This window comes from Acidimicrobiales bacterium, assembly GCA_035536915.1.
In the GTDB taxonomy this organism is placed as follows: domain Bacteria; phylum Actinomycetota; class Acidimicrobiia; order Acidimicrobiales; family JAHWLA01; genus JAHWLA01.
On record DATLNE010000047.1, the window covers coordinates 112,802 to 164,020 of the forward strand.

A 51,219-nucleotide genomic window follows, 5' to 3' on the forward strand; every position below is an offset into this window, starting at 1 on the left:
CGGCCGGCGTGCTGGCCAAGCGCATGAAGGCGGTCACCGACAAGCCGGTGATCGTGGGCTTCGGCATCTCCACCCCGGATCAAGCGGTGGAAGCGGCGGCCGAAGCCGACGGGGTCGTGGTGGCGTCGGCGTTGATGCGGCTGCTGCTCGACGGCGCCGCCCCCGAGCAGATCGGCGACGCAGTGGCGGCCATGCGCCGAGCGCTCGACGCCGGGTGACCGCCGGCCGTTCTGAGGTTGTGTAGGAATCGCGCCGGAAAACGGCGCGATTCCTACGCAACTTCGGGGGGTTATTGCTTGGCGCGTTTGGCGGAGCGGCCGCGGGCGGTCTGGTCGAGCACGACCTTGCGGATGCGCACCGACGTGGGCGTGACCTCCACGCACTCGTCCTCGCGGATGAACTCCAGCGCCTGCTCAAGCGACAGCAGCTTGGGCGGGATCAGCCGCACCAACTCGTCGGCCGTGGACGACCGGATGTTGGTGAGCTTCTTCTCCTTGGTGGGGTTGACGTCCATGTCCTCGGACCTGGCGTTCTCACCCACGATCATGCCCTCGTAGACGTCGACGCCGGGGCTCACGAACAGGGCGCCGCGCTCCTGCAAGTTCATCAGCGCGTACATGGTGGTGACACCGGTGCGGTCGGCCACCAACGAGCCTGCGGCCCGGGTGCGCAGTTCGCCGTGCCACGGTTCGAAGCGGTCGAAGACGTGGTGCAGCATGCCGGTGCCCCGCGTCTCGGTGAGGAACTCGGTGCGGAAGCCGATCAACCCCCGGGCGGGCACCAGGTACTCCAACCGCACCCAGCCGGTGCCGTGGTTGACCATCTGCTCCATGCGTCCCTTGCGCAGGGCCAGCAACTGGGTGACCACGCCGAGGAAGTCCTCGGGCACGTCAATGGCCAAGCGCTCCATGGGCTCGTAGACCTTGCCGTCGATCAGCTTGGTGATGACCTGGGGCTTGCCCACCGTGAGCTCGAAGCCCTCACGGCGCATCATCTCCACCAGCACGGCCAACTGCAGCTCGCCGCGGCCCTGGACCTCCCACGTGTCGGGTCGCTCGGTCGGCAGCACCTTCAACGACACGTTGCCGATGAGCTCGGCGTCGAGCCGGGCCTTCAGCAGCCGGGCCGTCAGCTTGTTGCCGTCGCGACCCGCCAGCGGCGAGGTGTTGACGCCGATGGTCATGCCCAGCGAGGGCTCGTCGACGGCGATGACCGGGAGCGCCACCGGGTCGTCGGGATCGGCCAGCGTCTCGCCGATGGTGACGTCGGGCAGGCCCGCCACGGCGATGATCTCGCCCGGACCGGCTTCGGCGGCGTCGACCCGCTCCAGCGACTCGGTCACGTACATCTCGGTGACCTTGACCTTCTCGATGCGGCCGTCGACCCGGCACCACGCCACCTGCTGGCCCTTGCGGATGGTGCCGTGCATCACCCGGCAGATCGCCAGGCGGCCGACGTAGGGAGAGGCGTCGAGGTTGGTCACCAGCGCCTGCAAGGCGTGGCCCTCGTCGTATGTGGGCGCCGGGATGGCGGTGAACAGCGTCTGGAACAACGGCTCCAGGTCGGTGCCGACATCGGCGGGGTCGAGCGAGGCCCGGCCCGCCCTGGCGTTGCAGTAGACGATGGGGAAGTCGATCTGGTGCTCGTCGGCGCCCAGGTCGATGAACAGCTCGTAGACCTCGTCGACCACTTCCTTGATGCGGGCGTCGGGGCGGTCGACCTTGTTGACCACCAGGATCACCGGCAGCTTCGACTCCAACGCCTTGCGCAGCACGAAGCGGGTCTGGGGCAGCGGCCCCTCGGAGGCGTCGACCAGCAACAGCACGCCGTCGACCATCGTCAGCCCTCGTTCGACCTCGCCGCCGAAGTCGGCGTGGCCCGGGGTGTCGATGATGTTGATCTTCACGTCGCCGTGGCGCACGGCGGTGTTCTTGGCGAGGATGGTGATGCCCTTCTCGCGCTCGAGGTCCATGGAGTCGAGCACCCGCTCGTTGACGTCCTGGTTGGCGCGGAAAGCACCGGACTGCCAGAGCATGGCGTCCACCAGGGTGGTCTTTCCGTGGTCGACGTGGGCGACGATCGCCACGTTGCGCAGGTCGGCGCGCGAAGGCATACAGAACTTCCTTTGGAGGGGTCGTTCGGCAGAAGTGCGCGAACGGGACCAGTGTACCGGGTACCCTGGGAGTGCGAGCAGTCGCACGAGGCGACGTTCGCGGGCCCACCTCGGCTTCTTTCGGTTCGATCGGGTGTGAGGCAGGCCCACCCGAAACTGAACAGGAGCAACGTACGTGACCACCACCTTCGCCGCGCTCGGCGTCTCGCCCGAGCTTGTGGCGGCGTTGGCCGAACGGGGCATCAACGAACCGTTCGCCATCCAGACCCTCACCATCGCCGATGCCATCGACGGCCGTGATGTCTGCGGCAAGGCCCAGACGGGCTCGGGCAAGACCCTGGCCTTCGGCCTCCCCGTCCTCCAGCGCCTGCAGGACGCACCGCCCGCCAAGCCGGGCCGTCCCCATGCGCTGATCCTCGTCCCCACCCGCGAGCTGGCGGGCCAGGTGTACGAGGTCCTCGCACCTTTGGCCGAGGCTGCGGGCCTCAAGGTCGCCGCCCTCTACGGCGGCGCCAGCATGGACCGCCAGATCAAGGCCCTCAAGCGGGGCGCCGACATCGTGGTGGCCACCCCCGGCCGCCTCATCGACCTCGGCGATCGCAACGAGCTCAAGGTCGACAAGGTGCAGTGCCTCGTCCTCGACGAAGCCGACCGCATGGCCGACATGGGCTTCCTGCCCCAGGTCGAATGGGTGCTGCGGCGCATGACTCACGAGCACCAGACGCTGCTGTTCTCGGCCACCCTCGACGGCGAGATCGACTACCTGGTGAAGAACTACCTCACCAACCCGGTGCGCCACGAGCTCGAGTCGCCCAAGCAGACCGTCGAGCAGATGCAGCACCGGTTCCTCAAGGTGCACCAGATGGACAAGCCCAAGGTGGCTGCCGCCATCGCCCGCTCGCACTTCCGCACCTTGCTGTTCGTGCGCACCAAGCGCGGCGCCGACCGCCTGGTCACACAGCTCCAGCGTGAAGGCGTCAAGGCCGCCGCCATCCACGGCGACCTGCGCCAGACGCAGCGGGAGCGGGCATTGGCCGATTTCTCCGAGGGCAAGCTGCCCGCCCTGGTGGCCACCGACGTGGCCGCCCGCGGCATTCACGTCGACGACATCGACGTGGTCGTGCACTTCGACCCGCCCGAGGACCACAAGGCCTACCTGCATCGCTCGGGCCGCACCGCCCGCGCCGGCCAGGGAGGCGTGGTCGTCACCTTGACGCTGTGGAACCAGGAGATGGAGGTCGAGAAGCTGATGAAGCGGATCGGCGTCCGCCAGCCGATCGTCGAGGTCTTCTCGAACGACCGCAGGCTCAGTGACCTGGCGTCGTGGGACCCGGCGGCCGAGAGCGCTGTCGCTTAGCAGACGCCCGCACCAACAGCACCCAGCCGCCCGCGGCGATGGTGGCGAACGAGAACCACTGCATGGCGTATGTCAGGTGCGGCCCTTCGCTGAGGTCGGGCTCGGGCAGCGGTGCCGGGAAGCGGTCGGGGTCGTCGGGATCTTGCAGTTGGACGAAGCCGGGGTACAGGTCGTAGCCGAGCCTTCGTTCCAATTCGGCGACGGTGACGGCGCCGACGACCAGGCGTCCGTCCGGGCGTTGCTCGGGGCGGAAACGCCCCGCGCCTTCGCCCTCCAACAGGAGTCCGGTCACCGTCACCTCACCCGGCGGCACTGCCGTGTCGGGTCGCAGGGCGTCGCCCATGTCGAGCGGCAGCCAGCCACGATCGACGAGCACCGCCGTGCGCCCGTTGACCACCAGCGGGGTCAACGCCTCATAACCGGGCAGGCCGTCGCGGATGCGGAAGCGCACCAACGCTTCGGTGCCCGCGTCGAAGCGCCCTGTGACCCGCACCCGACGGAAGACGGCGTCGTCGGGCACGTTGTCGGGGGATGCCACCTGGTCGAGGGCCACCGTCGTCTCCGACCGGCGGCGGAACTGTTCGTTGAACGCCTTGCGCTCGTCGAGGCGGCCCAGTTGCCAGAAACCGAGGCCGGCCAGGCCCACCACCAACGCCAGCGCCACGACGTGGCCGACGAGCCAACGGGGGCGGAGGGCGAAGCGGTACATGCGAGCGGGCACGGTAGCCGGGGAGCCCGGTGCCGGCGCTCCTTCGTCACAAGCGTGCACAATTCGGACACCGCCGCCGGCACATGTCGGTGATTTTCGAGGGAGTCGGCGCCGTGTTGTCGAAGTACGCCACCGTGAACAGCAAGCCGGCGGACCGGGGGGAGTGGGCGTGAGCGCGCCGCGCCCCGTTTCGGCACCGGAGGCCATCGCCGGGCTCGAAGACCTGTTCGAGGCGCTGCCCGCGCTGGTGGCCTACCTCGAAGGCCCCGACCACGTGTTCCGCTTCGCCAACCAGCGGTATCTGGAGACCGTCGGCGGCCGGCCCACGCTGGGGCGCTCGGTCATCGAGTCGATCCCCGAAGCCGAAGGCCAAGGCTTCGTCGCCCTGCTCGACGAGGTGCGCGAAACCGGTCGCCCGTATGTGGGGCGCGAGGTGCGCGTGGCCCTCGAACGGGGGCCCTCGGGCGGGCCCGAGGAACGCTTCGTCGACTTCACCTACCAGCCGGTGCCCGGACCGTCCGGCGACGTGGTGGGCATCCTCGTGCACGCCGTCGACGTGACGGAGGCCGTCCAGGCTCGCGAGGCGTTGCAGCAAGCCGCCGACGAGATCCGGGCCCTGGAGATCGAGGCGCAGGAAGACCGCTTCCGCCAAGCCATCGACAACATGCTCGAGTCGGTGATGATGTGCTCGCCGGTGCGCGACGCAAGGGGACGCGTGGTCGACCTCCACATCGACTACGTCAACCGGGCGGTGGAGGAGATCGGCGGACGCCCCCCGGAAGAACTCAAGGGCCGGCTGATGTCGGGGGCGTGGCCCATGCTGGCCGAGAGCACGCTCTTCGAGCAGTACCTGCGCATCGCCGACACGGGCGAGCCTTTGGTGCTCGAACACCTGGAGTACGAAGACGTCATCGAGGGCACACGCCTGTGGGGCGTCTTCGACATCCGGGCCTCGCGCATCGCCGACCGATTGTTCTTGGTGTGGCGTGACGTCACCGAGCGAGCCGTGCGCGAGCGCGAGTTGCTGGAGCACCAAGAGGCGTTGGCCGAGGCACAGCGCATCGCCCATGTCGGCAGTTGGCGCTGGGACGCCGACGACGACACCGTCACATGGTCGGAGGAGTTCTACCGGATCTGCGGCTTCGGCCCCGAGGTGGGCCCGGAGCGCACGCGGTTCCTGTCGCTGTTGTCGCCCGAGGGCGTGGAGCTGGTGCAGGCAGCCTTCGACGAGGCGGCCTCGACCGGCACGGCCTTCCAGATCGAGCAGACGATCACCCGTCCCGACGGCGAGCAGCGCACGGTGGTGATCACCGGCGAGGCCAACAAGGGGCGTGACGGTTCGATCACGTCCACCCGCGGCACCGTGCAGGACGTCACCGACCAGCGGTTGGTGGAACGGGCGCTGCACCGCAGCGAGCAACGACTGCAGGAAGAGCACGAGACCGTGAAGATCCTGCAGGCCGCCATCATCCCCAAGGAGTTGCCGGAGTTGCCGGGCACGGCGCTGTCGGCCCACTACCTGGCGGCGTCGGAGAACGTCGGCGTGGGCGGCGACTGGTACGACGTGTTCCCGCTCGACGGCGGGTTGGTGTTGCTGACGGTGGGCGACGTGGCGGGCAAGGGCGTGCAGGCGGCCGAAGCGGTGGGGCAGCTGCGCAACAGCATGCGCATGTGCGCAGTGGTCGACCCTCGGCCCATGGCCGTCATCGCGGCGATGCACCGATTGGTGGCGCTGGGCTTCTCGGCCCCGTTCGCCACCGCGGTGGTGGCGATCTACGAGCCCGCCACCGGCAGGCTGGAGTGGGCCAGTGCCGGGCATCCGCCGCTCATCCACCGGCGGGCGTCGGGCGAGGCGGCGCTGCCGGGGCCGTTGCCGACGCACCCGCCGTTGGGGGTGTCGGACCTCCAGCTGCACGAGCCGTACTCGGTGACGCTGGCTGCAGGCGATTCGGTGGTCCTGTTCACCGACGGGTTGGTCGAACGCCGCGACGAGCCGCTGTCCCAGGGACTCGACCGGTTGGTGGCCACAGTGGGGGGCGAGGCCACCACGGCCGACGCCATCAGCCAGGCGTTGCTCGACGCCAACCTTGACCCGGCGGGCCGCCAGGACGACGTCTGCCTTTTTGTGCTCAGCCGCGAGTAGAGCTCGCCGCGCTCGGGTACGTGGCTTGCGATCCGATGTCGTGAAGCGCGATGTCGGTGGAGCGAAGCGACCTGCTGACGGCGGTGATCGGGAGGGCGGCAGCGAGTGCGGCCGGCCTCCCGACCACAGCGCTCACGCCGTCCGCATCTCGAACCAGGTGACCTTCCCGGTCCCGGTGCCGGACCTCGTGGCGTCGCTGCCCCACGCCGACGCCAGTGCCTCCACGATGTCGAGCCCCCGTCCGCTGAGGGTGTCGGCGGTGACAGGCCGCCGCCGACGCACCGTGCCGTCGCCCGCGTCGCAGACCGAGATGCGCACGCCCGGGCCGTCGACGGCCACCACGAGCTCGATGGGCGGGCGGCCGTGGAGCACGGCGTTGGTCACCAACTCGGAGGTGCACAGCATCAACGAGTCGAGGTCGACGGCCAGGCCCTTGCACGCGGTGCGGACGGCCTCGCGAGCGAGGCCTGCACTGGTCGGGTCGGCGGGGAGTTCGATCCTCATCGGCGGTGTGGTCAGTCGAAGCGCAGCACGTACGCCAGTCCCCACGGGGGGTCGTCGGGGTCGGCGTCACCGTAATGGGCGGCGGGGGAGAAATCGTGGTCCGGGGCTCGCACGAACCCTGCCCGTTCGTAGATGCGCCGGGCCGCCGTCATGACCGGAGCGGTGTGGAGGCCGACGAAGGCGGCGCCGAGGGCACGGGCACGGTCGACGCAGGTCTCGGTGAGCCGCCTGCCGAGCTGTCGGCCTGCGTGGTTCGGCGCCACGGCGAGGAACCGAATCACCGCGCCGTTCGGCGGCCACGGGTGGCCGTCGTGGCCGGCGTCGGTGACCAGGCTGACGGTGCCGACGACCTCGCCGTCGAGGTCGGCGACGTAGGTCTCGGCACCTGACAGCCGTCCGGCGATGCGCACGATCTCGTCGCGGTAGCCCGCGGCGATGGTGGGCGGAAAGGCGGCGAGGTTCTCGGCGTTGGCGTGCACGACCAGCGCGGCCACGTCGTCGGCCTCCTCGACACGCATCAACCTGATGTCGGCGGACTGCACGCGCCTATCGTCTCCGTGTGGCCGGAAGCGTGCGCATCGACGACGTGCCGGTGCGGCTGTTCCTGGAATCGCAGGACCACCAGGACGACCTCATCCGCGAGCTCAAGCTCATCGAGATCAGCGACCACTCCGACGGGTCCACCGCAGAGGTCTCGCATCGGCTGGCGCGGCTCATCGGCGACATCCTCTCGCGGTACCAGCCGGTCCGCCGCATCACCCGCGAGCAGGCCATGGCCGCCCTCGACCGGGGCGACGACGTCGTCTCGCTCGACGTGCCGGTGTTCCCTGGCATGGCCGACGCGCTGCGGGAGTGGCTGCGGTTGCTGGAGGAGGCCGACGCCGTGTGCGGGCACGGGGAGCTGCTGTTGTTGGCCACGCGGCCGGAGGTGCGCGACCTGCGGCGGCGGTACGTGGCGGAGTTGGTGAAGCGACTGGAGGCGTAGGGTCGGGGCGTGCAGAAGATCATCCCGTCCTTGTGGTTCGACGGCCAGGCAGAAGAGGCCGCCGAGTTGTACGTCTCGTTGTTCCCCAACTCCCGGGTCAACGACGTGGTCAGGTACGGGCCGGACTCTCCGGGACCGGAGGGCACGGTGATGACTGTGAGCTTCGAGCTCGACGGCCAGCAGTTCCTCGGCATCAACGGCGGGCCGCAATTCCCGTTCACCGAGGCAGTGTCGTTCCAGATCGCCTGCGCCGACCAGGACGAGGTCGACCACTACTGGGACGCGCTGGTCGAGGGCGGTGAGGTGAGCACATGCGGCTGGCTCAAGGACCGCTTCGGCCTGTCGTGGCAGGTGATCCCCACCCGCTTGCACGAGCTGCTCGGTGACCCCGACCCCGATCGCTCGTATCGGGCCACGCAGGCCATGTTGCAGATGAAGAAGATCGACATCGCCGCGCTGGAGGCCGCCGCCGCGGGCTGAGGCGTGCCGTTCCCGACGCAATACTTCTGACCCGCCACGAAACGGCGGCCGCTTAGCGTGGGTGCATGGAGCCCAACGTTGTTCTCCACACCGCCGCTCGGCGCTATCTGATCGATCGTCGTCGCGATTGGATCGAGGCGTACGAGCGACTTCCAAACCAGGGCCGGGCAGAGGATGGCTACCACTACAGGGAGGATGCCAAGGACGTCTTCCCTCGATACAACGTGCTCGACGCGATCCGAGTCGAAGTCGAGCGATTGGATCCCGAGGAGTTGCCTCCTGTCCAACAGCTCGTCGATGCGCTGGTCCACGCCGGTTACAACGCGGACGACCTGTTCACCACAGGGGAGGCCGGCGATGTAGAGGGGCGCGCCATCGATGACGAGCGCGCCCGCTTCGTCGAGTGGGTCAAGCAGATCACCCTCCGGCTCCCCGATTCGGTGCTGCCGCTCGCGTACCGCCGGACGCTCACGTCGGAGGAAAGCCTGCGTTGGCGGACCGAGGTCGAGCGTCGATGGCCGATCGAGCACGGCGGCTGGTGGGAACCGATCAACTCCAAGGCGCGAGACGAAGCGCTGGCCCTGGACGGGGATGCGTTCTGTGCCGGTGATGAGGACGGCCCAGCCACGCTTGCCGTTCGGAGAGCTCTTGGAGAACTGGGCGTGCGGCGCGCCGTCGAACTCCGTGAGTACGGGCCGGACTTCGAGGTCGCCGTCGACGACCTCTCGCCCGTCTATAACGGCGCGGAGGGCATCTTCACGTCTGACGGCGCAAGGTGGCTCCTCTTCGCGTCACACGAGGGCGCCACCGCGGTCGGGGGCACTCTCGTCGAACCCTTGAAGCGAGTGTGGCCGTCGTGGGCGGACGCGCTCTGGACGGGATGGGACTGATCGGAGCGATCCGTGCTCGAAGCTCGTCGTGTCTGCCATCTAGCGTGGGCTCATGCCGCTACAGCCAGGTGACAAGGCTCCCGACTTCACGCTGCTCGACCAGTCCGAGAACAAGGTGAAGCTGTCGAGCTTCAAGGGCCGCAAGGTGCTCGTGTACTTCTACCCCAAGGCCGACACGCCCGGGTGTACGACGCAATCGTGCGGGCTGCGCGACATCGCAGGCGAGGTGGGCGACACCGTGATCCTGGGGATCAGCCCCGACAAGCCCGCCAAGCAGAAGAAGTTCGACGAGAAGTACAGCCTGGGTTTCCCCCTGCTGGCCGACGAGGACCATGCGGTGGCCGAGGCCTACGGCGTGTGGGCGGAGAAGAGCATGTACGGCCGCAAGTACTGGGGCATCGTGCGCTCGGCCTTCCTGATCGACGAGAAGGGCAAGATCGCCGAGGCTTGGTACAAGGTCAGCCCGGGCGACACGCCGAAGAACCTGCTGAAGGCTCTGGGCGCGGCCGCGTAGGCGCCTGAATTCCCTTTATTTACAAGGGATTTTCCCTTGCGGCGGCAATCGAACGTGTGTACGATGAGGGCGTGATCGCCGCACTACGCGAGGCCGTCGAAGCACCGGACGTTCCGCTCGACGGCGACGCCTTGGCCGAGGTCCTGAAGCTGGTCGACCTGCTGAACGCCAAGGTGTCGCGGGTGATCGGCGAGTTCGACGCCGAGGCCCTGTGGGAGCTCGACGGAGCCACGTCGATGACGGCCTGGCTCCGGCACCACGCAGGCATGACGGCGAGCAACGCCAAAGCGATCGCCTCGACGGCGAAGAAGCTGCGGACACTGCCGATGACCGCCGAGTGCTGGCTGTCCGGCAGTTTGTCCGGCGGCCAGGTGCAGGCCATTGTGCGCAACGCCACGCCGGAGTTCAGCGACCACGAAGCGACGGTGGTGCCGGCGCTGGTCGACCTGTCGGTGGCCGACACCGCGCTGGCCATGCAGCAGTGGAAGGCCATGCTCGACATCGAACCGAAGTTCGAGAAGGGCGTCCACCTGTCGCAGACGCTTGACGGCCAGTGGGAACTCACGGGCTCGCTCGACCCGCTGGGCGGCGAGACGGTGGCGACGGCGTTGCGATTGGCGATGGTCGACGACCCCGATGTCTTGCCGTCGCAGCGGCGGGCGGACGCACTGGTCGACGTGTGCAGGTTCTTCCTCGACCACCAGTCAGGCCGACGCGGTGGCAGGCATCGCCCGCACCTCAACGTGGTCGTCGACTACGACGCCCTGCGCGCCGGCAAGGGCGGCACCTTCGTCGGCGGTGGCCTGCTCGACGGTGCGTCGATCCAGGCGCTGGCGTGCGACGCAGCGATCCACCGAGTGGTGACCGACGGCCGCAGCACGATCCTCGACTACGGCACCTCGACCCGCACCATCCCGGCCCCGCTGTGGTCGGCGTTGGTGTTGCGGGATCGGCACTGCCGGTTCGAGGGCTGCGACCGGCCGTCGCAGTGGTGCGAGGCCCACCACGTGGTCGCGTGGCACGACGGCGGTACCACGAGCCTCGACAACCTCGTGCTCAAGTGCAGCCGCCACCACCACCTCGGCCATCAACCGGGATGGTCGGAGAAGCTGAAGCCCGACGGCACGCTGGTCGTTACCGACCCAAGAGGGCGCACCCGCGCGACCCGACCACCGGGGTCACTTCAACTCGCCGCCTGAATCGCCGGCCGTCCTAGTTGGTGCGGCGCTGGTTCTCGGCCAGCTTCTTCTCCCGCCACCACCGCACGGCAGCACCGAGGGCCCCCAGGACGAACAGCTTGCGCAGACGTCGTGCCATGGGCCCGATGCTACGCCGATAGATTGTGGCGACCGTCGCCCGAGTGGCGGAATGGCAGACGCGGAGGACTCAAAATCCTTTGCCCGCAAGGGCGTGTGGGTTCAAATCCCACCTCGGGCACGTTGTTGGAACTCGAGCAGGAACGGATTGAACCGCCGTTCCTGCCCGATGGTGGTGACCCCGCCGTGGCCGGGGAGCACGTTCACCTCGTCGGGCATCGGGAGGATCTTCTCGATCATCGACTGGGCCAGCTCCTCGAACGACCCGCCGGGCAGGTCGGTGCGCCCGATCGATCCCTGGAACAGGTGGTCGCCGCTGAACAGGACGGGCGGCTGTCCCTCGACCTCCAGCAGGAAGCACATGGAGCCCTTGGTGTGGCCTGGCGTGTGCATGGCCGTGAACGTCATGCCCGCCCCCGACACCTTCTGGCCGTCGTCGAGCCCGTAGAGCAGCTCGGGCGGGCGCAGGTCGAGCTCGGCCTGGGCCAGGTAGGCGCCGAACCCCCCGCTGGTGCCCACGGGGTCGAGCAGCATGTGCCGGTCGCCGTCGTGGATGTGCACGGCGATGTCGTGGTCGTGCGCGTGCACGACCGTGCCGATGCCGCCCACGTGGTCGACGTGGCCGTGCGTGCTGAGCAGCGCCACCAGCCGCAGCCCGTGGTGCGCCAGCCGGTCGAGGATCGCCTGCGGATCGGGCGGCGCGTCGATGAGCACGCATTCCCCGCCAGGCCCTGACGGCGCCACGATCCAGGCGTTGGTGTCGGCCAGCCAGAGCGGCATCCCTTCGATCAACATGCGGCGAAAGCTATACGGGTGAGCGGGGGAGCCCTACGAGCAACTCCGAGGCATCGACCTCCAACGCTTTGGCCAGTCGAAGGATGTTGAGCAGGCTGACGTTTCGCCGCCCCCGCTCGATCTGGCCTACGTAGGTCCAGTGCAGCTCGCAGCGGTCCGCTAACGCCTCCTGGCTCAGCCCGAGGACGGCGCGGCGCGCTCGAATGCGCCCCCCGAAGGCGACGAGTTCTGGTCGTCCGGCCTGCGGGGATTCGCCCATTGTGGGCAAGCATCGAAATCGAGTGATGACTATGAGCACCAGAGCCGATAGTATCGGGACCTATCATCTTCGAGTTGGCCAACGTCGCCCGGGTCGGTGAGTGGTGGATCGCCCGGACGCAGTGGAGCGACGTGACGGCCCAGGGCGCGTCTCTGGAGCAGGCCGTGGACCGCCTGCGCGAAGCGGCCCTGCTGCGGCAGGCGCCAGTGCCACGGGAACAAGTGGTCGTCGCCGTCGAAGTCGTCGACCGACCGTTCCCGACGGTCGGTGCCTTGCGGGCATCGGGCGCGGAGGTGCAGCGGGTGTTGGAGCGAGCCGGCTTTGTGCTCCAGGGACGAACGCATCGTCACGTGCTCCTCTACGAGGAGCGCACGGGCGCTCGGGTCGTCGTGCCTCTGGAGGTCGAACTGGCCGAACCCACGCTCACCGACATCTTGCGCCGGGCGGCATTGCGCCGCGACGAACTGCGGGCGTTGCTCTAGAAGTCGAGGGCGCTGAGCTCGGGCACGGCCTGCCGGGCTCGTTCGACGGCCTTGCGCCACCGGTCACGGTCGGGGCGCCGCCCAGGCTCGACCGTCTGGCGGGGCGACCACGCCGCGGCGATGTCGTGCTCGCCCGCCCACACGCCGACGGCCATGCCCGCCAGGTAGGCGGCGCCCAGGGTGGTGGCTTCCAGGACGGGGGAGACCTCGACGGGCCGTTGGGTGGCGTCGGCCAGCGCTTGCAGGAACGTCTGGTTGGCGCTCATGCCGCCGTCGACCCGCAGCGTCTCGATCTTCACGTCGCCGTCCGCTTCGGCCGCCTCCACCAAGTCGGCGCCGCGATGGGCGATGCCTTCGAGCACGGCTCGCACGACCTCGGCCCGGCCCGTGCCTCGGGTGAGGCCGAGCAGGGTGCCGCGGGCGCCGAAGTCCCATGTGGGGGTGCCCAGGCCGAGCAAGGCGGGCACGAACCACACGTCGCCGGTGGTGGCGACCGACGCCGCCACCTCGTCGGACTCGGCCGAGCTGGTCAGCAGGCCCATGTCGTCGCGCAGCCACTCCACGCACGAGCCGGCCGACAGCATCACCGCTTCGATGCCCCAGGTGTCGACGCCGCCCTTGCGCCAGGCCACGATGGGAAAGCAGCCCCCCTCGCCCCGGGCCTCGAAGGCCGGGCGCTCGGGGCCGAGGCACACGTCGAGCATGCCGCCGGTGCCGAACGTCACCTTGGCCAGGCCCGGGAGCACGCAGCCCTGGCCGACGAGCGATGCCTGCTGGTCGCCCGCCATGCCCGCGATGGGCGGGGCGCCGGGGAGGGCGTCGGCCGTGCCCACGATGCCGGTCGAGTCGACGATGGCGGGCAGCACCGCCGCCGGGATGCGCAGGGCGTCGAGGATGTGCTCGGCCCACCCGGAGGCGTCGCTGTTCACCAGCCCGGTGACCGCCGCGTTGCTGGCGTCGATGGCATGCACGGTGCCGCCCGACAGCGTCCACGCCACCCAACTGTCGACGGTGCCGAAGCACAGGTCGCGGGTGCGGTCGGGGTCGGCCATGTCGAGCAGCACGGCCAGCTTGGTGGCTGAGGCGTTGGGGGCCAGGCGGATGCCCTGGCCCTGCAGCATCAGGCACATGCCGACGGTGCGCAGGTCCTGCCAGCCGATGCCGGGGCCGACCGGCTCGCCGGTGCCCCGGTCCCAGACGATGGTGGACGCCCGTTGGTTGGCGATGCCGACGGCCTCCACGGTGCCGCCTGCGTCGGCCATCGCCGCAGAGGCGACGTCGAGCACGGCGGCGGCCATCACTGCGGCGTCGAACTGCACGAAGCCAGGCACGGGCGACTCGGGCAGCACCGGGCGCTGGTGGACGTGCTCGACGGCGCCGTCCGGGCGCACGATGCCAGCCCGCACGCTGCTGGTGCCCACGTCGACCACGAGGATGCTCATGGCCGTGCGCTCCTGCGGCCCGCCACGTAGCCGCCCAGGAGGGCGGTCGACACGCAGATCTGCGCCAGCAACAGCAGGCGGATGATGTAGGTCAACGCCACGCCGTCGCCACCGATCAGGCGGCGGCCCAGGCCGTAGACGAACAGCACGGCGAAGGCCATGCCGCCTGCGGCCGCGGCGTGCATCATCGGGGTGCGGCGCTGGCACTTGCCCGCCAGGTAGCCGCCGACGGCAAAGCCGCTCAGCAGGGCGATCGGCGGCAGCAGCCACAGGTTCGACTCTTGGCCGGGCGGGTCGTCGGACTTCAAGATGCTGACGATGACCACCGGCGGCACGGCGATGGCCAGCGTGAGCAACGCCGCTTCGCCTGCGGAGCGGAGGTCGATGCGCTCGGCTACGGCCACGCCGGTGCCCCCCACGGGGACGGCAGGCCGAGCTTGCCCGGGTTGAGGATGCCGTTGGGGTCGAGGGCCTGCTTCATCGAGACGAGCAGGTCGAAGGCGGGGCCGAGGGCGTCGCGCATGAAGCGGCCCCGGTTGAGCCCGACGCCGTGGTGGTGCGACAGGGCACCGCCGTGCGCCAGGACGGTTGTCGTGACCGCGTCCCACGCCTCCCGGTAGAAGGCGTCCTCCCACCCCTCGCCCTCGCGACGGCCCGCCCACGTGAAGTAGACGCAGGCCCCGTCGAGGTAGGAGTGCGACTGGTGGGCGGAGGCGGCCAGCATGCCGTCGACGCCGCGCAGGGCGGCGAGGGCGGCGTCGTAGATGCCCGGCAGCGCACCCCAGCGGGCGGCGATCTCGGTCGTGTCGACCACGATGCCGTGCTTGATGACCGACTGCAGGGCGGAGGTGTCGTTGCGATGGGCCAGCCACTTCGCAACCACTGCGTCGTCGACCGACTCGGCGCTTCGGCACTCGTCGTCGACCACCGCGAAAGTGGCATCCACGACGGCGGCGTCGCCCTCGTCGAGCACGATCAACAGGTGGGTGTCGAGGTCGTAGCCCCGCTTGGTCTCGATGTCGTCGTAGAGGCGGAGGACCGCAGGCGTGGCGCCCCGGCGCAGGATGCGCCGGCAGGCGTCGAGGCCCGCGGCGAACGACGGGAAGGCCCACGCGCCCCGGCGCTCGGCGGGCGGCTTGGGGTGCACGCGCAAGCGCGCTTCGGTGATGACGCCGAGGGTGCCTTCGCTGCCCACGAACAGCTGGTTGAAGTCGGGGCCGACGGCCGAGCGGGGGGCGGTGCCGCCGGTGCGCACCAGCCGCCCGTCGGCGAGCGCCACTTCGAGCCCCACGACCATGTCTTCGATCTTGCCGTAGCGGGTGGAGTACTGGCCCGCGCCGCGACACGCCAGCCACCCGCCCACGGTGGACAGGGCCATCGACTGGGGCCAGTGCCCCAGCGTCACGTCGTGGTCGGCCTGGAGCTCGTCTTCCAAGACGTCGCCGAAGGTGCCCGGGCGCACGTCGAGCAGCAGCGATTCGTCGTCGACGGCGACGATGCCCGACAGGCCGCAGAGGTCGAGGGCGACCCCGCCGTGGACGGGGACGGACGACCCGCACACGCCGCTGCGTCCGGCGGTGGCGGTGACCGGCACACGGGCCTCGTTGCACAGCGCCAGCAGGGCGGCGACTTCGGCGGCCGATGTGGGGCGGGCAACGACGGCGGGCTGGGCGGGCACCTGACCGGCGACGGCCCACACCATGGTGAGCGGCCACCAGTCGCGCCCGTGCTCGATCGTGTCGTCGTCGGTGTCGATGGGGCACACGCCTTGCAGGCGGGCGAGTAGGGCGTCGTCGACCTCGACGCGTTGCGCGGCCAGTCGGACCTCGCGCCCCACCAGGTCGATCGGCGGCGTGGGCGCCCCCCGGCGCGTCTCCATGGCCATGGCCGCAGAGCCTGTCACACGGCGGGTCGGTAGGGTCAGGCCGTGCAACGCGGGGAAGTGCCGAAGGCGAGTCGCACGCGCATCCGGCTCGTCCGATGGGCCTTGGTGGTGGTGGGGCTGGCGCTCAACCTCGGCCTGTCGTTCGGCACCGACCTGTACCGAGGCGACGAAGCCACCCGCGCCGACAAGGCGGCCGCTACTCGGGCGTTGGTGTCGGCGGCCGACCTCGGCGAGGGCTGGGTGACGGAGTCCGGCGAGGATGCAGGCGTCACCGTCGGCCTCACCGAGGGCGAAGCGGAATGCCTCGGGGTCGACTTCGCGGAGCCGGAATTCGAGCGGGGTTCGAGCTTCTTCAGCAAGGGCGACATGACGCTGGCGGCGTGGGTGGCGGTGTGGCCCGACGAGGTCGCCGCCGCGGCAGTTCGCGACGCCATGGCGCGCCCCGACTATCCGCCGTGCCTGGTGGCTCAATTGCAGAGCGAACAGGACGAGGAGAGTTCGGACCGCGCTCGCGTCAGCATGCTTGCCAGCCCCGCATCGCCCGACCCGACAGTCCAGCGCTTCTCCGTCGACTACCGGTGGCCCGACGGGTCGACGCAGACGTCCGAGACGTACCAGGCGTTCAAGGGCCGTTTCCAAGTGGTGGTGCTCGCCTGGGCTCCCGGCGACGTGGACCAGGCGCCGGCCCTCGACCTGGTCAGGAAGATGCTGGCGCGGCTGGGCTGACAGCTTCGGCGGCCGCCGAACGCTCTCGCTCGACCAGTTCAAGGAACGCGGCCACTTCCCGCTCGACGTCGGAAGCCGACCAGCCCGCCTCCGACGCCACCACCCCGGCCACGTCGGCCGCCGCCGCTGCCGTGGCTTCGCGGTCGAGCAGCAGTGCCCGGGTGCGGCGCGACAGCACGTCGGCCAGCGTGTGGGCCATCTCGTAGCGCACGGCGTAGACGGCTTCGGCCCGCAGGTAGGGGAGCCCCGGCACCAGCGGCTCGCCCAACGCCGGGTCGGCCGCCACCATGGCCAGCACCGTGCGGGCTTCGCCGCCGTAACGGCGCACCAGGTGTTCCAAGCGTTCGGCGTCGACGCCCAATCGGGCTGCAGCCTCCGGCGCGGTCAGCCGGTCGGTGCCCTCGGCCCCCAGCAACGGCAGGCGTTTGGTGGGCGAGCGCCGGGCGCCCCGCCCCACCACGCGCACGACTTCGTCGACGGTGTCGGCGGCCATCTTGCGGTAGGTCGTCAGCTTGCCGCCCGTCACCGACACGACGCCGCTGGGCGAGGCCGACACGTTGTGGCGGCGCGACAGGTCGGCGGTGCGTTCGGTGACCGCCGACTTCACCAACGGGCGCAGCCCGGCCCACGTGCTCAGCACGTCGTCTTCGCTCAAAGGCTCGGACGAGAAGGTGTTGAAGGCGTCGAGCAGGTAGCGCACGTCGTCGGCCGTGCAGACGGGGTGGTCGAGCGGCCCGTCGTAGTCGGTGTCGGTGGTGCCCAGGTAGACCCGGTCGCCCCACGGCACCACGAAGATCGAGCGTCGGTCGGCCACCACGGGGATCACCGCGGCGATGTCGCAGCGCACCTTCGACCACGGCACGGTGATGTGCACGCCCTTGGCGGGCCGCAGTGAATCGGGGTGCACGCCGGTGTCGAGGGCCCGCACGTCGTCGGCCCACACGCCCGCGGCGTTGACCACGCACGAGGCCCGCACCTCGGTGCCGTCGGCCAGCACGGCGCCCCGCACCCGGCCGTCGTCGTCCTTGAGGAACGACGCCACCGCTGCGTAGTTGACCGCCACCGCCCCGTGCTCGACCACCGCGGTGCGCAGGATCGTGAGGGTGAGGCGGGCGTCGTCGGCCTGGGCGTCGTAGTAGAGGAAGCCTGCCACCAGGTACTCGCGCTTGAGCACCGGCAGGTGCGACATGGCCTCGTCGACCGAGACCCGCTTGTGGCGCTTGCCGATGCGCAGCCCGCCGGTGATGTCGTAGAGCCACAACGCGGTGGAGTACGTCTTGGCCACCGTCTTCTTCACGATGCCGTCACGCCAGAACAGCGGGATCAGGAACGGCAGCGGCCGCACCAGGTGTGGCGCGTTCTCCAGCAGTCGCTGGCGCTCGGCCAGATTCTCGTAGACCAGGGCGAACTCGCGCTGTTGCAAATAACGCAGGCCCCCGTGCACCAGCTTGGACGACTTCGACGACGTGCCCGAGGCGAAGTCGTCGCGCTCGACCAACGCCACCCGCAGCCCGCGCGCGGCGGCGTCGAGCGCCACCCCCGCCCCCGTGATCCCGCCGCCGACCACGAGCACGTCGAACTCCTCGTCGCGGAGCCGTGCCAGTCCGGCAGACCGGTTCACGGCTCGGTGCTCAACTGGGAGAACGGCGTGCGGAAACCGTCCCGCAACAGCCGTCCCGTGGAACGGCCCTGTCGGAAGAACACATAGGCGCCGAGCACCAAGTACAAGATCCCCACCCCCACTCGCTCGGCAGCATGCCACTGTTCGGGCACGATCGCTCCCAGGAGGAACTGGGCCCAGAAGAGCGAGAACAGGGTCATCGCCTCCTTGGTCGACATCTCCAGGTTCATGAGGATGGCCACGGCGAACACCGACTGCGCGGCGGTGAGGAACAGCTCCTCGCGCTGGGCCGACACGATCGGCAGCCCGTTGGTGGACGACGAGGCGATGGCGAAGGCCACCGGCAAGGTGCCGACCAAGAGGGTCCACTGGTTCACCTTCGACGACACCAAGGTGCCGAGCCCGGCCGAGGTGTTGAGGCGCCAGGCGTACAAGCCCGCCACCAACAACTCGGGCGCCTCGGAAGCCAGCGGCGCCACCCACTGCAGCAACAGGAACTCGCTGATGTCGAACTCCTGGCCGGTGGCCACCAGCGCCTCGGCGAAGTGCTCGGCCACCATGAAGATGACGAAGGCGGCGAAGGCGAACAGGGCCAGCACCGACGTGCGTCGTGGCGCCGTAGGGAACCCGCCGATCCATCGCGCCGGCCCCACCAGGTGCGGCTCCTCGGCGGGCGCCCGGGAGATGCGCCAGGTGTAGGCGGCGAAGATGGCCACCAGCACGGCGGTGTCGACCAGGGTGATCGAGCTCTTCAGCGGCAGGGTCAGCGAGTAGGCGGTGGCCAGCGAGAGGAAGGCCAACTCCACCGAGTGCGACCGCTCCAATTGGATGCCCCGCATGCGTGTGCCCCGGCGGCGGTAGCCCAGCCAGGCCACGAACACCACCATCGTCCACCCCAGGCCGATGAGCAGCCGGTTGGCGCCCGTCATGTTGGCCAACGCCAACGAGCACGACGACTCGACCCCGGCGGCTGTGTCGGCCGCCGACTGGCAGGCCCGGCCGAACTCCTCGAAGGCGTTGCCGCCCTTCAAGGCCAAGGCGAAGTCGACGGCGTACTCGGGCAACACGGCAATGAAGGCCAGCACGGCGATGGCCAACCCGGCCGAGATGTCGAGTTGGGCCACCTCGGCCCCCCACGACAAGAGGAAGGCGGCGCCGATGATGGCCACGCCGAACACCAAGGCCTCGACCGGGTGGGAGAGGTGGGCGTCGCCGAAGCGCACCCACAACCCGGGCAGCGTGGCCAGGATCGCCAGCACCAGCTCGAGCTTCTGGCGGCCGGGGTGCTCGACGTGGAGGTCGTCTGCGGTCGTGGTCACGGCGGGGAATCCTACGCAGGGGGTGCGACAACGAAACCTGGAGGCCCCAGTAATCAACAACCATTGTTGATTACCAATGGTTGTGTGTTAGTGTCACCGCCGCTGTGAAGACCCCCGCAGAGCTGACGGAGCTCTTCCGAGTGCACGGCCTCAAGGTGACGCCGCAGCGGCAGTGCATCTTTCGCTTGCTGCACGGCAACGAGGCCCACCCCACCGCCGAGTCGGTGTACGCCGCCGCCCGGGCGGAGATGCCGACCATCTCGCTCAAGACCGTCTACCAGACGCTCAACGACCTGGCCGAGATGGGCGAGCTGCAGGTCCTCGACCTGGGGACCGGCTCCGGACGTTTCGACCCCAACGTGGGCGCGCATCACCACCTGGTGTGTGAGCGTTGCGGCAAGGTGCGCGACGTCAACGTCGAGTTCCCGGCCGTCAAGGTGCCACGGGGCAAGGAGCAGGGGTTCCGCATCCGGGAGGCCGAGGTCGTCTTCCGCGGCGTGTGCGACGAGTGCCAGTCCGAGACCAACGAGAGCAACAACAAGGAGAGGAAGGCGCATGCCTGACCTGAAGGGCAGCAAGACCGAAGAGAACTTGAAGGAAGCGTTCGCAGGCGAGTCGCAGGCCAACCGGCGGTACCTGTACTTCGCCCAGAAGGCCGACGTGGAGGGCTACCCCGACGTGGCCGCCTTGTTCCGGTCGGTGGCCGAGGGCGAGACGGGCCATGCCTTCGGGCACTTCGACTACCTGGCCGAGGTGGGCGACCCGGTGACCGGCGTGGCCGTCGGCGCCACCGAGGACAACCTCAAGTCGGCCATCGAGGGCGAGACCTACGAGTACACCGAGATGTACCCGGGCTTCGCCCGCACCGCCCGCGAAGAGGGCTTCGACCAGGTGGCCGAGTGGTTCGAGACCCTCGCCCGGGCCGAGAAGTCGCACGCAGGCCGGTTCACCCAGGGCCTCGAGTCCGTCAGCTGAGCCGTTCTTTCGAGTACATGGCGTACGGATTCCGTACGCCATGTACTCGGGACACGACATGACGACAACGTACGACCCCAAGCACCCCGCCTACTACGACGAGCCGGACCTCCGCCACGAGCTGGAGCGGGTCTACGACCTGTGCCACGGCTGTCGCCTCTGCTTCAACCTGTGCCCGTCGTTCCCCACCATGTTCGACGCCATCGACCGCCGCGACGGCGACGTGCCGGCTATGACCAAGGCCGAGCAGGACCAGGTGGTCGACGAGTGCTACCAGTGCAAGATCTGTTACGTGAAGTGCCCCTACATCCCCCCGCACGAGTGGGCACTCGACTTCCCCCGCCTCATGCTCCGGGCCCAAGCAGTGCGCCGTGAGCAGAGCGGGCTCGACCTGACCGACCAGTTCCTCGGCCGCACCGACATGCTGGGCAAGCTGTCGACGGTGGCCGCACCGGTGGTCAACAAGGTCACAGGCACCCCCAACTCACTGCCCCGCCGGGCCATGGAGAAGACGTTCGGCATCGCCGCCGACCGCCTGCTGCCGCCGTACGCCAAGCAGCGCTTCTCCACCTGGTTCAAGAAGCGCAACAAGCCCTTCCTGCGCAAGCGCCAGCGGACCGTGGCCCTGTTCCCCACCTGCCTCGTCGAGTACCAGAACCCCGACGTCGGCAAGGACATGGTCAAGGTCTACGAGCGCAACGGCGTGGCGTGCGAGATGCCCAAGGGCCAGGTGTGCTGCGGCATGCCGTGGCTCGACGGCGGCGACGTGAAGAACTTCGTCAAGCAGGGCGAGACAAACGTCAAGGTGCTGGCCGAGGCTGTGCGCCAGGGCAAGGACATCGTCGTGCCCCAGCCCACGTGCGCCTACGTGCTGAAGAAGGAGTACCCCGACTACGTGGGCGGCGACGACGCCAAGCTGGTGGCCGAGCACACCTACGACGCCAGCGAGTACCTCTGGACACTGCACAAGGGCGAGGGCACTGAGCTCGACACCGACTTCGCAGGCGAGGTGCCCGAGCAGGTCGCCTACCACGTGGCCTGCCACGTGCAGGCCCAGAGCATGGGGCTCAAGAGCCGCGACCTCATGAAGCTGACCGGCACCAAGATCACCCTCGTCAACAAGTGCTCGGGCATCGACGGCACCTGGGGCTACCGGGCCGAGAACTACGAGCTGGCCCGCAAGGTGGCCCAGCCCCTCAAGGACGCCATCGAGAAGGCGGCCGACGCGGGCGTCGAGGTGGTCACCGGCGACTGCCACCTGGCCAACGGCGCCATCACCCAGGAGACGGGCAAGAAGCCGATGCACCCCCTCCAGTTCGTGGCCCGGGCCTACGGCATCCCGTCCGAGGAGAGCGCACAGTGAAGCTGGCTATCGACGACATCGCCGACCTGCGCGCCTACGAACGCCAGCGCGACGAGTACCGCGACCGCATCATCGCCTTGAAGAAGGTGCGCCGGGTCGGCGTCGGCCCCATCGTCACGCTGGTGTTCGAGAACCGGGAGACCGTCCGGTTCCAGGTGCAGGAGATGGCCCGGGCCGAAAAGCTCATCACCGACGAGCAGATCCGCACCGAGCTCGACATCTACAACCCGCTCATCCCCGAGCCCGGCCAACTGTCGGCCACCTTGTTCATCGAGCTCACCTCGAAGCTCGCCATGCTCGACTGGCTGCCCCGCCTGGTGGGCATCGAGCGGTCCCTTGAGCTGCGCCTCGGCGGCGAGGTGGTGCCCAACGTGGTCGACGAAGCCCACGCCCAGCAGCTCACCCGCGAGGAGGTCACCGCCTCGGTCCACTACGTGCGTTTCGAGCTCACGCCTGAGCAGGTGGAGCGCTTCGCTGCCGAACCGGTGGAGCTGGCGGTCAACCACCCCGAGTACCAGCACGCCACCGTCCTGACGCCCGAAACCAGGCAATCCCTGCTCAGCGACCTGCGCGGGAATCTGGACTGAGGTCGCAGGGTTGGGAAAGAATCCGAATACCCCTTCATAACGGCGGGTAGGCAACCGAAGTCGAAGCCTGGCCGTACTCGTTCGAGCCTTCGAGGATGTGATTCACCCCATGAACCTTGCCTGGCGGCAGCGCGCAGCCTGCCGGGGCGTCGATCCGGACATCTTTTACCCGGTCTCCGACGAGGAGGCCGAGGCGGCCAAGGCCATCTGTGCCGAGTGCCCTGTCCGCGAGGCGTGCCTGGAGTATGCGCTGGCCAACCGCGAGCGCGATGGGGTGTGGGGCGGCGCCACCGAGCGTGAGCGCCGGCGCATCGTCCGTCAGCGCCGGAAGTCGGCCTGACGCCCCCACTAGCGTCCGGGGGATGGACTTCGAGCTGTCCCCTGAGCTGGCCGAGCTCCAAGCAACCGTCCGGCGCCTGGCGCAGGACAAGGTCAAGCCTCGCGCCCGGGAGATCGACGAGACCGGCGAGTACCCCCAGGACCTCTTCGAGGTCTTCCGCGACGCGGGCCTGCTCGGCCTGTGCATCCCGGCCGAACAGGGTGGCTCGGGCGCAGGCATCCTCGGGCTGACCATCGCCATCGAAGAGGTGGCCAAATACTCCAACACGGCCGCCCTCATGCTGCTGCTCACCCGGCTGCCCACCGGGCCGGTGATGATCGCGGGCTCCGAGGCCCAGAAGCAGCAGTACCTGCCCGGCATCGCCGACGGATCGCTGCGAGCGGCGTTCGGGCTGTCCGAGCCGCAGGCGGGGTCCGACGTCATGGGCATGCGCACCCGGGCCGAGCCCGACGGCGAGGGCGGCTGGGTGCTCAACGGCGTGAAGTGCTGGATGAGCGGGGTGGTGCAGGCCGACTGGTACACGGTGTTCGTCCGCACCTCGCCCGAACGGCGCCACGACGCGGTGACCGCCTTCATCGTCGAACGCGGCTGGGAGGGCGTGTCGGTGGGCTCGACCGACCGCAAGATGGGCGTGCGCGGCGTCGACACCGGCGAGCTGCTGCTCGAAGACGTCCGGGTGCCCGCCGAGAACGTCATCGGCGAGGTGGGCGGGTTCCGCCTGGCCATGCTCGGGCTCAACTCCATGCGCCCGATCGTGGCGGCCCGGGGCATCGGGCTGGCCGAAGGCGCCCTCATGTACGCCACCGAGTACGCCGAGCAGCGCTCGATGTTCGGCAAGACCGAGGCCGACTTCCAAGGCGTGCAGTGGGAGATCGCCAAGCTGGCCACCGAGATCGAAGCGGCCCGCCTGCTCACCTACCGGGCCGCGGCGCTGGCCGACGCGGGCAGGTTCACCAAGGAGTGGGTGCCCTACCTGTCGATGAGCAAGTACTACGCCACCGAGTTGGCGGTGCGGGCCAGCGGCATGGCTGTGCAGCTGCTCGGCGCCGCGGGCTACATGAAGGACCACATGACCGAGCTCTACTACCGCGACGCCCGCCAGCTCACCATCGTGGAGGGCACGACGCAGGTGCAGCTCGGGCTCATCGCCAAGGGTGTGCTCGACCGCGATCTCTGGTGGGATTGAGCCGTGAACGTGACGTTGGAGGAGCTCGGGGGCTGGCCTGCGGTGCTGGGGCCGTTGACCCGGGGAGAGGACCTGACCTCGGTGCAGGCGGCCGCCGCCTTGTCCGACATCTTGGAGGGCAACGCCACCTCGGCCCAGATCGCCGCCTTCGCCGTGGCCCTGCGCATGAAGGGCGAGACGGTGGAGGAGATGTCGGGGCTGGTGCGGGCCATGCTCGACTACGCCGAAGCGGTACCGCTCGGTCCCGGGGTCGACGTGGTCGACACGTGCGGCACCGGCGGCGACCGGTCGCACTCGATCAACGTTTCCACCATTGCCTCCTTCTTGGTGGCCGGCGCCGGGGCCAAGGTGTGCAAGCACGGCAACCGGGCGGCGTCGTCGGCGTCGGGCTCGGCCGACGTGCTCGAAGCGTTGGGTGTGGTCATCGACCTCGGCCCCGAGGGCGTGGCCCACTGCGTCGACGAGGTAGGCATCGGCTTCTGCCTGGCGCCCCGGTTCCACCCCGCCATGCGCCACGCCGTGCCGACGCGGCGAGAACTGGGCGTGCCCACGGTGTTCAACTTCTTGGGCCCGCTGGCCAACCCCGCTCGGCCCCGCCGCCAGGTGGTCGGGGTGAGCGACCCCGCCATGGCCGAGAAGATGCTCGGGGTACTGGAGGCCAACGGGGCGGTGCGGGCGTTGATCGTGCACGGCCACGACGGCCTCGACGAACTGACGGTGTCGACCACCTCGACCGTGCTCGACCTCGACAACGGCTCGGTGCGCACCTACGTGGTCGACCCGGCCTCGTTGGGCTTGGCCGTGTCGCCGGTGTCGGCCCTGCGGGGCGGTGACGCCTCCACCAACGCCTCGTTGGCCCGGGCCGTGCTCGACGGCGACCGCGGCCCGCACCGCGACGTGGTGCTGCTCAACGCGGCGGCGGGCGTGGTGGTCGCCGGGCTGGCCGTCGACCTGGTCGAGGGACTGGGCGTGGCGGAGCGGTCGTTGGATTCGGGTGCCGCCCGCGAGGCGCTCGACCGCCTGGTGCAGGTGTCGAAGGAGGCGGCGGGCGGGTAGGGCGGGAGGCGTGACCCGCCGCGCTGTCGCCGTCCTGATTGCTGCCGTGTTCGCACTGGGTGCGTGTAGTGGAGACGGCAGCGGCACGACGCCGACGTCGAGCGTGCCGAGCGGCGCCGACACCGGGGGCAAGACCCCGGGCGGCGCCGGCGGTGGCACCACGCCGTAAGTCGACAAGCCCGCTGGAGGGACCCCGAATGAGCGACATCACGCCCGACGAGACAGACGAAGACGCCAACGACATGAAGAACCCGCACGAGCACGCTGCGGGTGCAGGGGCGCCGGGAGCCAGCGGCCCCGGTGAGCCGGGGTTCGACGGCGACGTGCAGATCGGCGACGAGTGATTACGGGTTTCTGACGCCGGGTACCGCTCCCGCTGGTTGAGCAGCCCGCCGCTGATGGCCCGGGTCGGCTGCTGGATGCATCTCCCGGCTGGGCTGGACGTTCCATCAGCGGTCGGCTGCTCACCGTGTTCCTATGCGATCACGCTATGCGCGCCGCGGGCTTGCGGGGCTCGTATCGGGGGAGGCGGGGCAGCGGCCAGGCCAGCTCGCCCTCGCTCTCCACCAGCCGGAGGCGCGCCGCCTTGGTGTCGAGGTAGGAGGCCACGGCCATAAGCTCGTCGACCAGTTCGCGGGGGACGGGCCCGGTGAACTCGTTGTCGAACAGCAGCCCGCCGTCGGAGGTGCGCAGCAGGCGTCCCCGGTCGAGCACTGCGGTGCCTTCGCCCTCGATGGCCAAGGTGACGCGCCCCGCCCGGCGCAGGGCGTCGAGGCGGCGCTGCCGGGCGATGGCCCGTGAGAGGGCGGCCGCCCGTTCGCGCACCGAGGCGGCTTCTTCGTAGCGTTGGGCGGCGGCCAGGGCACGCATGCGGTCCTCCAGCGGTTGCAGGAGCAGCGACGGCTCGCGAGTGAGGCCGCGCACCACGGTGTCGACGGCTCTGCGGTAGTCGTCGTCGGCCACGTCGCCCGCACAGGGGCAGAGCGAGACGCCCAGTTGCGCGGGGGTGCAGGCGGCGGGCCGCGGCGTCTTGGTGGGCTTGCCCGTGCAGCGCCTGAGGGGCACGGCCGTCTCGATGGCCTCGGCCACCAGCTTGGCCGCCGACTGCGAGGCGAGGGGGCCGATGTAGAGGCAGCCGTCGTCGGCCTTGGGCACCCGCACGACGGACAGGCGGGGGAAGCGCTCGTCGAGGGTGAGCTTGAGGTAGGCGTACTTGCGCCACAGCTTTGCTTGGCGGTTGTAGCGGGGGGCGAGCTCGCCGATGAGGCGGACTTCGAGCACGCCCGCCTCCAGTTCGCCGGAGGTGACGATGTGGTCGATGGCGTGGGTCTCGCGCAGCAACGACCCGATCTTCCGGCGTTCGTCGCCGGTGAAATAGCTGCGCACCCGGCGGCGGAGGTCGACGGCCTTGCCCACATAGAGGACACGGCCGCCGGCGTCCTTGAACAGGTAGACGCCGGGCTTGCGCGGCAGCGCCGCAGCGAGCGGCAGCTTGGCCACCATGGGGTGGCCCTTGACCGTCGGCAGTTCGAGCAGGTCGTCGAGGGCGAGCACGCCGAGGGACCCCGCCCGCTCCAGCAGGGCGTGCAGCACCTCGCCAGTGGCCAGGGCGTCGTCGAGGGCGCGGTGGGTCGGCTTGTGGGCGACGCGGAAGTGCTGGGCGAGCGTGGACAGCTTGCAGTTGGGCACCTCGTCGCGCACCAGGCGGCGGGCCAGGGCGCAGGTGTCGACCGAACGGTTGGCCAGCTTCGGGCGGGAGGCGGCGGCCAAGGCGGCGTTGAGGAACGAGAGGTCGAAGCGGATGTTGTGGCCCACGATCACCGCGTCGCGGCAGAACTCCTGGAACGACGGCAGCACGCTGTCGATGCGAGGGGCGGGCAGCACCATGGCCTGGGTGATGCCCGTCAGGTAGGTGATCTCGGGCGGGATGGGGAGGTCGGGGTTCACCAGGGTCTGCAGGGTGCCGAGGCACTCGCCGCCCCGCAGCTTGACCGCGCCGATCTCGGTGATGGCGCAGTTGGCCGGTGATCCCCCCGTGGTCTCCAGGTCGACCACGACGAAGGTGACCTCCGCCAGCGGCGTTCCCAGGTCGTCGAACGACCGTTGCATGGGGGAGGACGGTAGGCGAACACACGTTCGCCTACAAGCACCATCCGTTATCCGAGGGCGTTGCCGATGAGGCCGAGGGGCGGCGCGCCGAGGGCGAGGAGCGACTCGTGGAAGCGGCGGTGGGTGTAGCGGACGCCCCATTGGGCCTTGGCCTCGTCGCGCAGTCGGCGAATCTCCATCTTCCCCCACGTGTAGCGGCCGTAGGTGGGGTCGTAACTGGCCCGGTGGGCCTCGCTGCGGGCTGCCGGGCCCTTGAGGAAGGCGTCTTCTTCGAAGCGGCGCACGGCGTCATCGATGGTCATGGTGCCGGTGTGGACGCCGAGGGCGGCGGCCAGGCGGGTCACGCGCACGAGGGCCTCGACGCACACGCCGATGGCGAACCGGGGGTCGTCGGCCCGGAAGCCTTCCTCCACGAAGAGCTCCTCGGCGTAGTGGGCCCAGCCCTCCACGAAGGCGTCGGAGAAGAGGCTGCGGCGTACGTCGCTGGTGAGGCCGCGCATTATGCGGCCGTGGGCGTAGTGGCCAGGCGTCACCTCGTGCACGGTGATGGCGGGCAGGGTGGTGCGGCTGAACACCGACAGCCACTCCTCCTGCTCGTCCTCCGGCCACGACGGGTCGGGCGGGGTGACGTAGTACCAACTGGGGGCGTCGGGCTCGTAGGGGGCCGACCACGACATCATGGCCATGGCCCAACGGCGCGATTCGGGGGCGGGGCCGACCAGGCACTCGCCGCCCAACTCGGGCAACAAGTCGCGCTCGTAGGTGAAGGCCGTGGCTTCGTCGATCTGCTGGCGGGCCTCGGCGTAGATGCCCTCGGGCTCGGGGTGGTCCTTGACCAGTTCGTCGACGAGGGCACGGGGATCCGCGCCCGAGCCGGGGCGGTAGCGCTCGCAGGCCTCGACGAGGAGGGCCTTGAGGCGGTCGCGTTCGACGTCGGCCTGGGTGGCCAGGCGGCCGAGGTCGACGGGCATGGCCTCGATGTCGCCCATGACGGCGGCCAGGTGCGCGGCGCCGAGGGCGGAGTCGGGATCGCCGTCGTTTGCGAATGTGCGGAGGTGGGCGACCAAGCGGGCGTGGGCGGCGAGGGCGGCCTCGTCGGTCACGCCGTTGGCCAGCCCCTCGGCGGCGGGGAGCAGGGCGGTGGCGACGTCCTTGGGCACCCGGTCGAGCGCCTCGATCGAGCCTGCGACGGCGTCGGGCCAGGCCGCCAGGTGCTTGCGCTTGGCCTTGTCGCGCTGGGCCTGCGGGGCGTAGTCGCGGTCGTAACAGGCGAGGTCGAGGTTGGCGATGTGGTGCATGGGGTTGCGCCGGTGTTCCTCGACGGTGGTGAAGTAGGTGCGCATGCCGTCCTCGAAGGCGGCCAGGTGGGCTTCGTCGTGGAGGTCGTCCTCGCGGGGGCCGTTGCCGAGCCGGCTCACGACGGCGGCGATGCCGGCGGGCGACATGTCCTGCACGTAACCGTCGTAGGTGTCGTGCCAGCCGGCGTACTCCCGGGCCTCGAAGACGAGCAGGTCGCACACCGCACGCACCCTGGGGTTCATGGGTGCCGAGAGTAGTGTTGGCGGTCGTGGACGCTCGTCGGTACCGCTGCACAGCGTGCGGCAACCTCACCCGTTTCGATGTCACCACGACCCGGCGCACCCGGGCCTTCCACCACTTCACGGTGGGCGGCGAGTTGACCGTGGAGGACGAGCAGGTGCTGTCCGAGGTGGTCGAGGACGTGTCGTGTCGGTGGTGCGGGTCGGGACGGTCGGTGGAGGAGCTCCGGGAGAGCGAGGTCTGAGCCCGGCTGCGCCTGCCGATGCGCTCTTGCGGGGCGCGTTGGAGGCGGCCTGGCTGGTGGCCAAGGCGGGGGAGCGGTCGGCGCCGCCTGTGCCTGCGCCCCGGCCGCTGCGGCCCTTGTTGGGCCACGCCCGCCTGATGCCGGCGGCGCTGGCGACCATCCGCCGGGTGCTCGACGACGATGCGGCGTTCCGGTCGCTGGTGGCGGCCGCGGTCGACGAGGACGCCGTGGGGCGGGCCGGGTGGCTGTTCCTGGCTCGGCCCGAAGGCTGGGAGGACGAGTTGGCGGCGTTGACCTCGGCCGCCTCCGAGGCCGCAGCTGCCGCGGGGGTCGACCGCGACGAACGGGCGGCGGTACGCCGTTTGCGCGGCGCCGAAGAAGCGCTGCGGCGGGCCGAGGAGGCGCTCGAAGAGGTCCGGGCGTCGGCGGCCCGAGCGGCCGACGAGCTAGCCCGGGAACGGGCGGCTCGGCGCGACGTCGAGGCAGAGGCGGCGCGGCTGGCCGAGCGGGTGCGTTCGTTGGAGGCGGCGCTGGCGTCGGCACGGGCTCGGGTGGCGGAGCTGGAGGCGCGTCCTGCTGCGGTGGTGGAAGTGGTGCCGGTGGTGCCGCCTGCCGCCGCCGAGGCGCTCGACCGAGCCGCCGCGGCGGTGCGCACGGCCGACGCCGCGCTGGCCGACGCGGTGGAGGTGGTGACGTCGTTCGTGCCTGCCGAGGCGCCGCCGGCCGCAGCGACTGCCCCACGGCCGGCGCGCCCGGCGCGGGCGGCGCGAGCGGCGCGACGCAAGCCTGCGCCGTTGCCCCCGGCCGTGTTCGAGGACTCGGCCGAGGCGGCCGAGCACTTGGTGCGCGTGCCGGGGGCGTTGTTGTTGGTCGACGGCTACAACGCCTCGCTGGCCTACCGGCCCGACCTGCCCATCCCCGAGCTACGGCGCCGGTTGGTGGATGCCGTCGACGAGTTGGTCGTGCGGACCGGCGTGGAGGCGCACGTGGTGTTCGATGGCGCCGATGTCGACGACGACCGGCCGGAGCGCACGGGCGGGCGCCGTCGGTCCGCCCGTGTCCTGTTCTCCCCGCCCGACGTCGAAGCCGACGACGTGATCCTCCGGCTGGCCGAGGCGGCGCCCGTCACGCGGGTCGTCGTCGTGGCGTCCAACGACCGGCGAGTGCAGGACGGCGCCCGGGAGCTAGGGGCGAACGTCATCTCCAGCACACAGCTGCTAGCTGCGTTGCGCCGCGAGCCGTAGCGCGTTCAACGGGGTGCGTCGGTCCTCTCGAAGCGAGCGAGCCCGCCGTCCTCGCACGTGAAGGCGTAGTGGTCGTTCCCCACCTGGGTGGTGCCCGAGAATGTGTCGCCGGGACCGCCGCCTCCCGAGCCGGAGGAACTGGACGGCGACACGATCCACCACGGTCCGCTGTTCGTCGAGACGCTCGACGTGCTGCACTCGACCACGGGTCCTTGGGCGACGGTGATCAGCACGAAGGCGAGGCCGACGGCCAGGGCCATGCCGGAGGCGATGCCGCGGACGCCGACAGCGAGGGCGGCCAGTCCTGCGAGCACGACGGCAACTGCGGGCATCGGGGCGGCGGGGAGCACGTAGGCGATCGCCAAGGCCGGGAGCACGCCGGCCGCCAGCATCCCCGGGCGGTCGAGGCCCGTCCACAGCCCGAGGAGGGCGACGGCGGCTGCCAACGCGGTGAAGGCCACCACGGGCCACGTCATGAAGCGGGCCGTCTCCCCGACGCGTGAGGCCGCCAAGGCGATGGCGGCCAGCAGCGCGGCGCCGACACCCGCACTGGCCGCGATCTTCACGGCTGCACGTTGCCCCACATCCGCCCCCCGCACCAATCGCTGCCCGGACGCGACAGACCCCCGTCCCCAGGGGTCGTTTGGGAACGGGGGTCTGACAAAGGCGCCGCGTGTGCGGCCCGTGGGGGCGCTACTGCGGCGGCAGGACGTTGCAGGCGGAGTCGGACGCGCTCTGGTCGTTGACCGTGATGCTGACGCTGTGGCAGACGGTGATCGACGGATCGGCCTGGGCCGCCGTGGCACCGATGCCCACCACGGCGACGATCCCGGCGCCTGCGGCGAGTAGAAGCTTCTTCATTGGTGGCTCCCCTTGCTAGGTGGAACGAACTGAACTGCCATGACAACGGCGGGGAGCCGGTGGCCTTACGGTCGAGGCCGAGGATTTTTTGGGCGCCGCCGTGCCCGTGGCCGGTTTTACTGTCACACCCCCTCGTCATCATGGGACTTCGACGGAAGGAGTCCTCCATGGGCGACGGCACCGCGATCACCATCAGTTGCGACGACTGCACGATGCAGGCCACCTCGGCATGCGACGACTGCGTCGTGTCGTTCATCTGCGGGCGTGAGCCCGACGAGGCCGTCATCATCGACGCCGCCGAGGCCAGGGCGGTGCGAATGCTGGCGGCTGCAGGGCTGGTTCCCGAGCTGCGTCATCGGCGGAGCGCGGGGTGATCGTGGCGTCGGGTCCGCGGTGGCCCTCGGGGCGGGTGCTACCTTCGCCGCAAAGCAGGCCCGAACGACGGGCCAGGTCCGCCGGGGGCCCGTGTGCAACAGCTCCATCTCGTCGGCTTCACCACCGACCTCGAGGGACTCATCTTCAGCGCCCGCAAAGGGGCCAAGTCCGGTGGCTACCTCGTCATGCTCGACGATCGGTTGCAAGCCACCATCGAGGACGCGCTCCGCCTTCGCAACGGCGACGACGATGCGTTCGACGACAACGACGACGGCAGCGCGCCCAGCGCCCGCCCGCGACGACCGAAGCCTCAGAGCACGCTCAGCCCCCGCGAGATCCAGGCTCGCTTGCGGGCGGGCAGCTCGATTGCCGAGATCGCCGAGGAAGCGGGCGTCGACGAGGAGTGGGTCGGACGGTTCGCCGCCCCGATCCTGGCCGAACAGGCCCAGGTGGTCGCCCGCGCTCGACGGCTGACGTTCGAGAAGCCCCGCCTCGGCCAGTCCGCCCTCGACCTGGGCGAGGCCGTGCGGTGGAACCTCGCCGATCGCGACATCCGTTTTCTCGACGACGACTTCGACGCGGCGTGGAGCGCCTACAACCTCCAGGGCACGTCGTGGGTCGTGCGCTTCCACTACGCCTCACGCGGGAAGCGCCAAACGGCTGAGTGGGAGGTCGACCTCCGCGAGAACGAACTGTTCGCGCGGAACCGAATCGCCTCCGACCTGGCCTACATAGACGCCACGCGACGGCGCCGCCGTCCGCCGGTGCTCGAGCCTTCGGCTCGGGAGACACCGGCGTCGGCCGGCACCCGCCGCGACTCGGCTCCCGCTGCTCCGCCGGCCCCGGCCGCCAAGCCCGCACCGCGGCTGCCCACGGCCGCGGTGGCCGGACGCGGCAGTGCAGGCAAGGCGGCCACGACCGGTCGGGGCAAGGCCACGGCTTCGTCCGCTCGCGGCGCTACGTCCACGTCGGCAGGGCGTGCGGCGCCGGCCAAGGCTGCAGCGCGGCCCGCGGCGAAGGCATCGCGCAAGGCGGCCAAGCCAACGCGCAAGGCGGCCAAGGCCACACCGGCCAAAGCCGCCGCACCCCGACGCGCCACGACTGCGGCCAAGGCGGCCAAGGCGGCCAAGTCCGTCAAGGCGGCCAAGGTGACGAAGGCCACCGGCACGCGCCGGGCGGCGGCGACCAAACGCGGGCGGGCGACGGCCACCAAGGCCGCCGCCAAGAAGCCCGCGCCCGAGCACCGAGGGACGGCCTCGGCGGCATCGCCGCCGTTGGAGATCGCCGAGCGTCGCAGCCACCTGGCTCGTCCGGCGTCGCCCATGAAGTCGGCCAACCCCGTTCCGCCCCGTCCGGGCGAGGAGGGCTTCCGGGTGATCGGCCGCCAAGCCGACGACGGGCGGGTGCGACTGCCCGCGCCCCGACCCGAGGCACTGGCGCCACGCCCCCGTCCGCCGGCACCAGCAGCGACGCCAACCCCTGAACCGGCGCCCGAGCGCCAAGCGCCGGCGCCTGCTCCGGCGCGCCCGCGTGCCGAGGCCCCCGCAGTCGAGCAGCAACCGCGACCGGCGGCTTCGGAACCGGCAGCCGCGGAGCCCGCCGCTGCCGCTGCCGCTGCCGCATCGCGTCCGCCGACGCCCGAGGAGCGGGTGGCCCGGCGCCTGGCGGCGCGCCAGAACGGCGGCGATGCAGGCCGCAGCGGCCGAGTTCGTCGTGCTGCTCCCGAACAGCCCGCCGAGTCGCACGAGCCCGTGTGGCACGGTCCCGGTTCGGGCGAGCCCGCGCCGGCGGTGCGCATTCGTGCCGACATGGCCGCGGCCACCGTCCGGCCCCACGACCACTCCGACGACGTGGCCGCCGAGCCGCCCGCCGCAGCTCCCCGCCGGCGGCGGGAGCGCCCGCTGCGCGCACGGTAGCCTCCACGGCCCATGGCCACCGGCCGTCGGCCCTCGACCGCCACCCTCGACTCCGACCCCGCCGCGCTGGCCGACGAGCTGTGCGCGTTAGGGCGCGCCGCGGGCCTCGATGCAGTCGGCATCGCAGGCGCCCACCCGTTCGACCGAGCCCGCCGCGCTCTCGAGGAGCGCAAGGCGGCGGGCCTTCACGGCGGCATGCACTTCACCTACGGCAACCCCGTCCGCGCCACCGACCCGTCGCGCTCCGTGCCCGGCGCCCAGGCGCTGGTGGTCGGCGCCCGGGCCTACCGACGAGCGCCCGCGGGGGAGCGCCCGCCCAACGCGGCAGCAGTGGCGGCGTATTCGTGGCGCGATCACTACGCCCCGCTGCGCGATGCCCTCGCCGTCGTCGCCGACCGCCTCCGCGCCGACGGCTGGCAGGCCAAGGTGCTGGTCGACGACAACGCCCTCGTCGACCGGGAGGCCGCCTACCGGGCGGGCATCGGCTGGTTCGGCAAGAACGCCAACCTGCTGATCCCCGGCGCGGGCTCCTGGTTCGTGCTCGGCTCCGTCGTCACCGATGCACCGCTCCCGGCCGACGCCGCCGACGCGCCGGTGGCCGACGGCTGCGGCACCTGCACCCGCTGCATGCCCGCCTGCCCGACTGGCGCCTTGGTCGCACCCGGCGTGCTCGACGCCCGCCGGTGCCTGGCGTGGTTGTTGGAGGCGCCCGGCGACTTCCCGGTCGAGCACCGGGCCGCCCTCGGCGGCCGTATCTACGGCTGCGACGAATGCCAAGAGGCATGCCCGCCCAACCGGGCCGCCGACCGCCACCATCCCCCGCCGCCCGCCGAGCCCGACGCCGAGCCGTGGGTCGACCTGGTGGACCTGCTCGACAACGACGACGGCACGCTCCTGGCCCGCTTCGGCCGCTGGTACGTGCCCCGCCGCGACCCCCGCTACCTCCGGCGCAATGCCCTCGTGGCGCTGGGCAACGTCGGTGACCCCGCCGACCCCGGCGTCCGTCGTGTGGTCCACGCCGCCCGCACCGGCGACGACCCAATGCTCCGCGAACACGCCGACTGGGCCGCTGCCCACCTCGGCCTGTGACCCACCTTCTCGTCACCAACGACTTCCCGCCCAAGGTGGGCGGCATCCAGTCGTACCTGTGGGAACTGTGGCGCCGCCTGCCACCGGAGCGCACCGTCGTGCTCACCACCGCCTACCCGGGCGCAGCCGTTTGGGACGCCACCCAACCGTTCCGCGTGGTGCGCTCCCGGCACCGGGTGCTGCTGCCCACGCCCGCCACCCGCCGCCACATCGAGCAGGTAGCCGCCGAGGTCGACGCCAAGGTCGTCGTGCTCGACCCGGCCTTGCCCCTCGGGCTCGTCGGCCCGCAGCTCGACCGTCGCTACGCCGTCGTGCTCCACGGCGCCGAAGTCACTGTGCCGGGCCGCCTCCCCGCCACCAGACAACTCCTGCGCCGGGTGGTGGCGGGCGCCGAGCACGTCATCGCTGCGGGCGGCTACCCGGCCGCCGAAGCCCGCCACGCCACCGACGACGACGCCATGCCGCCGACCACCGTCGTCCCCCCGGGCGTCGACACCGACCGCTTCCGCCCCCTCGACCCCGACGCACGCCGCCAGGCCCGGCACAGCCTCGGTGTCGCCGACGACGAGCACCTGGTGGTGAGCATGAGCAGGCTCGTCCCCCGCAAGGGCATGGACGTGCTCATCGACGCCGCTGCCCGCCTCGACGACCGCCTCGTCGTCCTCATCGCGGGCAGCGGCCGCGACCGCGCCCGGCTGGAACGCCGCGCCGCCGCCAAACGAGCGCCCGTCCGGTTTCTCGGTCGCGTGCCCGACGACGACCTGCCCACCCTGCTGGGCGCGGCGGACGTGTTCGCCATGCTCTGCCGCAACCGGTGGGCGGGCCTGGAACAAGAGGGCTTCGGCATCGTCTTCTTGGAGGCGGCGGCCTGCGGCATCCCCCAGGTCGCAGGCGACAGCGGTGGTGCCGCCGAGGCCGTGGTCGACGGCGAAACCGGCCTCGTCGTGCGCCGGCCCGCTGACCCCGGCGACGTCGCCGCCGCCCTCCATCGCCTCCTGGGCGACGACGACCTGCGCCACCGCATGGGTGAACGTGCCCGCCGACGGGCCGTCACCGAGTTCGACTACGACCTCCTCGCCGCCCGCCTCGACGCCGCCCTGCGCGACCTGGAAGCGTGACCGCCGTGCCGCAACAGGGAGACGCCGACTCCGACGCCGCCCCTGGCGAGGCCATCGTGCGGGTGTCGTGGATCGGCACCGCCGCCTTCGGCGTCACCAGCGCACTCGGGGCCGCCGTCGCCGCCCTCGACGTGGTGGCGCTCGTCGTCGCCCTCGCCATGTTCGCGGCGGGCACCGTCGCCTTCTTCCTGGCCTTCGCCCAAGCCGTCGCCCGCAGTCGCACCGAGCAAGTCGGCATCCTCAGCCTGTTCTTCCTCGAAGGCCGTGTCGCACCCAAGCCGGTGCGCCGCCTCCTGCTCGGCTCCTTCCTCGTGGAGATCGCCGTGGCCGTGGCCGTCGCCGCCGTCCGCCCCAACACCAGCCTGGCCTTCGGCATCCTGGCCCCCGTCTACGGCCTCGCCCTGGCAGGCCTGTGGGGCGCCCGCCACGGCGTCTTCCCCGAGCGGGTCCAAAAGCGGTGACTAGCATCGCTTCCTTGTGCGGTGGCTCCCGATCCTCATCGGCTTGGAGTTCCCGGCCCTCTTGGCGCTGCTCGACTGCGCCAACCGGCCGGAGCACCACTTCGAGGGTGGCGCCGCCGACAAACGGGCATGGCGCCGGTGGCTGCTCGTCGGCGTCGCCGGCGCGTGGATGCTCTGGGGCAACGGCATCGTGCTGGGCTATTACTACGCGGTCGTGAAACGCAACAGCCCGGCCGGGTACTGACGGGAAGAGGAGACGTGGCCGACCAGGCGACCGAGCACATGTTCATGAAGGCGCCGCCCGAGCGCTGCTACGAGGTCGTGCTCGACTTCGAGCGCTACCCGGAGTGGGTCGCCGACATCAAGCACGTCGAGGTCCTCCAGCGCGACGACCAGGACCGCGGCACCAAGGTCGCCTTCCGGGCCGCGGCCATGGGGCGGAGCACCTCCTACACCCTGGCCTACGACTACTCCCAAGCGCCCCGCGAGATCTCCTGGGTCCTGGAGCGGGGCGACATCACCCGCCGCCTCGACGGCACCTACGTCTTCGAAGCCACCGACGACGGCGACGGCGACGGCGACGGCACCGAGGTCACCTACCACCTGGCTGTCGAACTGGTCGTGCCCCTGCCCGCCTTCATCAAGTCGCGGGCCGAGGGCCGCATCATCGGCAACGCCCTGCGCGAGCTCAAGGCCCGGGTCGAGTCCGGCTAGTGCGCATCCTCCTGTTCACCGGCAAGGGCGGCGTGGGCAAGACCAGCGTGGCCGCGGCCACCGCCCTGCGTTGTGCCGATGCGGGCCTGCGCACCCTGGTGCTCTCCACCGACCCGGCCCACTCCCTGGCCGACTCCTTCGACCGCCACCTCGGCGCCGACCCCACCGCGGTAGTCGACCGCCTCTACGGCCAGCAGCTCGACGCCACCGAACGCCTCGAAGAGGTCTGGGGCGAGGTGCAGGGCTACCTCATGGAGGTGCTCGACTGGGCGGGCCTCGATGCCATCGAAGCCGAAGAGCTGTCGGTCGTGCCCGGCCTCGATGAGGTGTTCAGCCTCTCCGACATCAAGGTCCACGCCGACAGCGGCGCTTGGGACGTCATCGTCGTCGACTGCGCGCCCACGGCCGAGACCATCCGGCTGCTCAGCCTCCCCGACATCCTGTCGTGGTACATGGACCGCATCTTCCCGGTCAGCCGCAAGGTGACCAAGATCGTGCGGCCGCTGCTGCGCACCGTCACCAACATGCCGGTGGCGGGCGACGACGTGTTCGACGCCACCCGTCGCTTCTACGACCGCCTCGACGGCGTGCGCGAGCTGCTCACCGACCCGGCGCAGACGAGCGTGCGCCTGGTGGTCAACCCGGAGCGCATGGTCATCGCCGAGGCCCGTCGCACGGCCACCTACCTGTCGTTGTTCGGCTACCGGGTCGACGCCGTGGTGGCCAACCGGCTGCTGCCCGAGGCCATCACCGACCCGTGGTTCAAGGCATGGAAGGAAGCGCACGCCGAGCACCTCGCCACCATCGAGGACGGCTTCGCGCCGCTGCCCGTGCTCAAGGCCGAGCTCGCTTCCGAGGAACTGGTAGGCGTCGACCGCCTGCGCCGCTTCGCCGACGACGTGTACGGCGACCTCGACCCCACCGCCGTGCTGCACCACGGCAGGCCGCTGCGGGTGGAGAAGCGGGGCGCGCAGCACATCCTCGCCTTGGAGCTGCCCTTCGCCGACCGCGACGAGCTCGATGTGGGCCGCCGCGACGACGAGCTACTGGTGCGGGTCGGCCCCCACCGCCGCGCCATCGTGCTGCCCGACTCGTTGCGCCGCCGCCAGGTGACGGGAGCGGCGTTCCGCGACGACTGGCTGGAGATCGCTTTCGAGGAGGTCGCACCGTGAACGAGGAACGGGCCCAAGAGGCCGTCGAGCACCTGCAGGCCGCAGCCCGGGAGATGATCGCGGCGGCCCGCGCCCTGCTCGACGTGGCCGAGGACCTGGTGGCCGACCCCGCCCCGCTGCTCGCCGTGGTCTCGGCGCTGGGCGACCTGGTGCCGCGGCCCAAGGCGCCCGAAGCGGACGAGACGCCCGTTCCGACCTCGAAAGTCCAACGAATTCGCGTTTCGTAACCTGATTGGCGCTAGGGCGGAGCGGGTCGGCGCGGTACGATGCAACTCCCTTCCCTTTGGAGGTGATGTGGCAGCGCTCACCCAGGACGCCATCCGCTCACTGGCCGGTTTCGAGGGGCGCGACGCCCCTGTCGTCACCCTCTACTTGGATGTCGACGGCAGACGCTACGTCCGCCCGAAGGACTACGAGATACAACTCGAGTCCCTGTTACGGCAAGCGGGTGAGTTGACCAACGGGCATGCGCCGGCGGTGCACGACCTGCAGAAGATCGAGGCCTACGTGAAGTCGGGCATCGACCGGTCCCGCACCCGCGGCCTGGCTGTGTTCTCGTGCCAGGCCCACGATTTCTGGGAAGTCCTCGAACTTCCCGTGCCGGTGCGCAACCAGCTCGTCGTCAACGCCACCCCGCACGTCCGCCAGCTCGAGTCGGTGCTCGACGAGTACGAACGCTTCGGCGTGCTGCTGGCCGACAAGCAGCGGGCTCGCATGTTCGTCTTCGAACTGGGCCAACTGGTCGAACGGGCCGAGGTCTTCGACCAGCTGCCTCGCCACGAGGATGACAAAGGCGACTGGGACAAGGACCACGTGCGCGACCACAGCGCCGAGGCCGCCCACCACCACCTCAAGCACGCCGCCCAGGTCGCCTTCGAGGTGTACCAGCACAAGGCGTTCGACCACCTCATCATCGGTGCCCCCGAGGAGATCGCCAACGAGCTCGAACGCGACCTGCACTCCTACCTGCGCGACCGCATCCGGGCCCGGCTGACCATCCCCGTCACCGCGTCCGACGCCCAGGTGCGCGAGGCCGCCCTCCAGGTGGAGGGCGACATCGAGCGGGCCAAGGAAGCGGCGTTGGTGCAACGCCTGCGCGACGCGGTGGGCGCCCAGCGTGGCGGCGTGGCGGGCTTGGCCGACACCCTCACAGCGCTGGTGGAGCGGCGCGTCGACACCTTGGTCGTCTCCGACGGATTCGAAGCGCCGGGCTGGCGCTGCCACTCGTGCAAGCACATCTGCCTGCGCGGTCGCATGTGCCCGGTGTGCGACAAGGAGATGACGCAGGTCGACGACGTCGTCGAAGAAGCAGTCGAAGACGCGCTGGCGCAGTCGTGCCGGGTAGCGGTGTGCGTGGGCAACGCCGACCTCGACGTGATGGGGCGCATCGGAGCGTTGCTGCGCTTCTAGTCTCTGGTCCTTGCCGGCAACCATCGGAATAGACCTCGGCGGCACCAAGTGCCTGGGCGTCGTGCTCGACGACGCGGGCCGGGTGCAGGCCGAGTACCGCATGCCGACGCCACCCGGCGAGGACCAGATCCTCGACACCATCGTCGCCGTGGCCGAAGCACTGGGCGGTGCTGAGCAAGTCGGCGTGGGCGTGCCCGGCCTGGTCGACCGCGCCGGGGTCCTGCAGTTCGCCCCCAACCTGGTGGGGGCCGACGGCCTGGCCGTGAAAGCGGAACTGGAGGCGCGGCTGCCGGGCACGCAGGCGCGCATCGACAACGACGCCACGTGCGCCACGTGGGCGGAGAAACAACTCGGCGCCGCTCGCGAGCTCGACTACGCCATCGTGCTCACCCTGGGCACGGGCATCGGCGGCGGCATCATCAGCGGCGGGCGGCTGGAGCGGGGCGCCAACGGCTTTGCGGGCGAGATGGGCCACATGGTCGTGGCTCCCGACGGCGAAGGCTGCGTGTGCGGGCAGCAGGGCTGCTGGGAGTTCTTCGCATCGGGACGGGCCATCGGCCGCTTCGGCCGCGAAGCCGCCGCCGCGGGCAAGGCTCGTCGAGTGTTGGAGCTGGCCGGCGGCAACGTCGACGCCATCCAAGGCGAGCACGTGAGCGCTGCCTGCCAAGAGGGCGACGACGACGCCACAGCCATCATCGCCCGGGTTGGTTGGTGGGTGGGCATCGGCCTGGTGAACCTGGCCATGGCTTTCGACCCCCAGGCCTTCGTCATCGGGGGCGGGCTGGTGGAAATCGGCGAGCCCTTGTTCGCACCCGTGCGGCAAACCCTGGCCGAGAGCCTGGCGGGGGCGCCGCGACGGCAGCCGCCGTTGGTGGTGCCCGCCGAGTTGGGGGAGCAGTCGGGCGCGGTGGGGGCGGCGCTCTTGGCCCGCGAAGCATGAAGGTCGGCATCACCCTCCCGCAGTTCCGCGACGACGCGGAGACGGCGATCGAGACCGCCAAGCTGGCGGAGGCGGCGGGGCTCGACGGCGTGTTCGTCTTCGACCACCTGTGGCCCATCGGGCGCCCGGACCGCCCGGCGCTGCACAGCATCGCCCTGCTCGGCGCGCTGGCGGTGGAGACCGAGCGAGTGGCCATCGGCACCCTCGTCGCACGGGTGGGCCTGCTCCCCGACGCCGTGCTCGTCAACGCGCTGGTCACCGTCGACCGCATGGCGGGTGGCCGGCTGATTGCCGGGCTCGGCGTAGGTGACCGGTTGAGCCGAGCCGAGAACGAGGCGTTTGCCGTGCCGTTCGCACCCGTGCCCGAACGCATGGCCTCGTTGGTCGAGTGCTGTCGCCAACTGCGCGCGACCGGGGTGACGACCTGGGTGGGCGGCCTGTCCGAGCGCATCCGCCGTGTCGCCGCCGCTGAGGGGGTGGCACTCAACCTGTGGGGCGTCGACGCCGACGCCGTGGCCGCCGTCGCCCCCGCCGAAGTCACGTGGGCGGGCCAAGTCGGCCCCGACGTGGACCTACGCGCCCACCTGCGCGCCGTCGAGGACGCAGGCGCCACCTGGGCCGTCTGCGCCCCCGTCGGCCGCCCGTGGGCCGATGCCGTCAAATTTCTTGGTGAATTTGTCCGCTAGGACAAATTCATTGCGGGAATCCTGGCGAATTTTGACTTTCATGTTACCGTAACGACGCAGAGGCCCCTTTATAGGGGCCGAGAACCCGGGGGGACCAGGTTTGTCGAGGAGTCGTCGGCTCGCGCCCTTTTTGGCGCTCAGCCTCGCCGCAGCGAGTGTGTTGTTCTCCGGAACACCGGCCACTGCCGACAATTACGTCGGGGCAACCGGAATCAAACAGGACTGCGGCACCCGGTATTCGGAGGGGCTTAACAACACAGACCCGAATCCGCTGACGTGGGCCAACAACGCCTTGGAGCCCACGACTGCTTCCGCCGTCGACTGGGCGATGTACAACCGCTTCGGCCCGACGCGTCATGACGTCAGCAAGCTGTCATCGGTCACCACGAACACCGACGTGGTCGCTTTCGACCAGGACTACGCGAGCTACTGCTTCATCGCCTGGCACCCCGAGTCGAGCACCATCGGCCTTGCCACCTGCGTCAGCCTGGTCTCGAACGGCGCCTGTGAGAAGCACGAGGTTCGCTTCGACCTGTCGTGGATGAACGGCGTCGACCAGAACTGGAAGAACATCATCGCCTGTCACGAAGTCGGCCACGCCGTGGGGCTCGCCCACCGCGACAGCGAGAACGGCTGCATGGTGGCCGCGATGCCTCATGCCGGCGAGCTGACGCTCCACGACGTGACGCACATCAACGGCGGTTCGTGGATCAAGCCGGATTACGGAGATCGTTACCTCTTCAGCAACGAGTCCATGAAGTCGTACGACGCTTTGCATACGGCATGGATGCAGACCGACGGCAACTTCGTCATCTACGGCCCAGGCGGCCCCATTTGGGCCAGCGGCACGTCGTGGGCGGGACCGAGCACGTGGGCGATCATGCAAAGCGACGGCAACTTCGTCGTCTACGTGTCGGACGCATATGCGGGTGCAGTGCCGATCTGTTCGACCGGGACCTGGATGTACCCGGGCAGCCACATCCAAATGCAGACCGACGGAAATCTCGTGGTCTATTCCGAGCCGGGCCACATCGCCCGCTGGGCCAGCAAGTCAAGGGGGTGCGTGTGATGAGAAGAGCCTTACGTCTACTCCTGGCCGCGGTACTTCTGGTCGGTCCCGCCTGTGGTGGCGACGACAAGGAGCCGGCGGCGGTCAGCCCGGAGGACGGGCTGCACTTCGTCACAGAGTTCCTGTTGGGCATCGCTGAGGCCGGGGGGAAGGTGGCGCCGTGGTACCGCACGCTCGACGAGGTGACGCCCAACGTCGTGTACGTCTACCCCGACGGCAGGACAAAGCGGCTGAGCGACCTTGCCGTCGTCGGCCGCTTCGTCGGCCTGGAGGAAGGCGCGGGCTTCGTCGTGTCGGAGGACGCGCCTGACGGCACCCCCACGAGGTTCGACAACCCCAACGCCAAATGGCGTTCGGTGCACGGCGTGGTCGAAGTGGAGCGAAGCGTGGGGGGCGGCGAGGCCCCGAAGCAGTTGAAGGTCTCGTTGCCCCTCTACTCCCACGAGGACTTCGCCAAGTTCGATGCCGGGCTGCGGGCGCTGGGGCGGGTAGTGCTGCTCCTCGACGCCGACTCGGTGCTCGTCCGCTATGACCCGTCGCTCTACGTCGTGGCCGACAACCACGTGTTCATCGCCACGGTCGCCGACGACGAGACGTTGGCGCTGCCGATGTTCCCGCCCGAGAGGGCCACTGCGCTGCTCGCTCCGCCGGGCGTGCGCAAGCTCTCGGAGCTCGACAACCGGGCCAGGACGCCTCGCAAGGTCGTGCTGACACCAGGGCCGCATCCCGACATGCCGACGCGGGGGCCCGCCTAATCGGAGGGTAGGTGCCCGTGGCCGGCCGGTAGGCTGGCCCGCCATGGAGTTCCGCCGGATCAACGGGCTGCCGCCCTATGTCTTCACCATCATCAACGACCTGAAGATCGCGGCCCGGCGTACCGGCGATGACGTCATCGACCTCGGCTTCGGCAACCCCGACATCCCGTCGCCCGACGTGGCCGTCGACAAGCTGGCGGAATCGGCCAAGAACCCTCGCAACCACCGCTACTCGGCCAGCAAGGGCATCCCCAAGATCCGCCAGGCCATCGCCGACCTCTACCTCCGCAAGTTCGGCGTGGAGCTCGACGCCGACCGCGAGGTGGTCACCACCATCGGCGCCAAGGAGGGGCTCAGCCACCTCATGTGGGTGCTGGTCGGCCCGGGCGACTCGGCCTTCGTGCCCAGCCCGTCGTACCCCATCCACATCTACGCGCCGCTCTTCGCTGGCGCCGAGGTGCAGCAGATCCGGGTCGGCCCCGACCAGGACTTCTTCGAGAACCTGTGCGAGGCGTGGGAGACGCAGTGGCCCAAGCCCCGCGTCGTCATCCTGTCGTTCCCCCACAACCCCACCACGGCCTGCGTCGACCTGCCGTGGATGCAGCGCCTGGTCGACTGGGCTCGTGAGCACGAAGTCGTGCTCGTGCACGACTTCGCCTACTCCGACACCGCCTTCGACGGCTACCAGCCCCCGTCGATCCTCCAGGTGCCCGGCGCCAAGGAGACAAGCGTCGAGCTCTACACCCTTACCAAGTCGTTCTCCATGGCGGGCTGGCGGGTCGGCTTCCTGGTGGGCAACGCCGAGATCGTGCAGGCGTTGACCAAGCTCAAGAGCTACCTCGACTACGGCACCTTCCAGCCCATCCAGATCGCGGCGATCGTGGCCATGAACGAGGTGCCCGACTACCCCAAGGTCGTCAACGAGATCTACCAGTCGCGCCGCGACGCCCTGTGCGACGGGCTGTCGCGCATCGGCTGGCACATCGAAAAGCCCAAGGGGACCATGTTCGTCTGGGCCCCCATCCCCGAGCCCTACGCCGAGATGGGCTCGCTCGACTTCGCCAAGTTCCTCGTCTCCGAGGGCAAGGTCGCCACCTCGCCGGGCATGGGCTTCGGCCCCGGCGGTGACGGCTTCGTGCGCTTCGCCCTCATCGAGAACGAGCAGCGCATCCAACAGGCCGTGCGCACCATCCGGCGGGCCCTCACCAAGCTGTAGTGCTGCGCGCCGTCCTGGCGGCGCTGGTCCTCGCCTACGCGCCGGCCACCGAACTATGCCGCCTGCAGGACCCCGCCATCGACGAGTCGAGCGGCGTCGCCGCGAGCACGGTCCTGTGGACCCACAACGACAGCGGCGACGGCCCTCGGTTCTACGCCGTCGACGACGACACCGGCGCCACCCTCGGCACCTTCACCGTCGACAAGGCCCGTGCCGAGGACTGGGAGGACATGGCTCGCGGCCTTACCGCCGACGGCCGCTCCGCCTTGTTCTTCGCCGACATCGGCGACAACTTCGGGCGCCGTCCCGCTGTCGTCGTCTACGAGGTGGCCGAGCCCGCCGACCCGCGGGCGGGCGGGGTGGTCCCGCTCGTCGCCCGCCACGAGCTGCGCTACGACGACGGCTCGCACGACGCCGAGACCCTGCTGGTCGACCCCCGCACCCGCGCCCTCGTCGTGGTCACCAAGGACCGACAGGGCGTCAGCGGCGTGTACCGGGCCGAGGCCGGGGTGCTGCGGCGGGCGGGCGAGATCCGCTTCGACCGGCTGGTGCGGCGCGCGGGCACCTATGCAAAGGCAGCAACCGCAGGCGACGTCGCACCCGACGGCCGGCGGGTGGTGGTGCGCACGCCGTTCGAGGCCTTCGAGTGGGAGGTGGGCGACGACCTCGTCGCCGCCTTCGCCCGTACGCCGCAACGCATTGCGTTGCCCCGCACCGACCAAGGCGAAGCCATCGCCTACACCCGCGACGGCCGTTCTCTGGTGACGACGACGGAGGGGGCGGGATCGGTGGTGCACGTGGTGCGCGGCGACCGCGCCGTCGGGCCTGACTTGCTGGCGCCTCGGTCCGACGCCCAGACGCCCGCGACCGACGAGGACGAACCGCGCAGGCGACGGCCGCGGTGGCCGTTCGCCGTTGCCGCCATTGCTAGCGCTCTATTGCTAGTCCTTGGAGGCAAAAGGCGACGGCGGCGTCGGCGGTCTCGTTCGCAGGGTCGCCGCGCTTGAACAGGAACTGGGTGGCCAGTTCGTTGGTGACGCCGAGGATGGCGTGCGCCAGCACCAGCGGGTCGGTGTCGCGGATGACGCCCGCCACCACGCCTTCTTTCACATGGCGCACGACGTCGGCCACGGCGATGTCCTGGCCTCGGCGCAACACCGGCAGGAAGCGCTTCTCGGTGGCGGCGACACGCGACAACGTGGCGACGTGGCGGTTCTCGGCCAGCCAGTCGAACGAGGCCCGGATGCCCAGCTCGATGCGGCGCACGGGGTCGGGCTCGTCGCCGATGGCGGCCTGCTGACAGCGGCGCAGGGCGAGCTGGCCTTCGCGGAGGATCTCCTCGAACAACTCGTCCTTCGACGAGAAGTACCAGTAGAAGACGCCTTTGCCCACGCCCATGCCGGAGACGATCTCCGCCACCGAGGTCGGGTGGTAGCCGTTTTCGGCGAAGCGCCGGGCCGCGAAGTCCATGAGTTGGCGCCGCCGTTCTCGGCCTCGCGGCGTCAGCTTCCGGTTCACGGGCAGGCACGGTAGGACGGCTTGACCGACCGGTCAATTAACCGCCTCAGAGCCGAAACAGGCATCCCGACTAACCTGCCCTCCGTGGCTTATTGGGTGATGAAGGCGATCCTCACGCCCATCCTGCGGTTCCTGTACCGCGTGCGAGCGGAGGGGCTGGAGCACGTCCCCACCACAGGCCCGGCCATCCTGGCCAGCAACCACGTTTCTTTCTCCGACTCGATCTTCTTGCCCCTGATGCTGCGCCGGCGAATGACCTTCGTGGCCAAGGCCGAGTACTTCGAAGACCCCAAGACGGCGTGGTTCTTCCGGGCGGTCGGCCAGATCCCCATCATGCGAGAGGGCGGCTCCGCTTCGCAGCGGGCGCTGGAGTCGGCCACCGACGTCCTGCGCAAGGGCGGGCTGTTCGGCATCTACCCCGAGGGCACCCGGTCGCCCGACGGCCGCCTCTACAAGGGCCACACCGGCATCGCCCGACTGGCCCTGCAGAACCGGGTGCCGGTCGTCGCCGTGGCCATGGTGGGCACCCGCGAGGCGCAGCCCATCGGCCAAGTGGTGCCCCGGTTCTTCATGCCGATCACGGTGCGGTTCTCGAAGCCGCTGACATTCGAGCGCTATTACGACCGCGCCGACGACCCTCGCGTGCTGCGCGAGATCACCGACTCGATCATGTTCGAACTGCGTGAGCTGTCGGGGCAGGAGTACGTGAACGCCTACGCCAAGCGCAAGGACGTGAGCGAGGGCGGCGGCGCCGATGCCGCTCGCATCGTGCCCGCCGTCGCGGTCAACGGCTCGTCCGTCCCGACCGTGGTCGCCGCCGCCGGATGACCACCTATCTGCTGCGGGTGTGGGTGCCCGACCGGCCCGGCGCGCTCGGTGCCGTCGCCAGTCGCATCGGCGCCGTGCGGGGCGACCTCATCGGCATCGACATCCTCGAGCGGGGGGCGGGCCGCGCCATCGACGAGTTGGTGGTGCAACTGCCCGACGACAACGGCGACTTGGTGCCGCTGCTCATCGCCGAGGTGTCGCAGGTCGACGGCGTCGACGTGGAGGACGTGCGCCCGGTGAGCGACGTGGTCGACCACCGGCTCGACGCCCTGGAGACGGCCGCCCTGTTGGTGGAGCAGTCGACGACCGAGACGTTGTTGTCGACGCTGGCCGAGCACGCCGCCATCGACTTCGAGGCCGAGTGGGCCGCGGTGGCGGGGGAAGGCGGCGTGGGCGCGGTGGTGGGGGAGGCGCCGTCGGCCGAGTGGATCGCCGCCTTCGTAGAGGGCAGCCGCTCGTCGCAGTCGGTGGCCTCGTTCGACACCGGCCCCGACGACACCGCCTGGGCGCCGTTGCCCGGCAGCGGGTTGGGGCTGGTCATCGGCCGCCGGGGCCGCCCGTTCCGGGCCCGGGAACGCCGGCAGTTGGGGGCGTTGGCCCGCATCGCCGACCACCGCTTGATGCACCTGCGCTGACCCCCGCCGTTCTGGTCCGGGAATCCCGCGCCGGGGCGCGGGATTCCCGGACCAGAACGGTTCAGTCGGCCCAGTCCCTCGACCGCTCCACGGCTCGGCGCCAGCCCGCGTGCTTGCCGTCGGCGCCGCCCTTCGACGCACGGGGCTCGAAGCGCACGTCGAGTGCCCATTGCCCGGCCAGCTCGTCGGTCGAGCCCCACACCCCTTCGGCCAGCCCGGCTAGGTACGCAGCCCCCAGCGCCGTGGTCTCCTGCACCTTGGGGCGGGCGACCGGCACCTGCAACTGGTCGGCCTGGATCTGCAGCATCAAGTCGTTGGCCGCGGCGCCGCCGTCGGCCCGCAGCTCGGCCACCTTCCGGCCCGCCGCTGCGCACATGGCCTCGACCACGTCGCGGGTCTGGAACGCCATGGCTTCGAGCACGGCCCGCGCCAGGTGCGCCCGCCCCGTGCCCCGCGTCAGCCCCACCACGGTGCCCCGGGCGTAGGGGTCCCACCACGGGCTGCCGAGGCCGGTGAAGGCGGGCACCAGGTAGACGCCTTCGGTGTCGTCGACGGTGCGGGCCAAGGCCTCGATCTCGTCGGCTGAGTCGATCATGCCGAGCCCGTCGCGCAGCCACTGCACAGCGGCGCCGGTGACGAAGATGGCGCCCTCCAGCGCGTAGGCGGTCTCGCCCGACGCCAACGTCCACGCCACCGAGGTGAGCAGTCCCTCCACGGGCGGGGGGCACTCGGGGCCGACGTTCATGAGCACGAACGAACCGGTCCCGTAGGTGTTCTTGGTCATGCCCGGCGTGAAGCAGGCCTGGCCGAACAGCGCCGCCTGCTGGTCACCCGCGATGCCGCTGACGGGGATGCCGTCGGCCGTGGTGCCGAACCGCCCGCTGGTGGGCAGCACCTCGGGCAGGCACGACAGAGGCACGCCGAACAGGTCGCACAGCTCGGGCGACCATTGCTGCTTGCGGATGTCGTAGAGCAGGGTGCGGCTGGCATTGGAGGGATCGGTGGCGTGCACGGCGCCGCCGGTGAGGTTCCAGAGCACCCACGAGTCGACGGTGCCGAAGGCGAGGTCGGGACCGGCTTCCACGCCCCCTTCGGTCAGCAGCCACTCCAGCTTGGTGGCTGAGAAGTAGGGGTCGACCACGAGGCCGGTGGCCTCCCGCACCAGGGGCAGGGCGTGCGCCAGTTCGGCGCAGCGGTCGGCGGTGCGCCGGTCCTGCCACACCAGGGCCCGGTGCAGGGGGCGGCCGGTGCGGCGGTCCCAGACCACCGCGGTCTCCCGCTGGTTGGTGATGCCGATGGCGGCAATGGGCTGGTCGAGCCGCGCCCGCAGTTCCGCCAGCGTCGCTTCGACCGCGGCCCAGATGTCGTCGGCGTCGTGCTCCACCCAACCGGGCCGGGGGAAGTGCTGCGGGAACTCCCGGTACGCCCAGCCCACCGGCGTGCCCGCCTCGTCGACGGCGAAGGCCCGCACCCCGGTCGTGCCTGCGTCGATGGCGACGACGACGCTCACGGCAGGCTCGTCCTGGTGACCAGGAAGGCGGCACCGCCGGCGGCCAGGAGAAGGAGTGCGGCCAGCGCGGCGGCGCCGTCGACATCGGTGTCGTCGCTGTCGGACGGGGACGGAGCGCCTGACGCCGTGCCAGCGACGCCCGAAGTCGTGGTGGTGGCCTCACCAGGGTCGTCGGGCAGGGTGGTGGACGTCGACGACGTGGTGGTCGTGGACGTGTCGTCCGGTCCGGTGCGGGCTGACCCGGCGGGCGGCTCCGTCGTGGTGGTGGACCGGTTGGTGGAAGCTGTGGTCCCTCGCACGAGCACCGTGCCCTTCATCCCCTCGTTCTCGTGGAATGTGCAGACGTAGCGGTACGTGCCCGCCTGCGGGAAGGACTGCGACGCCTGCCGTGTTGGCAATAGCACGTGGTCTGTGCCGCTTCCGAAGGTGACCGAGTGCCGCTCCAAGCTGTTGTTGGTCCAGCGCACGGTGTCTCCCACCGCGATGGGGATCTGCGCCGGTTCGTAGGCTCGGCCCGCGATGTTCACGTCGTGCGTGGCGACGACAGCGGCAGCCGCCACCGGCCAGGCCAGGACCACAAGCGCTAGGAGGACTCGACGCACCGCCCCATTCTTCTCGTGATCGCGATCACATGCTGCGAACCTTCGCGAACGCCCTCTGACCAGGGGTGACGCGCGGCCACCACCGTTGACATCCTCGTAATTACAGTGCTGTAATAGACACCGCATGTGGTAGCCGGTCCGTCGGCGTCCACTACATCTTGTGGTCAGCCCTACAGTCGGTAGGGACCCAGGGAGGGAACTCGTCGAATGGCAATTGCTCCGGAGCGCATGGGAATCGGCATCCGCCGCCACTTCACGACAGAAGGGGTGCACCCCTACGAGACGGTGACGTGGGAGCGGCGAGACGCTCGCATCACCAACTACCGCGACGGGGTCGTGGCCTTCGAGCAGCTGGGCGTGGAGGTCCCGTCGACCTGGAGCGTCAACGCCACCAACATCCTGGCCCAGAAGTACTTCCGGGGCACCCTCGGCACCCTCGAGCGGGAGACATCGCTCAAGCAGGTGGCCGACCGGGTGGCCGACACCATCACCGCCTGGGGCTTGAAGGACGGCTACTTCCTCGACCGCCACGAGGCCGACATCTTCAACGCCGAGCTCAAGTACCTGATCGTGCACCAGAAGGCGGCGTTCAACTCGCCGGTGTGGTTCAACATCGGCGTGGCGGGCGTGCCCCAGCAGGCCTCGGCCTGCTTCATCCTCGCCGTCGAGGACAAGATGGACGCCATCCTCGACTGGTACAAGGAAGAGGGCACCATCTTCAAGGGCGGGTCGGGCTCCGGCATCAACCTGTCGAAGATCCGCTCGTCGTACGAGCCGCTGCAGGGCGGTGGCACGGCGTCGGGGCCGGTCAGCTTCATGCGGGGCGCCGACGCGTCGGCAGGCACCATCAAGTCGGGCGGCAAGACCCGGCGCGCCGCCAAGATGGTCATCCTCAACGTCGACCACCCCGACATCGAGGACTTCATCTGGTGCAAGGCCATCGAGGAGCGCAAGGCCCGCGCCCTGCGCGACGCCGGCTTCGACATGGACCTCGACGGCAAGGACAGCCACTCGATCCAGTACCAGAACGCCAACAACAGCGTCCGGGTCACCGACGAGTTCATGCAGGCCGTGCTCGACGGCAGCGACTGGGAGCTCAAGGCCGTGACCACCGGCGAGACCGTCCGCACGATCAAGGCCCGTGAGCTCTTCCGTCAGATGATGAAGGCGTCGTGGGAGTGCGCCGACCCCGGCATGCAGTTCGACACGACGATCAACAAGTGGCACACGGCGCATGCGACGGGCCGCATCAACGGCTCGAACCCGTGCAGCGAGTACATGCACCTCGACAACTCCGCGTGCAACCTGGCCAGCCTCAACCTGTTGACGTTCCTCGAGGAGGACGGCACCTTCGACGTCACCGGCTTCACCGCCGCCACCGAGGTCGTCTTCACGGCCCAGGAGATCCTCGTCGGCAACAGCGACTACCCGACCGCATCCATCGGCGAGACGGCCCGCCGTTTCCGTCAACTCGGCATCGGTTACGCCAACCTCGGCGCCCTGCTGATGGCCCAGGGCATGGCCTACGACAGCGAAGACGGACGGGCGTGGGCGGCAGGCATCACCGCGCTGCTCACGGGCACGTCGTACGCGGTGTCCGCCCGGACGGCGGCCCGCATGGGGCCGTTCGCCGGGTACTCGAAGAACAAGGAGCACATGCTGCGGGTGCTGCGCATGCACCGCGACGAGGTGGCACGCATCGACGAGGAGCGGGTGCAGACGTCGCTGCTCGACGCCGCGCAAGAGGCGTGGGACGACGCCGTGGAGACGGGCGAGCGCTACGGCGTGCGCAACTCCCAGGCGTCCGTGTTGGCGCCGACCGGAACCATCGGCCTGCTCATGGACTGCGACACCACCGGCATCGAGCCCGACCTCGGACTGGTCAAGATGAAGAAGCTCGTCGGCGGCGGCACGATGTCGATCGTCAACCAGACGATCCCCCGTGCGCTACGCCGCCTCGGCTACTCACCGGCACAGATCGAGTCGATCCTCGCCTACATCGAGACCAACAAGTCCCTGCTCGGTTCACCGGACCTGGCGCCCGAGCACCTGTCGATCTTCGCCTGCTCGATGGGCGACAACACCATCCACTACATGGGCCACGTGCGCATGATGGCGGCGGTCCAGCCCTTTATCTCGGGTGCCATCTCCAAGACCGTGA

At 70.3% G+C, this 51,219-nt stretch carries 58 protein-coding genes and 1 tRNA gene (1 of these 59 running past the window's edge); 41 read left to right on the forward strand and 18 right to left on the reverse strand.

Going from position 1 to position 51,219, the window contains the following annotated elements; translation table 11 throughout:
- Positions 1 to 218, forward strand: the 3' portion of a protein-coding gene (gene trpA / locus VM938_14835) for a tryptophan synthase subunit alpha (protein HVF76309.1). Its footprint begins 556 nt before the window's first position; only the last 218 of its 774 coding nucleotides appear in the window; its start codon lies beyond the left edge, outside the window; the stop codon is at positions 216 to 218.
- A 71-nt stretch (positions 219 to 289) separates the two neighbouring features.
- Here trpA and typA read toward each other — a convergent pair whose 3' ends face one another.
- Positions 290 to 2,113 carry a translational GTPase TypA gene (gene typA / locus VM938_14840; GenBank protein HVF76310.1) on the reverse strand — a complete coding sequence of 608 codons (1,824 nt, stop codon included), beginning with the start codon at positions 2,111 to 2,113 and terminating at the stop codon, positions 290 to 292.
- A gap of 175 nt (positions 2,114 to 2,288) precedes the next feature.
- On the opposite strand from typA, the gene VM938_14845 reads away from it, so the two are divergent.
- A complete protein-coding gene (locus tag VM938_14845; protein HVF76311.1) occupies positions 2,289 to 3,470 on the forward strand; it encodes a DEAD/DEAH box helicase in 1,182 nt (393 codons plus the stop codon).
- Here the strand turns inward: VM938_14845 and VM938_14850 are convergent.
- Positions 3,421 to 4,179 (reverse strand): SURF1 family protein, encoded by a 759-nt coding sequence (locus VM938_14850; protein ID HVF76312.1) that lies wholly within the window; start codon positions 4,177 to 4,179, stop codon positions 3,421 to 3,423. The genes VM938_14845 and VM938_14850 overlap by 50 nt on opposite strands.
- A gap of 169 nt (positions 4,180 to 4,348) precedes the next feature.
- Between VM938_14850 and VM938_14855 the strand changes: the two genes are divergently transcribed.
- Positions 4,349 to 6,322: a SpoIIE family protein phosphatase gene (locus tag VM938_14855; protein HVF76313.1), complete on the forward strand. Its 1,974-nt coding sequence runs from the start codon at positions 4,349 to 4,351 to the stop codon at positions 6,320 to 6,322.
- A gap of 132 nt (positions 6,323 to 6,454) precedes the next feature.
- Here the strand turns inward: VM938_14855 and VM938_14860 are convergent, their stop codons facing one another.
- Positions 6,455 to 6,826, reverse strand: coding sequence for an ATP-binding protein (locus VM938_14860; protein ID HVF76314.1), 372 nt, complete (start codon positions 6,824 to 6,826; stop codon positions 6,455 to 6,457).
- An 11-nt stretch (positions 6,827 to 6,837) separates the two neighbouring features.
- On the reverse strand, positions 6,838 to 7,344 hold the full coding sequence (locus VM938_14865) for a GNAT family N-acetyltransferase (protein HVF76315.1): 507 nt from the start codon (positions 7,342 to 7,344) through the stop codon (positions 6,838 to 6,840).
- A 41-nt stretch (positions 7,345 to 7,385) separates the two neighbouring features.
- Here VM938_14865 and VM938_14870 point away from each other — a divergent pair, with 41 nt between their 5' ends.
- From VM938_14870 to VM938_14895, 6 genes are all read left to right on the forward strand, one after another.
- Positions 7,386 to 7,811, forward strand: a complete 426-nt coding sequence (locus VM938_14870; GenBank protein ID HVF76316.1) for a hypothetical protein — start codon at positions 7,386 to 7,388, stop codon at positions 7,809 to 7,811.
- A gap of 9 nt (positions 7,812 to 7,820) precedes the next feature.
- Positions 7,821 to 8,291, forward strand: a complete 471-nt coding sequence (locus tag VM938_14875; GenBank protein HVF76317.1) for a VOC family protein — start codon at positions 7,821 to 7,823, stop codon at positions 8,289 to 8,291.
- Between the two features lie 65 nt (positions 8,292 to 8,356).
- Positions 8,357 to 9,181, forward strand: coding sequence for a hypothetical protein (locus tag VM938_14880; protein ID HVF76318.1), 825 nt, complete (start codon positions 8,357 to 8,359; stop codon positions 9,179 to 9,181).
- 52 nt (positions 9,182 to 9,233) lie between these two features.
- Positions 9,234 to 9,695 (forward strand): thioredoxin-dependent thiol peroxidase, encoded by a 462-nt coding sequence (bcp, locus tag VM938_14885; protein HVF76319.1) that lies wholly within the window; start codon positions 9,234 to 9,236, stop codon positions 9,693 to 9,695.
- Between the two features lie 71 nt (positions 9,696 to 9,766).
- Entirely contained in the window at positions 9,767 to 10,894 is a 1,128-nt protein-coding gene (locus tag VM938_14890) for a DUF222 domain-containing protein (protein HVF76320.1), read from the forward strand.
- A 155-nt stretch (positions 10,895 to 11,049) separates the two neighbouring features.
- Positions 11,050 to 11,132 (forward strand) — tRNA-Leu (locus VM938_14895).
- Here the strand turns inward: VM938_14895 and VM938_14900 are convergent.
- Both VM938_14900 and VM938_14905 read right to left on the reverse strand, forming a co-directional pair.
- Positions 11,114 to 11,806 carry an MBL fold metallo-hydrolase gene (locus VM938_14900; GenBank protein HVF76321.1) on the reverse strand — a complete coding sequence of 231 codons (693 nt, stop codon included), beginning with the start codon at positions 11,804 to 11,806 and terminating at the stop codon, positions 11,114 to 11,116. The two genes, VM938_14895 and VM938_14900, sit on opposite strands and share 19 nt — an antisense overlap.
- Positions 11,807 to 11,816: 10 nt before the next feature.
- Positions 11,817 to 12,065 (reverse strand): helix-turn-helix transcriptional regulator, encoded by a 249-nt coding sequence (locus tag VM938_14905; protein HVF76322.1) that lies wholly within the window; start codon positions 12,063 to 12,065, stop codon positions 11,817 to 11,819.
- Positions 12,066 to 12,139: 74 nt separating this feature from the next.
- Between VM938_14905 and VM938_14910 the strand changes: the two genes are divergently transcribed.
- Positions 12,140 to 12,547, forward strand: coding sequence for a type II toxin-antitoxin system HicA family toxin (locus VM938_14910; GenBank protein HVF76323.1), 408 nt, complete (start codon positions 12,140 to 12,142; stop codon positions 12,545 to 12,547).
- On the opposite strand, the gene VM938_14915 is transcribed toward VM938_14910, so the two are convergent.
- Genes VM938_14915 through VM938_14925 form a run of 3 tightly spaced genes read right to left on the reverse strand, consistent with a single transcriptional unit; the run spans position 12,544 to position 15,892 of the window.
- Positions 12,544 to 13,989, reverse strand: coding sequence for an FGGY-family carbohydrate kinase (locus VM938_14915; GenBank protein HVF76324.1), 1,446 nt, complete (start codon positions 13,987 to 13,989; stop codon positions 12,544 to 12,546). The two genes, VM938_14910 and VM938_14915, sit on opposite strands and share 4 nt — an antisense overlap.
- Positions 13,986 to 14,408, reverse strand: coding sequence for a hypothetical protein (locus VM938_14920; GenBank protein ID HVF76325.1), 423 nt, complete (start codon positions 14,406 to 14,408; stop codon positions 13,986 to 13,988). The genes VM938_14915 and VM938_14920 overlap by 4 nt, the downstream gene beginning before the upstream one ends.
- The gene (locus VM938_14925) at positions 14,384 to 15,892 is read right to left on the reverse strand and encodes an FAD-binding oxidoreductase (GenBank protein HVF76326.1); all 1,509 of its coding nucleotides are present in this window, start codon (positions 15,890 to 15,892) and stop codon (positions 14,384 to 14,386) included. Before VM938_14925 ends, VM938_14920 begins: the two co-directional genes overlap by 25 nt.
- A 24-nt stretch (positions 15,893 to 15,916) precedes the next feature.
- Here VM938_14925 and VM938_14930 point away from each other — a divergent pair, with 24 nt between their 5' ends.
- Positions 15,917 to 16,600, forward strand: a complete 684-nt coding sequence (locus VM938_14930) for a hypothetical protein (GenBank protein ID HVF76327.1) — start codon at positions 15,917 to 15,919, stop codon at positions 16,598 to 16,600.
- Here the strand turns inward: VM938_14930 and VM938_14935 are convergent.
- Both VM938_14935 and VM938_14940 read right to left on the reverse strand, forming a co-directional pair.
- Entirely contained in the window at positions 16,572 to 18,221 is a 1,650-nt protein-coding gene (locus VM938_14935; protein ID HVF76328.1) for a glycerol-3-phosphate dehydrogenase/oxidase, read from the reverse strand. The two genes, VM938_14930 and VM938_14935, sit on opposite strands and share 29 nt — an antisense overlap.
- On the reverse strand, positions 18,218 to 19,540 hold the full coding sequence (locus VM938_14940) for a hypothetical protein (protein ID HVF76329.1): 1,323 nt from the start codon (positions 19,538 to 19,540) through the stop codon (positions 18,218 to 18,220). Before VM938_14940 ends, VM938_14935 begins: the two co-directional genes overlap by 4 nt.
- A gap of 104 nt (positions 19,541 to 19,644) precedes the next feature.
- Between VM938_14940 and VM938_14945 the strand changes: the two genes are divergently transcribed.
- From VM938_14945 to VM938_14985, 9 genes are all read left to right on the forward strand, one after another.
- Complete coding sequence (locus VM938_14945; protein ID HVF76330.1) at positions 19,645 to 20,103, forward strand: transcriptional repressor; 459 nt, start codon at positions 19,645 to 19,647, stop codon at positions 20,101 to 20,103.
- Positions 20,096 to 20,515, forward strand: a complete 420-nt coding sequence (locus VM938_14950) for a rubrerythrin family protein (protein ID HVF76331.1) — start codon at positions 20,096 to 20,098, stop codon at positions 20,513 to 20,515. Before VM938_14945 ends, VM938_14950 begins: the two co-directional genes overlap by 8 nt.
- 58 nt (positions 20,516 to 20,573) lie before the next feature.
- Positions 20,574 to 21,878, forward strand: coding sequence for a heterodisulfide reductase-related iron-sulfur binding cluster (locus tag VM938_14955; GenBank protein HVF76332.1), 1,305 nt, complete (start codon positions 20,574 to 20,576; stop codon positions 21,876 to 21,878).
- Positions 21,875 to 22,465 carry a DUF3501 family protein gene (locus tag VM938_14960; GenBank protein HVF76333.1) on the forward strand — a complete coding sequence of 197 codons (591 nt, stop codon included), beginning with the start codon at positions 21,875 to 21,877 and terminating at the stop codon, positions 22,463 to 22,465. Before VM938_14955 ends, VM938_14960 begins: the two co-directional genes overlap by 4 nt.
- A 109-nt stretch (positions 22,466 to 22,574) precedes the next feature.
- Positions 22,575 to 22,805, forward strand: coding sequence for a WhiB family transcriptional regulator (locus VM938_14965; GenBank protein HVF76334.1), 231 nt, complete (start codon positions 22,575 to 22,577; stop codon positions 22,803 to 22,805).
- A gap of 22 nt (positions 22,806 to 22,827) precedes the next feature.
- A complete protein-coding gene (locus tag VM938_14970; GenBank protein HVF76335.1) occupies positions 22,828 to 23,991 on the forward strand; it encodes an acyl-CoA dehydrogenase family protein in 1,164 nt (387 codons plus the stop codon).
- 3 nt (positions 23,992 to 23,994) lie between these two features.
- On the forward strand, positions 23,995 to 25,047 hold the full coding sequence (gene trpD / locus VM938_14975) for an anthranilate phosphoribosyltransferase (protein ID HVF76336.1): 1,053 nt from the start codon (positions 23,995 to 23,997) through the stop codon (positions 25,045 to 25,047).
- A 10-nt stretch (positions 25,048 to 25,057) separates the two neighbouring features.
- Entirely contained in the window at positions 25,058 to 25,216 is a 159-nt protein-coding gene (locus VM938_14980; protein HVF76337.1) for a hypothetical protein, read from the forward strand.
- Positions 25,217 to 25,244: 28 nt separating this feature from the next.
- A complete protein-coding gene (locus tag VM938_14985) occupies positions 25,245 to 25,391 on the forward strand; it encodes a hypothetical protein (protein HVF76338.1) in 147 nt (48 codons plus the stop codon).
- A 139-nt stretch (positions 25,392 to 25,530) separates the two neighbouring features.
- Here VM938_14985 and VM938_14990 read toward each other — a convergent pair whose 3' ends face one another.
- On the reverse strand, positions 25,531 to 27,156 hold the full coding sequence (locus tag VM938_14990; GenBank protein ID HVF76339.1) for a DEDD exonuclease domain-containing protein: 1,626 nt from the start codon (positions 27,154 to 27,156) through the stop codon (positions 25,531 to 25,533).
- A 47-nt stretch (positions 27,157 to 27,203) separates the two neighbouring features.
- Complete coding sequence (locus VM938_14995; protein ID HVF76340.1) at positions 27,204 to 28,697, reverse strand: DUF885 family protein; 1,494 nt, start codon at positions 28,695 to 28,697, stop codon at positions 27,204 to 27,206.
- 26 nt (positions 28,698 to 28,723) lie between these two features.
- Between VM938_14995 and VM938_15000 the strand changes: the two genes are divergently transcribed.
- Both VM938_15000 and VM938_15005 read left to right on the forward strand, forming a co-directional pair.
- On the forward strand, positions 28,724 to 28,939 hold the full coding sequence (locus VM938_15000) for a hypothetical protein (GenBank protein HVF76341.1): 216 nt from the start codon (positions 28,724 to 28,726) through the stop codon (positions 28,937 to 28,939).
- Positions 28,940 to 28,965: 26 nt separating this feature from the next.
- Positions 28,966 to 30,183, forward strand: a complete 1,218-nt coding sequence (locus VM938_15005) for an NYN domain-containing protein (protein ID HVF76342.1) — start codon at positions 28,966 to 28,968, stop codon at positions 30,181 to 30,183.
- Positions 30,184 to 30,188: 5 nt separating this feature from the next.
- On the opposite strand, the gene VM938_15010 is transcribed toward VM938_15005, so the two are convergent.
- The gene (locus VM938_15010) at positions 30,189 to 30,749 is read right to left on the reverse strand and encodes a hypothetical protein (GenBank protein HVF76343.1); all 561 of its coding nucleotides are present in this window, start codon (positions 30,747 to 30,749) and stop codon (positions 30,189 to 30,191) included.
- Between the two features lie 127 nt (positions 30,750 to 30,876).
- The gene (locus tag VM938_15015; GenBank protein ID HVF76344.1) at positions 30,877 to 31,044 is read right to left on the reverse strand and encodes a hypothetical protein; all 168 of its coding nucleotides are present in this window, start codon (positions 31,042 to 31,044) and stop codon (positions 30,877 to 30,879) included.
- Positions 31,045 to 31,211: 167 nt separating this feature from the next.
- Here VM938_15015 and VM938_15020 point away from each other — a divergent pair, with 167 nt between their 5' ends.
- The 16 genes from VM938_15020 (at position 31,212) to VM938_15095 (ending at position 44,972) form a co-directional block, all read left to right on the forward strand.
- Positions 31,212 to 31,418 (forward strand): hypothetical protein, encoded by a 207-nt coding sequence (locus VM938_15020; protein HVF76345.1) that lies wholly within the window; start codon positions 31,212 to 31,214, stop codon positions 31,416 to 31,418.
- Positions 31,419 to 31,511: 93 nt separating this feature from the next.
- On the forward strand, positions 31,512 to 33,335 hold the full coding sequence (gene sepH, locus VM938_15025) for a septation protein SepH (GenBank protein HVF76346.1): 1,824 nt from the start codon (positions 31,512 to 31,514) through the stop codon (positions 33,333 to 33,335).
- A gap of 12 nt (positions 33,336 to 33,347) precedes the next feature.
- Positions 33,348 to 34,424: a tRNA epoxyqueuosine(34) reductase QueG gene (gene queG, locus VM938_15030; GenBank protein HVF76347.1), complete on the forward strand. Its 1,077-nt coding sequence runs from the start codon at positions 33,348 to 33,350 to the stop codon at positions 34,422 to 34,424.
- Complete coding sequence (locus VM938_15035; GenBank protein ID HVF76348.1) at positions 34,421 to 35,542, forward strand: glycosyltransferase family 4 protein; 1,122 nt, start codon at positions 34,421 to 34,423, stop codon at positions 35,540 to 35,542. The genes queG and VM938_15035 overlap by 4 nt, the downstream gene beginning before the upstream one ends.
- 5 nt (positions 35,543 to 35,547) lie before the next feature.
- Positions 35,548 to 36,003, forward strand: coding sequence for a hypothetical protein (locus tag VM938_15040; protein HVF76349.1), 456 nt, complete (start codon positions 35,548 to 35,550; stop codon positions 36,001 to 36,003).
- A gap of 16 nt (positions 36,004 to 36,019) precedes the next feature.
- Positions 36,020 to 36,247 carry a hypothetical protein gene (locus VM938_15045; GenBank protein HVF76350.1) on the forward strand — a complete coding sequence of 76 codons (228 nt, stop codon included), beginning with the start codon at positions 36,020 to 36,022 and terminating at the stop codon, positions 36,245 to 36,247.
- A gap of 14 nt (positions 36,248 to 36,261) precedes the next feature.
- On the forward strand, positions 36,262 to 36,717 hold the full coding sequence (locus VM938_15050; protein HVF76351.1) for an SRPBCC family protein: 456 nt from the start codon (positions 36,262 to 36,264) through the stop codon (positions 36,715 to 36,717).
- Complete coding sequence (locus VM938_15055) at positions 36,717 to 37,889, forward strand: TRC40/GET3/ArsA family transport-energizing ATPase (GenBank protein HVF76352.1); 1,173 nt, start codon at positions 36,717 to 36,719, stop codon at positions 37,887 to 37,889. Before VM938_15050 ends, VM938_15055 begins: the two co-directional genes overlap by 1 nt.
- Entirely contained in the window at positions 37,886 to 38,116 is a 231-nt protein-coding gene (locus VM938_15060; GenBank protein HVF76353.1) for a hypothetical protein, read from the forward strand. Before VM938_15055 ends, VM938_15060 begins: the two co-directional genes overlap by 4 nt.
- Before the next feature lie 67 nt (positions 38,117 to 38,183).
- Entirely contained in the window at positions 38,184 to 39,299 is a 1,116-nt protein-coding gene (locus VM938_15065) for a hypothetical protein (protein ID HVF76354.1), read from the forward strand.
- Between the two features lie 10 nt (positions 39,300 to 39,309).
- The gene (locus VM938_15070) at positions 39,310 to 40,239 is read left to right on the forward strand and encodes an ROK family protein (GenBank protein ID HVF76355.1); all 930 of its coding nucleotides are present in this window, start codon (positions 39,310 to 39,312) and stop codon (positions 40,237 to 40,239) included.
- The gene (locus VM938_15075; GenBank protein HVF76356.1) at positions 40,236 to 40,925 is read left to right on the forward strand and encodes an LLM class flavin-dependent oxidoreductase; all 690 of its coding nucleotides are present in this window, start codon (positions 40,236 to 40,238) and stop codon (positions 40,923 to 40,925) included. The genes VM938_15070 and VM938_15075 overlap by 4 nt, the downstream gene beginning before the upstream one ends.
- Positions 40,926 to 41,055: 130 nt before the next feature.
- Positions 41,056 to 41,994 carry a hypothetical protein gene (locus VM938_15080; protein HVF76357.1) on the forward strand — a complete coding sequence of 313 codons (939 nt, stop codon included), beginning with the start codon at positions 41,056 to 41,058 and terminating at the stop codon, positions 41,992 to 41,994.
- Positions 41,994 to 42,749 (forward strand): hypothetical protein, encoded by a 756-nt coding sequence (locus VM938_15085; protein ID HVF76358.1) that lies wholly within the window; start codon positions 41,994 to 41,996, stop codon positions 42,747 to 42,749. The genes VM938_15080 and VM938_15085 overlap by 1 nt, the downstream gene beginning before the upstream one ends.
- Positions 42,750 to 42,792: 43 nt before the next feature.
- On the forward strand, positions 42,793 to 43,965 hold the full coding sequence (locus VM938_15090; GenBank protein HVF76359.1) for an aminotransferase class I/II-fold pyridoxal phosphate-dependent enzyme: 1,173 nt from the start codon (positions 42,793 to 42,795) through the stop codon (positions 43,963 to 43,965).
- Positions 43,965 to 44,972, forward strand: coding sequence for a hypothetical protein (locus VM938_15095; protein ID HVF76360.1), 1,008 nt, complete (start codon positions 43,965 to 43,967; stop codon positions 44,970 to 44,972). The genes VM938_15090 and VM938_15095 overlap by 1 nt, the downstream gene beginning before the upstream one ends.
- Here VM938_15095 and VM938_15100 read toward each other — a convergent pair.
- Positions 44,893 to 45,483, reverse strand: a complete 591-nt coding sequence (locus tag VM938_15100) for a TetR/AcrR family transcriptional regulator (protein ID HVF76361.1) — start codon at positions 45,481 to 45,483, stop codon at positions 44,893 to 44,895. The genes VM938_15095 and VM938_15100 overlap by 80 nt on opposite strands.
- Before the next feature lie 84 nt (positions 45,484 to 45,567).
- Between VM938_15100 and VM938_15105 the strand changes: the two genes are divergently transcribed.
- Entirely contained in the window at positions 45,568 to 46,311 is a 744-nt protein-coding gene (locus tag VM938_15105; protein ID HVF76362.1) for a lysophospholipid acyltransferase family protein, read from the forward strand.
- Positions 46,308 to 46,946 carry a hypothetical protein gene (locus tag VM938_15110; GenBank protein HVF76363.1) on the forward strand — a complete coding sequence of 213 codons (639 nt, stop codon included), beginning with the start codon at positions 46,308 to 46,310 and terminating at the stop codon, positions 46,944 to 46,946. The genes VM938_15105 and VM938_15110 overlap by 4 nt, the downstream gene beginning before the upstream one ends.
- A gap of 61 nt (positions 46,947 to 47,007) precedes the next feature.
- Here VM938_15110 and glpK read toward each other — a convergent pair whose 3' ends face one another.
- Together glpK and VM938_15120 are read right to left on the reverse strand one after the other, a co-directional pair.
- The gene (gene glpK / locus VM938_15115; protein HVF76364.1) at positions 47,008 to 48,456 is read right to left on the reverse strand and encodes a glycerol kinase GlpK; all 1,449 of its coding nucleotides are present in this window, start codon (positions 48,454 to 48,456) and stop codon (positions 47,008 to 47,010) included.
- Positions 48,453 to 49,034 (reverse strand): plastocyanin/azurin family copper-binding protein, encoded by a 582-nt coding sequence (locus tag VM938_15120; GenBank protein HVF76365.1) that lies wholly within the window; start codon positions 49,032 to 49,034, stop codon positions 48,453 to 48,455. The genes glpK and VM938_15120 overlap by 4 nt, the downstream gene beginning before the upstream one ends.
- 231 nt (positions 49,035 to 49,265) lie before the next feature.
- Between VM938_15120 and VM938_15125 the strand changes: the two genes are divergently transcribed.
- On the forward strand, positions 49,266 to 51,219 hold a 1,954-nt coding region (locus VM938_15125; protein ID HVF76366.1), incomplete at its 3' end, for a vitamin B12-dependent ribonucleotide reductase.

Excerpts from the sequence above, each read along its gene's own strand:
- typA (HVF76310.1), bottom strand. The coding sequence starts at position 2,113 with ATGCCTTCGCGCGCCGACCTGCGCAACGTGGCGATCGTCGCCCACGTC.
- VM938_14850 (HVF76312.1), bottom strand. The coding sequence starts at position 4,179 with ATGTACCGCTTCGCCCTCCGCCCCCGTTGGCTCGTCGGCCACGTCGTG.
- VM938_14860 (HVF76314.1), bottom strand. The coding sequence starts at position 6,826 with ATGAGGATCGAACTCCCCGCCGACCCGACCAGTGCAGGCCTCGCTCGC.
- VM938_14865 (HVF76315.1), bottom strand. The coding sequence starts at position 7,344 with ATGCGTGTCGAGGAGGCCGACGACGTGGCCGCGCTGGTCGTGCACGCC.
- VM938_14880 (HVF76318.1), top strand. The coding sequence starts at position 8,357 with ATGGAGCCCAACGTTGTTCTCCACACCGCCGCTCGGCGCTATCTGATC.
- bcp (HVF76319.1), top strand. The coding sequence starts at position 9,234 with ATGCCGCTACAGCCAGGTGACAAGGCTCCCGACTTCACGCTGCTCGAC.
- VM938_14900 (HVF76321.1), bottom strand. The coding sequence starts at position 11,806 with ATGTTGATCGAAGGGATGCCGCTCTGGCTGGCCGACACCAACGCCTGG.
- VM938_14905 (HVF76322.1), bottom strand. The coding sequence starts at position 12,065 with ATGGGCGAATCCCCGCAGGCCGGACGACCAGAACTCGTCGCCTTCGGG.
- VM938_14915 (HVF76324.1), bottom strand. The coding sequence starts at position 13,989 with ATGAGCATCCTCGTGGTCGACGTGGGCACCAGCAGCGTGCGGGCTGGC.
- VM938_14950 (HVF76331.1), top strand. The coding sequence starts at position 20,096 with ATGCCTGACCTGAAGGGCAGCAAGACCGAAGAGAACTTGAAGGAAGCG.
- VM938_14955 (HVF76332.1), top strand. The coding sequence starts at position 20,574 with ATGACGACAACGTACGACCCCAAGCACCCCGCCTACTACGACGAGCCG.
- VM938_14965 (HVF76334.1), top strand. The coding sequence starts at position 22,575 with ATGAACCTTGCCTGGCGGCAGCGCGCAGCCTGCCGGGGCGTCGATCCG.
- VM938_14970 (HVF76335.1), top strand. The coding sequence starts at position 22,828 with ATGGACTTCGAGCTGTCCCCTGAGCTGGCCGAGCTCCAAGCAACCGTC.
- VM938_14985 (HVF76338.1), top strand. The coding sequence starts at position 25,245 with ATGAGCGACATCACGCCCGACGAGACAGACGAAGACGCCAACGACATG.
- VM938_14990 (HVF76339.1), bottom strand. The coding sequence starts at position 27,156 with ATGCAACGGTCGTTCGACGACCTGGGAACGCCGCTGGCGGAGGTCACC.
- VM938_14995 (HVF76340.1), bottom strand. The coding sequence starts at position 28,697 with ATGAACCCCAGGGTGCGTGCGGTGTGCGACCTGCTCGTCTTCGAGGCC.
- VM938_15015 (HVF76344.1), bottom strand. The coding sequence starts at position 31,044 with ATGAAGAAGCTTCTACTCGCCGCAGGCGCCGGGATCGTCGCCGTGGTG.
- VM938_15020 (HVF76345.1), top strand. The coding sequence starts at position 31,212 with ATGGGCGACGGCACCGCGATCACCATCAGTTGCGACGACTGCACGATG.
- queG (HVF76347.1), top strand. The coding sequence starts at position 33,348 with ATGGCCACCGGCCGTCGGCCCTCGACCGCCACCCTCGACTCCGACCCC.
- VM938_15075 (HVF76356.1), top strand. The coding sequence starts at position 40,236 with ATGAAGGTCGGCATCACCCTCCCGCAGTTCCGCGACGACGCGGAGACG.
- VM938_15085 (HVF76358.1), top strand. The coding sequence starts at position 41,994 with ATGAGAAGAGCCTTACGTCTACTCCTGGCCGCGGTACTTCTGGTCGGT.
- VM938_15090 (HVF76359.1), top strand. The coding sequence starts at position 42,793 with ATGGAGTTCCGCCGGATCAACGGGCTGCCGCCCTATGTCTTCACCATC.
- VM938_15110 (HVF76363.1), top strand. The coding sequence starts at position 46,308 with ATGACCACCTATCTGCTGCGGGTGTGGGTGCCCGACCGGCCCGGCGCG.